Genomic DNA, 56,745 nt, shown 5'->3' with positions numbered 1-56,745 from the left:
CCCGTGGAACCTGTTCAACAACCCCGAAGTGATCCACTACACCCTCGACGTGCTAGCGACCTTCATCGGCCCGCTGTTCGGAATCCTGTTGGTGGACTATTACTGCATCAAGCAACAGCGGATCGACGTAGCGGCGCTGTTCGACGACTCGCCCACCGGGCGCTACTGGTACAGCAACGGCTTCAACCCGGTGGCGATCAAGGCGCTGCTGGCGGCCACGCTGATTGGTATCGTCGTGACCTTCGTGCCCTGGTTCAAGCAGATCGCCAACTTCGCCTGGTTCACCGGCTGCTTCCTGGGTGGCGGGTTCTACTGGCTGCTGGCACGGCGGGACGTGCGTTCGTTGAGCCTGGCAGGCGCCTGACCCAAGACAGGGTACGTCGTCTGCCGTGAATGCAGCGGCGTACCTGCACCACAGGTCGAACATTAATCAACAAACTTAAACAATACGCAGATAGCCCAGAGTCGCCAGTACAGATTACCTTCCTCGGCGTCCTGACTTCTGAGCCTGCCTGACGCCTGCTTTTGCCAACGAAACAGCAAGTTATGCCAGGGCAAATTGAGAAATCCTCCAACTCAATCAGAAATTTCTGATTCCCTTGTTGACGCTTCAGCAACCGACCCCTTGTAGTAATAACCTCTTACTTGATATGGATATCCATCATGATCATTCTGGTAGCCGGTATTCATGGGGTCGGTAAAACCTGGCATTGCGAGCACTATGCGCACCGTCGCGGGGTGCTGCACGGCAGCGCGAAAGGCTTGGTCCGGCAGGTGCTGGCGTCCGTGAAATGGAGCGATGACCGCTATGCGACCAACCGCGACCGTAATCGCCAGGCACTGGAACTGGCCGCTACCAGCATCGCCGCCAGCGGCAAATCGATGCTGCTGGAAGGCAACGTTGCCTTGATGGGCAAGCGAGCACGCACGTTGGGCATTGACGTGACGGCATTCGAGCGGCTTTCCCTGGGAGCGATCCTGCTGCTGGAAAGCGAGCCGGGGACCGTGCTCCAGTGGTTACCGGCCTGCCACGCCTCCGCCACCGAAGTCGAGCTGTTCCAACAGCAGGAACGTGAGAGCGCACGAGCCGTGGCGCGGCATCTGCACATTCCGTTGATGTTGCTGCGCGACTGCAGCGATCACACTTTCGGCCAGACCGTGGACGCCTGGCTCAAGCGGGGCCAGCCCATTTCCATCGATACCGCCAGAAGCCATCCACCGGGGTTTCATCGTCTGTATCGCTGAGCGGAAGCACTGTGGCGTACCTGCCGCTCGTCGCCTCGAGGGCACGTTGGGATCCATGCGATGGCCCAATGCTTGTACCCCCCTCTCACTGCGGAGATGCACCATGTTGATTAGCAAAAAGCTCGCCTCGCTGGCTCTGGCCGGTCTTCTATCGGCTTCGTCGTTCGCGGCGATTGCGGCGTCGAACGACACCAACTCTACCGCCACACCTGAAGCCCCGTCGGGTCGTCAGGTTATCCCTGGCACCGACAAATCGCCCGACAGCGGCAACGCCACCGGCATCGATGGCAAATCCGGATCGATGAGCCAAGGCGCAGATGCCGGGACCACGGACGGCGGCCCTACTCCAATGGGCGCCAGCAAGGGTGATGGCAGCTCAGGCAACAGTGGCGGCAACGGCGCCGGCGCCGGTAAATAACCGCCCGCACCAGCCCACCCGGCGGCGCGAATCCCGCTCATGCTCCTGTAACGCACAGGGGCTGAGCAACGGGATTTGCGCCGTTTTCATGTGAGGCCCTCAATAATCGTGTCGTTTGAGAATCTGATCGACGGATTCCGGGGCAGGACGTTTGTAGAACTTGAGCAACTCGCTGGCACGGTTAGTGAAGATACCGTCCACTCCCGCCTCGCTGACCTTCTTGAAATCAACCGCCTCGTCGACCGTGTAGACATGCACCAGCAAGCCCTTGTCGTGGGTCAACTGGTTCATCCAGGGCTGGACCAGGTCCATGTAGCTCTGGTCTCCCCCCTCGCTCAATGCAGCCGAAGGGCCTGTGCCCACTGCACCGTTGGCCTTGGCGATGTCGAGCCAGCGCTCGAACTCGGCGCGATCACGGGGCTGTTGCTGGGCATAGTACGCCGCCTTGTCGGTCATGCCGGACGCCGCGAATGACACCTTGGATGTGGGCTCGATGCTGCCCTCGCCGACCCACAGCAACAATACCTTGGGCACCTGCGGCATTTCCTTGGCCAGCAATTCCAGACTGTTTTTCTCGAACGTCTGCAGCACCACCCGATGCTGGCCATCCAGCCAGCCCCGTTGGGCAAGCTTGGCCTTGAGATCGCGTTCGATACCGGGAAACTGCTGCGGTACCTTGGTTTCGATGTACACCCCAGGTTTGTGGGTACCGCCCTGGGCGACGTCGAGCACTTCGTCCAGCGTGAGAATCTTCAGCCCCTTGTAGCTGTCACGGGCACGCTGCGGGTACGCGGCATTGAACCAGCTGCCAGCGTCGAGGGTTTTCAGCTCCGCCAGGGTGAAGTCGCTGACCGGCTTGTCCTTGCGCTCGGGGAATTTGCTGGCGATGTCGGTGGTGCGCAGCAGGGTGTCGTCGTGCAGCGCAATCAACTGCCCATCGCGGGTGCGTTGCACGTCGAGCTCGAGGTAGTCGGCGCCCAGATCACGCGCCAGCAGGTAGGCCGGCAGGGTGGATTCCGGGGCATCGTACGAGGCACCGCGATGGGCGATGACGGCGGGATAGGGAATGTTGGCGGCATGGGCCAACTGTTCGGGCGTTTGCCCGTGGGCCGAGGCAGCGGCGCCGAGGGCGACGGTCAGGCACAGCGTCTTGCACAGGGATGTCAACATGCGTAGTCCTTTCAGAGGTGATCGAAAACGGCACCGCAAGATACCGATGAACCGACCTAGCATAGACGGCGTCGGATGACAGGAGATGGCGTGCTAGAGTCGCGCCCTTGTCCAAGACACGAGCAGAACGAATCATCACCATGGCACATGACACCTTCGACGCCCACCTCGACGACTGGCAAACCCTGCACACCCGCCAGCCTGCGAAAAGTCTGCTGCTGGGCAACGGCGCCAGCCGTGCGGTCTGGCGCAGCTTCGCCTACGACGCGTTGTTCGAGCGCGCGCAAAAGGTGCGCAACAAACCGTTGAGCCTGACCGACCTGGCCTTGTTCAAGTCGCTGCAGACCCAGAGTTTCGAACAGGTGCTGACCGTGCTCAACAGCACCGTGCGGGTCAACGCGGCCTTGGCGATCAGTTCGACCGCCCCGCTCAACCGCTACTACGCGATCAAGGAAGCGCTGATCCACGCGGTGCGCAGCGTGCACATCCCCTATCGCTTGCTCGATGAGCCACGCCTGGCGCTCCTGAACCGCGAGCTGCGCTCGTTCGAGACCGTGTACAGCAGCAATTACGACCTGCTCTGCCCCTGGGCCGTGCAGCATGACCCGCAGGGTTTCGCCGAGCTGATGGACGTGGACGCCGGTTTCGATATCCGCCGCACGGCCTCCCAGGGATCGCGCGTGCTGTACCTGCACGGCGGTCTGCACCTGATCAAGAACAGCGACGGCACGACCCGGCAGCGGACCGCCGAGGGCGAAGCCCTGCTCGACGGCTTTGCCATCAACACCCCAGGTGATGTACCACTGCTGGTCAACGAGGGCCCCAGCGCACAGAAGCTGTGCAGCATCCGCGATTCCGATTACCTGAGCTGGTGCCATGGCGAATTGAGCCTACAGGACGGTACGCTGTGCATTTTCGGCCACAACCTGGACAGCGACGACGCGCACATTCTCCAGGCCCTGCGCCAGGCGCCAGCGCAGACGTTCCACGTTTCGATCTTTCCGCTCAGCGATGCCTGGATCATCAGCCAGAAGCAGCGTTTCACGGCACTGTTCGCCGACTGCGGCAAAACCCTGCATTTCTTCGACGCAACCAGCCATGGCTTGGGGAGTGCGCAACTGAACGTACCGGTGCCCGCCGTTGTGAAGAAGCGTCGCTGAAGGCAAACGCCTTCAGCACAGCGATATCAACCCTTTTTCCAGCGCCAGCAGCACGGCCACGCTGCGCGAGCCCACGGCGAACTTGCGGCGGATGTTGGCGAAGTGAAAGTTAACCGTAGCCTCGGAGCAGGCCAATATGCGCGAGATTTCCCACGAGGACTTGCCTCTGCCGCTCCAGACGAGCACTTCCTGCTCGCGCGGCGTCAGCTTGATGTCGAGCGTCACTGCAAACTCCAACCCTTGACTTGAGCGCTCATGGTGGCGCTCGCCAAGGGTGGGTCACAACGCCGTCGACTTGTAGTGCCGACGCCTCACAGCAAGCTAGCCCAGCAGGCCGTCTTCCTGCAGCAAGGTCTGCAGGCGCTGCTCGCGAATGCCGTAGAACGCCTTCAACTCTTCGATCCTGGCCAGCGCTTCGGCGCTCGGGCTGGACGTGTCACGTTTGACCGCCAGAATCATCTTGTTCTTGTTGGTGTGTTCCAGAGAAATGAACTCGAACACCTTGGTTTCATAGCCGCAGGCGTCCAGCAGCAAGGCACGCAGGCTGTCGGTGACCATCTCGGCCTGCTGGCCCAGGTGCAGGCCGTATTGCAGCATGGGCTTGAGCAGGCCCGGGCTCTGGATCTGCAGGCGGATTTCCTTGTGGCAGCACGGCGAGCACATGATGATCGCCGCGCCGCAGCGGATACCGGTGTGAATGGCGTAGTCGGTGGCGATGTCGCAGGCATGCAGGGCGATCATCACATCGATTTCGCTGGGCACCACCGAGCGTACGTCACCGCATTCGAAAACCAGCCCTGGGTGGTCCAGCCCAGCGGCTGCGGCGTTGCACAGCTCGACCATGTCAGGGCGCAGTTCCACGCCCGTGACCTGTGCCTGACGCTGCAGAGAGTTGGCCAGGTAGTCGTGGATGGCGAAGGTCAGGTAGCCCTTGCCCGAGCCGAAGTCGGCGACCCGCACCGGCGCGTCGGCCCTGGCCAGCCGGGACGTGGCGAACGCGTGGGAAAACACTTCGATGAACTTGTTGATCTGTTTCCACTTGCGCGACATCGACGGGATCAACTGCCCCTGCTGGTCGGTCACGCCCAGGTCCTGCAGGAACGGCCGGTTCAATTCGAGGAACCGCTTCTTTTCCCGATCGTGGCCCAACTCCGGCGCAGCCCGTTCCTGTTGTTGCTTGTTGCGGTGCAGGCTGGCCTTGTTCTTCTTGCTGAATTCAAGCTGCAACTCATCGGTCAAGGTCAGCAGATGCGCGTTCTTGAAGGTGTCGGGCAAGGCCTCGGCAATGAACTGCTGACCATCGCTCAGACTGAAGTTCTTGGTGATGTCGCGGGTCTTGTAGCGGTACACGAACGACAGGCACGCCTCGCCCTTGATGGTCGCCAACTTGACGATCAGCCGCTGCAGCTCCGGCTCCTGGCCGACGTGGCGGGCCAGCACCAGCTTGATGAAAGCGTTCTGCGCCAGGCTGGTGTCGAGCAGGGCAAGGAATTCGGCGCGGGGGTCGGTGACGGGCATGGCGAAACGGATCTCGGGTGTGTTCAGGCGGGCATTTTAGTGGGTGTGCATGGACTTGGGGAAAATGGATTTGCCCTCACTGTCATGGAGGCATTTGTATCAATCCTGGCACCTGACTGGATTGACCGGCGCCGATACGTTAAAACACCTCCCACGAACTACAAAAACACTGCCACCTGTCACCGGCTGCAGCACCCTGTGCGGTACGCCAAAGAGAAGAACTCCATGAACAAGCTGTGTCTGCTGGGCGTCGTCGTCGGCCTGGCCTTGCAATCCGCGCATGCCGAAAGCCCCTCCCAAGGTCTGCAGAACAAGGAGGCATTCGTTGCCGACCTGCTCGCACGCATGACCGTAGACGAGAAGATCGGCCAGTTGCGGCTGATTGCCATCGGTGGGGAAATGACCCATCAGCGCATCGAAGCGGAGATTGCCGCTGGGCGTATCGGTGGCACGTTCAATTCGGTCACCCGAGCGGAAAACCGCCCCATGCAGGACGCTGCCCAGCGCAGCCGGCTGAAGATTCCGATGTTCTTCGCGTATGACGTCATTCATGGCCACCGTACCCAGTTTCCAATCAGCCTGGGCCTGGCCGCGAGCTGGGACATGGACGCCATTGCCCTGAGCGCCAGGACCTCGACCGCCGAAGCGGCCGCCGACGGGATCGACATGACCTTCGGGCCGATGGTCGACATTTCCCGCGATCCGCGCTGGGGCCGCATCAGCGAAGGGTTCGGCGAAGATACTCATCTGGTGTCGAAGATCGCCCGGGTGATGGTGGAGAACATCCAGGGCTCCAGCCCGGCCAATCCAGACCGGATGATGGCCAGCGCCAAGCATTTCGCCATGTACGGCGCAATCGAAGGCGGGCGTGACTACAACACCGTGGACATGAGCCCGCAGCGCATGTTCCAGGACTACCTGCCGCCCTACCGCGCCACTGTCGATGCCGGCACGGGCGGCATGATGGTCGCCTTGAACTCGATCAACGGCGTGCCGGCGACGTCCAACACCTGGCTGATGCAGGATGTACTGCGCAAACAATGGGGGTTCAAGGGCGTCACCATCAGCGACCACGGTGCCATCCATGAGCTGATCAAGCACGGTGTGGCCGCCGATGACCGCGAGGCGGCGAAACTGGCAATCAAGGCCGGCATCGACATGAGCATGAACGATCAGGCCTACGGCGAGCACCTCCCAGAGCTGCTCAAGAGTGGTCAGATCAGCGAGGCCGATCTCGACAACGCCGTGCGCGAAGTGCTCGGGGCCAAGTACGACATGGGTTTGTTCGCCAATCCGTACCTGCGCATCGGCAAGGCCCAGGACGATCCAGCCGACGTTAATGCGGAAAGCCGTCTGCATCGCGCCGAAGCCCGCGACGTGGCCCGCAAGACCCTGGTCCTGCTGAAAAACCAGAAGCAGACGCTGCCGCTGAAAAAGGATGCACACATCGCGCTGATCGGGCCACTGGCCGATGCGCCGGATGACATGCTCGGCAGTTGGTCTGCCGCAGGCGTGGCCGGGCAGTCGGTAACGCTGCTCAAGGGCCTGCGCAATGCCGTGAGCGACCCGGCCCATATCAAATATGCGTTGGGCGCCAACCTCAGCGACGACCGCGCCACCGTGGAGTTCATCACCCGGTTCCTGCCTGAAAACATGAAACTGCCCCACGATCCGCGCTCCAGCCAGGCCCTGATCGACGAGGCGTTGGCGGCGGCACGTGATGCTGACGTGATCGTCGCGGCGGTTGGCGAATGGCGTGGCATGAGCCATGAATCGGCCAGTCGCGTCGCGCTCGATCTGCCTCGCACCCAGCAGGCCTTGATCACCGCCCTGCGCGCCACCGGCAAACCGCTGGTGCTGGTACTGATGAACGGCCGTCCACTGACCATTGGCGAACAGCAGCGCCAGGCCGACGCGGTTCTGGAAACCTGGTACGCCGGCACCGAGGGTGGCAATGCCATCGCCGATGTGCTGTTCGGCGACTACAACCCGTCCGGCAAGCTGCCGGTCACCTTCCCGCGCTCGGTGGGCCAGGTGCCGCTGTACTACAGCCACTTGAGCATTGGCCGGCCGTTCACGCCAGGGCATCCAGGCAACTACAGTTCCCAATATTTCGATAGCGAGCAAGGTCCGCTGTACCCCTTCGGCTACGGCTTGAGCTACACCGATTTCAGCCTGTCGGACGTCAAGCTGTCGAGCAAGCGTATGAGCCGCGATGGCAAGGTCACAGCCAGCATCAACGTACGCAACATCGGCAAGGTCGCGGGCGAAACCGTGGTGCAGTTGTATGTGCGCGACGTGGCCGCTTCCATGGCCCGACCGGTCAAGGAGCTCAAGCATTTCCGCAAGCTGATGCTCAAGCCGGGCGAAAGCCAGACCCTGACCTTCGACATCGTCGAGGACGATCTGAAGTTCTATAACCAGCAACTGGTTCGTGCAGCGGAAGCGGGTCAATTCACTGTCATGATCGGGCTGGATTCCGACGACGTGAAAGAGGCGAACTTCGAGTTGTTGTAGCCGGCAATGGTCGAGTAGCGCCCGTGATCGACTCCCGAGCCCTGCGCCTGAGCGCTATTGTGCTGGCCATCGTGGCCGGCGCGGTGCTGTCCGCCGTCTGGGCCAGCGGCCATGCCCAGCGACTGGCCCAGAACGAAGAGGCGTCGCGCAGCGATGGCCAGCTGGCACTGTACGCCAACAGCCTGCACACGCTGATCGAGCGCTACCGCACCCTGCCTGCCGTACTGGCGCTGGATCCGCAACTGCGGCAGGCGTTGCAGGGGCCGATCGACGCGGCCACCCAGGATGTGCTGAACCGCAAGCTGGAGCGCATCAACGCGGCCGCTCGCTCCTCGACTCTGGAACTGCTCGACCGCGCCGGTCTGGCGGTGGCCGCCAGCAACTGGCGCCTGCCCACCAGCTATGTGGGTCACAACTACGCGTTCCGGCCTTATTTCAGCCAGTCGGTCAGCCAGGGCAGCGGGCGTTTCTATGCCGTGGGCGTGACCAGCGGTATCCCCGGCTATTTCCTGTCCAGCGCCATCAAGGACAGCCGGGACGGTTTTCTCGGCGCCATGGTGGTCAAGCTGGAACTGCCCGAGCTGGAACAGGAATGGGCGCAGGGGCCTGACACGCTGCTGGTCAGCGATGCGCGGGGCGTGGTGTTCATCGCCAATCGGCCGGGCTGGCGCTATCGCACGCTGCACGCCTTGAGCGATGCCGACCGCACTGAGTTGCAGCGCACTCGCCAGTATCACGACCAAGCCGTGCAGCCGCTGGATCACCAAGTGCTGGACACGCTCGACGCCGCGGCCAGGCGAGTACGGGTCAACGGCCCACAGGGCACGGCCGACTATCTCTGGGCATCGTTGCCGATGGCCAGTGAAGGCTGGACCTTGCACCTGCTCAAACCACCCGTCGCGGGCAACGAGGACAGCCGCAATGCCGCGCTGGCGGCGGTGGGCGTGTGGCTGAGCCTGGTCTTCGGTGGCTTGTGGCTGAACCAGCGCCGTCGTCTGGCCGCCCTGCGCCAGCGCAGCCGCGAGCAGCTGGAGTCGCTGGTACGGGCACGTACCCGCGAATTGCGCGACGCCCAGGAAGGTCTGGTTCAGGCGGCGAAGCTGGCCGCCCTTGGCCAGATGTCGGCAGCGCTGGCCCACGAGATCAGCCAACCGCTGACGGCGCAGCGCATGCAACTGGCGAGCCTGCGGCTGTTGCTCGATCAGGATCGCATCGATGCGGCGCGCCAGGCCCTGGCGCCGCTGGAGCAGATGCTGACACGCATGGCGGCGCTAACGACTCACTTGAAAACCTTCGCCCGCAAGAGCCCGGCAGGCGTACGCGAACGACTCGACCTGGCGCGGGTGCTCGATCAGGCCTTGCAGTTGCTGGAAACGCCTCTGCAGGCAGCCGGGGTCCGCCTGCATCTGCAGGTCAGCCGGCCTGCCTGGGTGCGCGGCGACGCCATCCGCCTGGAACAGGTGATGATCAACCTGTTGCGCAATGCGCTGGACGCCATGAGCAGCGAGCCGGCCAAGGACCTGCACATCACCCTGCAGATTCACGGCGAACACTGGCATCTGGGCATCGCCGACAGTGGCAGCGGCATTGCCAGTGAACACATCGAGCATTTGTTCGATCCGTTTTTCACCACCAAGCCGATCGGCGAAGGGCTTGGCCTGGGGCTGGCGGTCTCGCTGGCGATCGCCCATGAACACGGTGGTCAGCTGAGCGCGGAAAACCTGGAGCGTGGCGCTCGCTTCACCCTCGCCCTGCCCCTCGACAAGGAGCCTGCATGAGCAATCAAGTGATGGTCATCGACGACGAAGCGAGCATTCGTGACGCCGTCGAACAATGGTTGGGCCTCAGTGGCTTTTCGGTGCAGCGTTTCAGCCAGGCCGAGGAGTGCCTGGCACAACTGCCAGAGGATTTCCCCGGCGTGATCCTCAGCGATGTGCGCATGCCGGGCATGGGCGGGCTTGGTCTGCTGGCGCAACTCCAGGCACGCGATCCCGAATTGCCGGTGATTCTCTTGACCGGCCACGGTGACGTACCGATGGCGGTGCAGGCCATGCGCGATGGTGCCTACGACTTTCTCGAAAAACCATTCAGCCCGGAAAGCCTGCTGAGCAGCTTGCGGCGGGCTCAGGACAAGCGTCGGCTGGTCCTGGAAAACCGCCGTCTGCACAACCGCGCCGACTTCAGCGAGCAATTGCAGGCGACCCTGCTCGGCGCGGCGCCCGCCATCGCCCAACTGCGCCGCCAGGTGCTGGACCTGGCCTCACTGCCGGTCAACGTAGTGATTCGCGGCGAGACCGGCAGTGGCAAGGAGCTGGTCGCACGCTGCCTGCACGATTTCGGCCCGCGCGCCGGCAAGCCGTTCGTGGCGCTCAATTGCGCTGCCATTCCCGAGGCGTTGTTCGAGGCCGAACTGTTTGGCCATGAAAGCGGCGCCTTCACCGGTGCGCAAGGCAAGCGCATCGGCAAGCTGGAATACGCTCACGGCGGAACGTTGTTTCTCGACGAGATCGAAAGCCTGCCCATGGCCCAGCAAGCCAAGCTGCTGCGCGTGCTGCAGGAGCAGAAGCTCGAACGTCTGGGCTCCAACCAGAGCATCACGGTGGACCTGCGCCTGGTCGCGGCCAGCAAGCCCGATCTGCTGGAGCAGGCCAGGGCCGGGCTGTTTCGCGAAGACCTGGCTTATCGGCTGAATGTCGCCGAACTGCGCCTGCCACCGCTGCGCGAGCGGCGTGAAGACATCGTGTGCCTGTTCGATCATTTCACGGCGGCCACCGCAAAGCGCCTGGGACGCCCGGTACCGGTGGTGAACACGACGCAACTGAGTCAGTTGCTCAGCCACGATTGGCCCGGCAATGTCCGCGAGCTGGCCAACGCCGCCGAACGCCACGTGCTGGGGCTGGCCGCGCCTGCCCTGGAAACACCCGGCGGCGGGCTGTCGTTGGCGGCGCAGCAGGAAGCGTTCGAAGCGCAATGCCTGCGTGCGGCACTGGCCCGACATCGGGGTGACATCAAAGCGGTGATGCACGCCCTGCAAGTGCCCCGGCGGACCTTGAACGAAAAGATGCAGCGTCACGGACTGGCGCGCGAAGACTTTCGCGAATAGGCAAAAATCCGCTTATCACCCTTCTCGTGTCAGCAAGAATCCGCCTACTTAATGCATAAGCCCCTGCAAAACCTGGGCTTCGCAGGCTGGCACGGCTTCTGCTATTGCCTTGGCAAGCGCGACTCAACGTGCTGCCAACAATAACGAGAAGGTTCCATCATGGATAACTCAAACACCCTGCCCGCCGGGGCAAGTGCTGCATCCGCCCCGCCTCGCACCACCGCAAGCCGGGTCAAATCGATCTTCAGCGGTTCGGTCGGCAACATGGTCGAATGGTATGACTGGTACGTCTACGCCGCATTCTCCCTGTACTTCGCCCAAGTGTTCTTCCCCAAGGACAGTCTTAACGCCCAACTGCTCAACACTGCCGCGATCTTCGCCGTCGGGTTTCTGATGCGCCCCATCGGCGGCTGGCTGATGGGCCTGTATGCCGACCGCAAAGGCCGCAAGGCGGCGCTGATGGCCTCGGTCCTGCTGATGTGCTTCGGCTCGCTGGTGATCGCCCTGACACCGGGCTACGAAACCATTGGCATCTGGGCACCGGTGCTGCTGGTCTTGGCGCGGCTGATGCAGGGCCTCTCGGTGGGCGGTGAATACGGCACCTCCGCCACCTACCTGAGCGAGATGGCCACCCGCGAGCGACGTGGTTTTTTCTCTAGCTTCCAGTACGTCACCCTGATCTCCGGTCAGTTGATCGCCCTGGCGGTGCTGATCGTGCTGCAACAGACGCTCACCGAAGAACAATTGCTGAGCTGGGGCTGGCGCGTACCCTTCGTGATCGGTGCGCTGTGCGCCGTGGTTGCTTTGTGGCTGCGTCGCGGTATGGAAGAGACCGAATCCTTCACCCAGAAAAAGGTCTCCAAGGAAAGCACGATGCGCACCCTGTTGCGCCACCCCAAGGAACTGCTGACCGTGGTCGGCCTGACCATGGGCGGCACCCTGGCCTTCTACACCTACACCACCTACATGCAGAAGTACCTGGTCAACACGGTAGGCTTCAGCAAGGCCGACTCGACGGCCATCTCGGCCGCCACGTTGTTCCTGTTCATGTGCCTGCAACCGGTCATCGGCGCCCTTTCCGACAAGGTCGGACGCCGCCCGATCCTGATCGCCTTCGGCGTACTGGGCACCCTGTGCACCGTCCCCATCCTGACCACCCTGCACACCATTGAAACCTGGTGGGGCGCGTTCTTCCTGATCATGGCGGCGCTGATCATCGTCAGTGGATACACCTCCATCAACGCGGTGGTTAAAGCTGAGCTGTTCCCCACCGAAATCCGCGCCCTGGGCGTCGGCCTGCCCTACGCACTGACCGTATCGGTCTTCGGCGGCACCGCCGAACTGATCGCGCTGTGGTTCAAGCAGATCGGCATGGAAACCGGCTACTACTGGTATGTGACCGCCTGCATCGCCTGCTCACTGCTGGTGTACGTGTTCATGAAGGACACCCAGAAGCACTCGCGGATCGAAACGGACTGAAGCCAGGCATGCCCCCGCCGCGACGGCGGGGGCAGTTGCACTGGAAACCGCTGACAACGCACACTGGGGGCACTTGAACGCTGAGGACTGCCCCCGATGTCGGATGACACCTACTACTACGAACCCGCCAAGGGCCATGGTTTGCCCCACGACCCGTTCAACGCCATCGTCGGCCCGCGGCCGATCGGCTGGATCTCTTCCCAAGACCGCGAAGGTCGTCTGAACCTGGCGCCCTACAGCTTCTTCAATGCCTTCAACTACACGCCGCCGATCATTGGCTTCGCCAGCGTGGGACGCAAGGACAGCCTGAACAACATCGAGCAGACCGGCGAGTTCGTCTGGAATCTGTCGACTCGCGCCCTGGCCGAGCAGATGAACCAGAGCTGCGCGGCAGTGGGACCCGAAGTAGACGAGTTCGAACTCAGCGGTTTGCAGCACGCGCCTTCGAAGATCGTCAGCGTGCCGCGGGTGCTCGAAGCGCCGGTGTCATTCGAATGCAAGGTGACCCAGATCATTCAACTCAAGGGCGCCGATCAGCAAGAGGTGCCCACCTGGTTGATTCTGGGGGAGGTGGTGGCGGTGCACATCGCCAAGTCACTGCTCAAGGACGGCATCTACGACACAGCCGCGGCCGGCCCGATCCTGCGTGGCGGCGGCCCGGCCGATTACTTCGAGATCGGTCCGCAGGCGCTGTTCCAGATGCACCGGCCACAAGTCAAGTAGGCGCAAACACCGGTTCGCCGTCTTCGTCGACACGGGCCAGTGTCGACAAGACCTCGGCAGCAGCGCCATCGGCCTCGTGGGCAGTGGCGAACGACTGGCCATCGAGCACCTTGTGGAAACGAGGGGCGCCACCGCCCTGCAGCGCCTTGATGGCAATGGCGGCGCGGTAAGTGCCCGCCTCCGGCACTACTGCCGAAACCGCTTCGTGATGTTCGAATACCTTGCGTGCCATGACGTACCTCGGGCCGATGGAAAAGCCGCGATTGTACGCGGCTCAGGCCGCACTGGCATGTTCGAGCGCCGCGTCACCGAAGGTGTGCAGGTCGAGGCTGGTCACCAGCAGGCCGTGGACCAGATCGGAGAACACCTGCATGCCCGGCGAGTTGAGCCAGGCGGTCATCGCGGCCTGATCGCGCCAAACGCCAGCCACCTGCCACAGTCGCTCGTCGCCGTGACTGCGCTGGACCGCAAAGTGCAGACAGCCAGGCATGGCCAGCGCGGGCCGTACCAGCGCCGACAAACCCAGCCCGACCCGCTCCGAATCACCTGGCCGGGCGGTGACCAGGGCACAATGACTGACGGTAGAAAATGAGTTCATGCTCGACTCTCCCTGATTGAACGTTCTGCGGTGAACACAGTTGCAGCGACAACGTTACGCAACCCCGGAGCGCAGGGGTTAGCCGTTTCCTGTCAAGGTCTTGCCCGATCCTGCCGGGTTGCAGCTTCGTTCAACCGGTATAGCTTATTTTGGGCACTTTCAGGCTTGCCCGCTAACACTGCCCGCCTCGGTGTGTACAAGGCCCTGACGCAAGTTGGCAGGATTGGGCAAACATCCAGCAGCTATCGTCTACCTCTGGCATTAAGCGCGGATTATCCTCGTGTCATGTGATGTACAGATCCTGGAGCCCGCATGACCCTCTCCGCCCCTGCTTTGTTACCGCTGGACCCCGCTCTGGAACACAGCCGTCGCGAACTGGCCGAGCGCATCGCGCGCGGCGCCCAGACGCCAGGCGACCATGGCACCGCGATCAGCGGCCTGCGCCTGGTGCGTTATGAGGAATGCGTGCAGTCATTCCCGGCCCTGGTCCAACCGGCGCTGTGCATTCTTGCCAATGGCAGCAAGGAAGTGCGCCTGGGCGATGAGCGCTATGTCTACGATCCGTTGAATTTTCTGGTGGTGTCGGTGGCCATGCCGGTCTCGGGACGGATCCTCGATGCCACCCCGCACGATCCCAGCCTGTCGCTGCGGCTGGACATCGACCCCGAGGAAATCAACGCAGTGATCGCCGACGCCGGACCGTTGGGTGTGCCCACGCGCTCGACCCAGCGCGGCCTGTACGTGGAGCGAATGGACACGGCCTTTCTGGATGCCGTGCTGCGCCTGGTCCGGCTGCTGGAGACTCCACGGGACATTGCCGTGCTGGCACCCCTGGTGAGGCGGGAAATCCTCTACCGTCTGTTAGGCGGGCAACAAGGTCATCGACTCTACGAAATCGCGGTGGCGCACAGTCAGACCCATCGCGTGAGCCAAGCCATCGCCTGGATCAACCGGCATTTCCATCGCAGCCTGCGCATCGAAGACCTGGCCCGGGAAGTCAACTTGAGCGTGTCCACCCTGCACCACCGCTTCAAGGCGGTAACCTCCATGAGCCCGCTGCAATATCAGAAACAGCTTCGCTTGCAGGAGGCGCGCCGGCTCATGCTCAGCGAAGACCTCGACGCTTCGGCGGCCGGGTACCGAGTGGGTTACGAAAGCCCTTCCCAGTTCAGCCGCGAATACAGCCGCCATTTCGGCGCGCCGCCGGTGCGAGATCTGGCACGGCTGCGGATCAGTCTGTAGGTCTCGCAGGCAGACCTGGAAAAAACACCGGGTCACCGATAGAACCGATAGCTAGCTATCCAGTACACTCAAGGCCACGGCCCGCGGCCATCTGGCCTCGGCGTTTCCCTACAGGCCCACCTGTGACCGATCTCAGCCATTCCCCGCCGGCCATCAAGAGCATTCTGGTGGCCTTGATGCTGGCCATTTTTCTCGGCGCCCTGGATCAGACCATCGTTGCGGTCTCGATGCCGGCCATCTCCGCGCAGTTCAACGACGTCGACCGGCTAGCCTGGGTGATTTCCGGGTACATGGTGGCCATGACCGTGGCTACGCCGATCTACGGCAAGCTGGGCGACCTGTATGGCCGTCGGCGGATGATCCTCATCGGCACCGGACTGTTCACCGTCGCGTCGCTGTTCTGCGGCATGGCGCAGAGCATGGAGCAGCTGGTGCTGGCGCGCCTGCTGCAAGGGGTCGGCGCTGGCGGCATGGTGTCGGTCAGCCAGGCAATCATCGGTGACGTGGTGCCCCCTCGCGAGCGCGGTCGCTACCAGGGGTATTTCAGCAGCATGTACGCCGCAGCCAGTGTGTTGGGGCCGGTGCTGGGCGGCTACATGACCCAGTACCTGTCGTGGCGCTGGGTGTTTTTGATCAACCTGCCGCTGGGCGCATTCGCCTGTTGGTACGCCAACCGCAAGCTGGCCGGGCTGCCAATTCCGCAGCGCACGCCGGTCATCGACTACCTGGGCACGGTGCTGATGATCATCGGTTTGAGCACCTTGCTGATGAGCATCACCCGCATCGGCCAGGGTCATGGGCTGGGCGACACGCAGGTGTGGGGCCTGCTGGTGGTGGCCGTGGTGGCACTGCTGGGTTTCGTCTGGCATGAGCGACGCTTTCGCGAGCCTCTGCTGCCGCTGCACCTGTTCGCCATTCCAGCGGCGGTGCTGTGCTGGTGCTCGGTGTTTTTCACCAGCTTCCAGGCCATTGGCCTGAGCGTGATGATGCCCCTGCGTTTCCAGACCGTCACCGGGGCCGGGGCCGATGCAGCGGCGCTGTACCTGCTGCCGCTGGCGCTGGGCCTGCCGATTGGCGCGTTCCTGGGCGGGCGTCGGACTTCACAGACCGGGCGTTACAAACCGATCATCCTGACCGGGGCGCTGCTTGCCCCGTTGGGCATTGTGGGCATGTCGTTCAGCCCGCCGGATAACCTGCTGCTCAGCGTGGGCTTCATGTTGTTGACCGGCTTCGCCTGCGGCCTGCAGTTTCCCACCTCGCTGGTGGGCGCGCAGAACTCGGTGCAGGCCAGGGACATTGGTGTGGCGACCAGCACCCTGGCATTGTTTCGCTCGCTGGGGGGCGCGGTTGGGGTAGCTTGCCTGTCGGCACTGCTCCTGGCCATGTTGCACGGCGTGCAGTTGGCGGACGGTGCCTTGGGCGGTCACGGCCTTGAGGCGATGGGCGGCAATGTGCTGCTGACCGGGCTCAATGCGGCGGCAGGCCCGGCACGGGACGCCTTGCGCCTGGAACTGGGGCAGACCTTTCAACACCTGCTGTGGGCCAGTGCCGGTATTTCGCTGCTGGGACTGGCCGTGGCATTGGCGCTGCCCAATCTGGAACTGCGGGGCCGTGGGCATGGGGAGAAGTAGCTTGTATGGAGGGCAGGTCTGGCTTCTTCGCGGGTAGAACCCGCTCTCACAAGGGGTGGAGCGAAGCTGCTTGACCTGTGGGAGCGGGTTCTACCCGCGAAGGGGCCCGCTCAGACAGCCGGTCGCTTCTTGCGTTGGGCCCAGGCCACGGCCAGGCCGCTGAGGCAGATGACGCTGATGCCCACCACCCCGAAGATATCCGGGGTATGGTCGAAGATCAGGTAACCGTACATCCCGGCAAACAGGATCTGTCCGTAGCTGAACGGCGCCAGCAGCGCCGGCGCCGCATGGCGAAAGGCTTGGGTCAGCAGGAGATGCCCTAACATGCCGCAGGTGCCCAGCCCCACCATGAACAAGGCATCGATCCAGCCCGGTGCCTGCCAGAAGAACGGCAGCACCGCGCTCATGATCAGAGTGTTGAAGATACCGGCAAGAAAGTTGCTGGTGGTCGGGCTGTCGATGCCGCTGAGCTTGCGCGTGAGCAACTGGTACAGACCGAAGAAGAACGCGGAAATCAGCGGCAGGATGATGGCCGGGGTGAACAAGGCACCGCCGGGCCGGATGACGATGAGTACACCGATGAAGCCCGTGATCACCGCCGCCCACTGAGCGCGCGTGACGACTTCCTTGAGCAGCGGCACCGACAGCGCCGTCACCAGCAAGGGCGCCAGGAAGTTCACCGCGGTGGCCTCGGCCAACGGTATGTAACGCAGGCTGGTGGTGAAGAACAGGCTGGTGGCGATCAGGCACAGCGCGCGCAGCAGCTGCAATCCGGGTCGCTTGGTGCGGATGACCGTGGACAAACCGGTCTGCGGCACGAAGATGGCCAGCATCAACAGGGTGTGCACCACATAGCGCGCCCACACCACCACGACGATGGGAAAAAACCCGGAGAGGTACTTGGACAAGGCGTCGTGACTGGCGAAGAGCAACGTCGCCAGACAGATCAGCGCGATACCGCGCAGCGGCTGGCTGGCCCCAGTAAGCAACGGGTTTTGCACGCTCATTCACACGCTCGCAACAGGATGATGAAAGGGTACCGACCGGGCGGGTAAGGTCGATGATGGCGCGAGCGGGGGCAGTGTTACAACTTGATTCACAACTTTATTTGCGCAACGCCGGCGTCAGGCTCAGCGTTTGCAGGCTCAGGTCCACCCAACGCTCGGCTTCCTGGAAAAGGTCGAAACTGCCAGGAACCAGCAACCATTGACCGATCATGCCATCTATATAGGCGTGCAAGGCGATGGCGGCCCTGACGGTATCCAGGTCACTCGGCAGCTGTTCACGGTTCACCGCATTTCTCAGCGAGCGTTCGATGCGCACATTGCAGTCGATGCTGACCGTCTGACGTTGGCGACGCATGTCACACATTTCATCGGTGAACTCGCACTTATGATGCAGAATTTCGTTGAGACGGCGGGTCTTGGGGTCCACGGCGATCTGCTGGAACAGGCGGATCAGCAGCTTGCGCATGCAACCCAGTGGATCGGGCTCATCCTCGCTTTCGCTGGCCTGGGCCAATTCTTCGAGCGGTTCCTGCAGGCTGTCGAGCATGGCCTGGACCAGATCGGCCTTGTTGCTGAAGTGCCAATAGATGGCGCCGCGCGTCACCCCGGCCAGGGTTGCGATGTCGGCCAAGGTCGTGCGAGCCACACCGCGCTCGTAGAAAGCCTGTTCGGCGGCCTCGAGAATCTGGCTTCGGGTTTCCTGGGCTTCCTCTTTGGTACGGCGAACCATGGCAGTAGAACCTCAATCTTCAATGCACGGGCCATGCGGTACGCGGCGCGTGCTCAGGCCGGGAATCCCTTTTGTGCGGGGCTTGTCCCGAATGTCGATGGTGCGCCGCCTCGTCGCGGGCATCAGGCCATCAAGTTGTTTACAAACAACCACGAATGTAAGTATATTCGTTAGTAAGCTATTAATCCAGTCGTAACATTTTTTCAACCTTCCACTATTCTTGAGCCCTCCCACGCGCTCACGACCCGAGGATCTTCATGCAATTCAAGCCAGTTGTTACCGCTCTGGTATCCGCCGTCGCCCTGGCAACCCTGCTCAGCGGCTGTGACAAAAAGGAAGAAGCAGCCCCGCAGCAGGCTCAGCAGGCTCCTCAGGTCGGCGTGGTTACCTTGAAAGCCCAACCCTACACCCTGACCAGCGAACTGCCGGGCCGGACCACCGCGTACCGCGTGGCCGAAGTGCGGCCGCAGGTCAACGGGATCATCCTCAAGCGTCTGTTCAAGGAAGGTACCGAGGTCAAGGCCGGGCAGCAGCTCTATCAGATCGACCCGTCGGTGTACGAGGCCACGCTGGGCAGCTCCCAGGCGACCCTGGAATCGGCCAAGTCGCTGGCCGGACGCTACAAGCAGTTGATCGACGAGCAAGCCGTCAGCCGCCAGGAATACGACAACGCCCGCTCGCAGCAGCTGCAAGCTGAAGCCTCGGTCAAGAGCGCGCAGATCGACTTGCGCTACACCAAGGTGCTGGCGCCGATCTCGGGCCGCATCGGTCGTTCCGACGTGACCGAAGGCGCGCTGGTGACCAATGGCCAGACCAACGCCATGGCCACCATTCAGCAGCTGGACCCGATCTACGTCGACGTGACCCAGTCGTCCGCCGAAATGCTCCGGTTGCGTCGCGACCTGGACAGCGGCAAGTTGCAGAAGGCCGGCGACAACGCCGCCTCGGTGAAACTGACCCTGGAAGACGGCAGCGAATACAGCCAGACCGGCAAGCTGGAGTTCTCCGAGGTGTCAGTCGACCAGGCCACCGGATCGGTGACCCTGCGCGCCGTGTTCCCCAACCCCGAGCACGTGCTGCTGCCGGGCATGTTCGTTCACGCCAAGCTGCAGGCCGGTGTGCGCAGCGAGGCCATCCTGGCACCGCAGCAAGGCGTGACCCGTGACCTCAAGGGCACCCCGACCGCCTTGATCGTGAACAAGGACAACAAGGTCGAGCAGCGCGAGCTGGTGGCCAACCGCACCGACGGCGCGTTCTGGGTGATCGAGAAAGGCCTGAACGCCGGCGATCGCGTCATCACCGAGGGCCTGCAGTACGTCAAGCCAGGCGCCGACGTGACCGTGAAGGAAGCGGGCAACCTGACGCCCGGCCAGTCCGATTCCACCGCCACAGGCGAAGGTAAGTAATCGATGTCCAGATTCTTTATTGACCGCCCCATTTTCGCCTGGGTACTCGCCCTGGTGATCATGCTCGTGGGCGGGCTGGCAATTCTCAAGTTGCCCATCAATCAATACCCGGCCATCGCGCCGACCGCCATCGATATCCAGGTCACCTACCCTGGTGCTTCCGCACAGACCGTGCAGGACACCGTGGTCCAGATCATCGAGCAGCAGCTCAACGGTATCGACAACCTGCGTTACGTTTCCTCGGACAGTAACTCCGATGGCAGCATGACCATCACCGTGACCTTCAACCAGGGCACCAATCCCGACATCGCTCAGGTACAGGTGCAGAACAAGCTGAACCTGGCCACGCCGCTGTTGCCGCAGGAAGTGCAGCAACAAGGTCTGCGTGTGACCAAGTCGGTGAAGAACTTCCTGCTGGTGATCGGTCTGGTGTCCGAAGATGGCAGCATGACCAAGGACGACCTGTCCAACTACATCGTTTCCAACATCCAGGACCCGATCTCGCGGACTTCCGGTGTGGGTGACTTCCAGGTGTTCGGTTCGCAGTACGCCATGCGTATCTGGCTGGATCCGGCCAAGCTCAACAAATTCCAGCTCACACCGGTGGAAGTGAGCGCTGCGATCACTGCGCAGAACGTGCAGATCGCGACCGGTCAGCTGGGCGGCCTGCCAGCCTTGCCCGGCACCCAGCTCAACGCCACCATCATCGGCAAGACTCGCCTGCAGACTGCCGAGCAGTTCGGCAATATCTTCCTGAAAGTCGACAACGACGGCGCGCAGGTCCGCCTCAAGGACGTCGCGCGCATTGGCCTGGGCGGTCAGAACTACAGCATCGACGCGCAGTTCAACGGCAGCCCGGCTTCGGGTATGGCGATCAAGCTGGCCACGGGCGCCAACGCTCTGGACACGGCCAAGGCCATTCGCGCCACGGTGTCCAACCTGGAGCCGTTTTTCCCGCCTGGGATGAAGGTGGTCTACCCGTATGACACCACACCGACCGTGACCGAATCGATCACAGGCGTGGTCCACACCCTGATCGAAGCGATCGTGCTGGTGTTCCTGGTGATGTACCTGTTCCTGCAGAACCTGCGCGCGACCATCATCACTACGATGACGGTCCCGGTGGTACTGCTCGGCACTTTCGGCATCCTCGCCGCCTTCGGTTTCACCATCAACACCTTGACCATGTTCGGCATGATCCTGGCGATCGGGCTATTGGTGGACGATGCGATCGTGGTGGTGGAGAACGTCGAACGGGTGATGGAAGAGGAGCATCTGTCGCCCAAGGAGGCGACCAAGAAATCCATGGACCAGATTCAGGGTGCTTTGGTCGGTATCGCCATGGTGCTGTCGGCGGTACTGCTGCCGATGGCCTTCTTCGGCGGCTCCACGGGTGTGATCTACAAGCAGTTCTCCATCACCATCGTTTCGGCCATGGCCCTGTCGGTCCTGGTCGCATTGATCTTCACCCCGGCGCTGTGCGCCACCATGCTCAAGCCCATCGATCCGGAAAAGCACGGCCAACCCAAGCGCGGCTTCTTCGGCTGGTTCAACCGGACCTTCGACCGCAGCGTGGTCAAGTACGAGAACGGCGTCAAACGCATGGTGACCCACAAGTTGCCGGCGTTCTTGGTATACCTGCTGATCTTCGCTGGCATGGTCTTCCTGTTCATGCGCATTCCGGCAGCGTTCCTGCCGGATGAAGACCAGGGCGTAATCTTTGCCCAGGTGCAGACCCCGGCTGGCTCGTCCGCCGAGCGGACGCAGAAAGTCATCGACGACATGCGCACCTACCTGCTCGATGGCGAAAACGGCGAAGGCGCGGGCGTCAAATCCGTGTTCAGCGTCAACGGCTTCAACTTCGCTGGCCGTGGCCAGAGTTCGGGCCTGGCGTTCGTCATGCTCAAGCCCTGGGATGAGCGCGACGCCGAAACGACCGTGTTCAAGATCGCCGAGCGTGCGCAGAAACACTTCGCCAGCTTCCGCGATGCCATGGTGTTCGCCGTGGTGCCTCCTTCGGTACTCGAACTGGGTAACGCGTCGGGCTTCGACGTCTACCTGCAGGACCAGGGCGGTGTCGGCCACGAAAAACTGCTGGAGGCGCGCAACCAGTTCCTCGGGATGGCGGCACAGAGCAAGATTCTGGCAGGCGTACGTCCCAACGGCCTGAACGATGAGCCGCAATACCAGCTCACCGTGGATGACGAGAAGGCCAGTGCACTGGGCATTACCTTGTCGAACATCAACCAGACCCTATCGATCGCTCTGGGTGGTAGCTACGTCAACGACTTCATCGACCGCGGTCGGGTGAAGAAGGTGTACGTGCAGGGCGAAGCCTTCGGTCGCATGACACCTGAAGACCTGAACAAGTGGTACGTGCGCAACGACGCCGGGACCATGGTGCCGCTGTCTGCGATTGCCACCGGTGAATGGATCTACGGTTCGCCCAAGCTGTCGCGCTACAACGGTGTCGCGGCCATGGAAATCCTCGGTACTCCGGCACCGGGCTACAGCTCGGGTCAGGCGATGGCCGAGGTCGAGGCGCTGGCCAAGAAGCTGCCTGCCGGCGTGGGCTATTCGTTCACCGGTCTGTCATACGAAGAGCGTCTGTCCGGCTCGCAGGCTCCAGCGCTGTACGCCATCTCGCTGCTGTTCGTGTTCCTGTGTCTGGCGGCCTTGTATGAAAGCTGGTCGATCCCGATCGCGGTGCTTCTGGTTGTGCCGCTGGGTGTGATCGGTGCGCTGATCGCGACCAGCATGCGCGGGTTGTCCAACGACGTGTTCTTCCAGGTAGGCTTGCTGGTCACGGTGGGCCTGGCAGCCAAGAACGCCATTCTGATCGTCGAGTTCGCCAAAGAACTCCACGAACAGGGCAAGAGCCTGGTGGAAGCGGCCGCCGAAGCATGCCGGATGCGTCTGCGACCGATCATCATGACGTCCCTGGCGTTCATCCTCGGCGTAGTACCGCTGGCGATTTCCAGCGGCGCAGGCTCAGGTAGCCAACATGCGATCGGTACCGGTGTGATCGGCGGTATGATCACCGCCACCATCCTGGCAATTTTCTGGGTGCCGATGTTCTACGTGGCCGTGTCGTCGCTGTTCAAGAGCAAGTACGACAAGGAACACGAGAAGGACAACGACAAAGCCATTACACACGATGAGGCTGGCCAATGAGCAAGTCACTGATATCCATCGCTGTCGCCGCCTTCGTGCTCGGCGGCTGCTCGATGATCCCCGAGTACAAGCAGCCTGCCCTGCCGGTGGCCGAGCAGTTCCCGCAGGGCGAGGCCTACGCGCCCGCCGATGCGGCCGAAGTGGCGGCGGCGGAACAAGGCTGGCGGCAGTTCTTCACCGACCCGGCGCTCGAGCGCCTGGTGCAGGTAGCGCTTGAGAACAACCGCGACCTGCGTGTCGCGGCGCTGAACATCGAAGCCTATCGGGCGCAGTACCGCATCCAGCGTGCCGATCTGTTCCCGGCCATCAATGCCGACGGCACCGGTACGCGTCAGCGCACACCGGCTGACCTGTCACAGCTTGGCGAGTCGGGCATCTCCAGCCAGTACGCCGTCACGCTGGGCGTGAGTGCCTATGAGCTGGACCTGTGGGGGCGCATCCGCAGCCTCAGCGAACAGGCCTTGCAAACCTATCTGTCCACCGAGGAGGCTCGTCGCTCCACACAGATCAGCCTGGTGGCCAACGTGGCCAACGCCTACCTGACCTGGCAGGCCGACCAGGCGCTGCTGAAGTTGACCCAGGAGACCCTGGGCGCCTTCGAGCAGAGCCTCAAGCTGACCAGCCGCAGCACCGAAGTAGGCGTGTCCTCGGCCCTGGACCTGAGCCAGGCACGCACGGCGGTGGAAACTGCCCGTGTCAGCCTGGCGCGCTACAAGCGCCAGGTGGCTCAGGATCGCAACAACCTGACCCTGTTGCTGGGCACGGCCATTCCGACTGACCTGCCCGAAGCCCGCGGGCTGGATGCCGACCTGCTCAGCGAAGTGCCGGCCGGCATGCCGTCGCAGTTGCTGACCCGACGCCCGGACATTCTCGAAGCCGAGCACGCCCTGCTGGCCGCAAACGCCAACATCGGCGCGGCCCGCGCGGCGTTCTTCCCCAGCATCAGCCTGACTGCCAATGCCGGTACGTCGAGCCGACAGCTGTCCGGCCTGTTCGACGCCGGTTCCGGCAGCTGGCTGTTCTCGCCGAGCATCAGCCTGCCGATCTTCAATGCCGGTGCGCTGCGTGCCAGCCTGGACTACTCGAAGATCCAGAAAGACATCAACGTGGCCAACTACGAGAAGGCCATTCAGACGGCGTTCCAGGAAGTGTCCGACGGCTTGGCCGCACGCAAGACCTACAACGAGCAGTTGCAGGCCCAGCGTGATTCGGTGCAGGCCAATCAGGATTACTACCGCCTGGCCGAGCGTCGCTACCGTATCGGTATCGACAGCAACCTGACCTTCCTCGATGCCCAGCGCTCGCTGTTCAGTGCCCAGCAATCGCTGATCACCGACCGGCTGTCGCAGCTGACCAGCGAGGTCAATCTGTACAAGGCACTGGGAGGCGGCTGGTACGAGCGCACTGGCCAGGCCCAGTTGGCCCAGCCAACGCAGGCGCCCAAGAGCTGACCCTTGATGGCATGAAAAAACCACCGCTCGCGGTGGTTTTTTTACGCCTGTGACCCGCTGCGAGGAGTGAGTCAGCACTAAAGGGCTGAAGAAAATGTCACGCGGGACTGGCCGAAAGTTCAATCATGAGCAATAGTGGTCCGATGACCAGATAACTGACTTGTTATTAACTAGTTAGTTAGTGTTCGGTTATCGCACGCATTCCTGTGCGGTCGGTTGAATCGTGCTTCACCCCGAAGCACCATCCGCGCAACACGTAACAAAATGTCAGAAAAGCCCGTTCCAGCGTGCGTCAATCATAAAATCAATAACAATAGGTTTACCCCATGCGCCAGCACTTCCATCGTTCACCCCGTCTGTTGCCCAACCTGATCGCGTTGACCGTTGCCACGGCCGGCCTGCCTTCCTTCGCAGCCGAGTCCGGCTTTCTGGAAGACGCCAAGGTCGGTCTGAACCTGCGCAACTTCTATTTCAATCGCAATCACGTAAACCCAGCCTTCCCGCAAAGCAAGTCCGAGGAGTGGACCCAGAGCTTCATACTCGATGCCAAATCCGGCTACACCCAGGGCCTGGTCGGCTTCGGTGTGGACGTGCTGGGCATGTACTCGGTCAAGCTCGATGGTGGCCGCGGTACCTATGGCACGCAGTTGCTGCCTGTGCATGACGGCAATGATCCGGCCGATGATTTCGGCCGTCTGGGTGTGGCCGCCAAGGCCAAGATATCCAAGACCGTGCTCAAGGTCGGCGAGTGGATGCCGGTACTGCCCATCCTGCGTTCGGACGACGGCCGCTCGCTGCCGCAGACCTTCCAGGGCGGACAGATCACCTCTCAGGAAATCGATGGCCTGACCCTGTACGGTGGCCAGTTCCGCAAGAACAGCCCGCGTAACGATGCCAGCATGGAGGACATGTTCCTGCAGGGTCGCGCCGGCATCACCTCCGACCGTTTCAACTTCGTCGGTGGCGAGTACACCTTCAACAACAAGAACACCCTGGTCGGCCTGTGGAACGCCGAGCTCAAGGACATCTACCAGCAGCAATACCTGCAGATCCTGCACAGCCAGCCGATTGGCGACTGGACCTTGGGCGCCAACCTGGGCTTCTTCCACGGCAAGGAAGACGGCAGCGCACGGGCCGGCGATCTGGACAACAAGACCTGGTCGGCGCTGCTGTCCGCCAAGTACGGCAGCAACACCTTCTATGTCGGCCTGCAGAAAGTCACCGGCGACAATGGCTGGATGCGCGTCAACGGCACCAGTGGCGGTACCTTGGCTAACGACAGCTATAACTCCAGCTACGAGAATGCCAAGGAAAAATCCTGGCAGTTGCGCCACGACTTCAACTTTGCCGGCGTGGGCGTTCCAGGCCTGACCCTGATGAACCGCTACATCAGCGGCGACAACGTGCACACCGCCACCGTCACCGACGGCAAGGAATGGGGGCGCGAAACCGAGCTGGCCTACACCGTGCAGTCGGGCACCTTCAAGAGCCTGAACATGCGCTGGCGCAACTCGACCATGCGCCGCGACTACAGCACCAGCGAGTTCGACGAAAACCGCGTGATCGTCAGCTACCCGTTGAGCATTCTGTAATCGCCGGGGCGGTGGCGCGCGTTCAGCGCGCTACCGCCCTCCTTCCCCTATCACTGGCGTGATTCGACGCCCAGCTCATCCCAGACTGATTCGGCCAGGTGAAACGTTGCATTGGCCGCTGGAATGCCGCAGTAGATCGCACTCTGCATCAGGACTTCCTTGATCTCTTCGCGGGTGACGCCGTTGCTGGCGGCCGCGCGCAGGTGCAGCTTGAGTTCTTCACTGCGGTTCATGCCGATCAGCATGGCGATGGTGATCAGGCTGCGCGTGTGCCGCGGCAGGCCCGGGCGGGTCCAGATATCGCCCCACGCGTGGCGGGTGATCATCTCCTGGAACTCGCTGTTGAACTCGGTCAGGTTGTTCAGGCTGCGCTCCACATGGGCCTCGCCCAACACGGCACGCCGGACTTTCATTCCTTCGTTATAGCGTTCTTTCTCGTCCACGAACGGGCTCCTTCAGCGCAATAGAAATTCGACGACCCGGTCGCTGAACGGCGCACCGATTTCGACGTTGGAGAGATGCGCGGCGGCAAATTCGGCGTACTGCGCACCGGTCACCCGCTCGACGATGAACTGCGCATCTGCCGGCGTGGTGACAGCGTCCTCGGTGCCTGCGATCACCAGTAGTGGCACCTGGATGGCAACCAGCTGTTCGCGAAAATCGGCGTCGCGCACCGCAGCGCAGTTGGCGGCGTAGCCCTGCGGGGAGGTGGCGGCGAGCATGTCGGTGATGCGTGTGGCCTCCAGCGGATGGGCCTCGGCGAACGCCGGGGTGAACCAGCGTGCGATGGAAGCGTCACGCAACGCCTGCATGGCAGCCTCGCCTTGGCCGAGGACCATTTCGATGCGTGGATTCCAGACGTCCTGGGTGCCGATCTTCGCCGCCGTGTTGCAGATCACCAGCTTGTGCAGGCGCTCGCCGGCATTGATGCCCAGCCATTGGCCGATCAGACCGCCCATGGACAGGCCACAGAAATGCACCTTGTCCAGGTTCAGGGCATCGAGCAACGCCAAGACGTCGCCGCCCAACTGCTCGATGGTGTACGTCCCAGGGGTGACCAGGGACTGGCCATGACCACGGGTGTCGTAGCGCAGCACCTGGAAATGTTCGGTGAAGGCGGCCATCTGGCCGTCCCACATGTGTCGGTCGGTGCCCAGCGAGTTGGACAGCACCAGGACGGGCTTGTCCTTGGGGCCTTCCAGGCTGTAATCGAGTTCGCCGTCGGCGAGTTGTACCTGTGCCACGCTCATCTCCTCACGCATTCAAAAGATCGTGTTCGGCTACGGCCCGTTCAACCCAGACCTGGGCCTGGCCCAGGTAGTGCGAAGGGTCCAGCAGACGGTCCAGTTCATCGGCACTCAATTGCTCGGTGACCTGCGGCTCGTCGCCGAGCACCGCACGTAGATGTCGGCCTTGAGCGACGGCCTGCTTGCAGCACTGTTCCAGCACATGGTGCGCGCGGTCGCGACCGATCCGCTGCGCCAACACGATGCTGACGGCTTCGGCCAGCACCAGGCCCTGGGTCAGGTCCAGGTTCGCCCGCATACGCTCAGCGTCGACCTGCATGCCATCGGCAATGGCCAGGGCCTGCTGCAACGCGCCGGAGACCAGGCAGCAGATCTCCGGCAGGGTTTCCCATTCGGCGTGCCATAGGCCCAGACTGCGTTCATGTTCCTGGGGCATGGCGCTGAACAGCGTCGCCACAAGCCCCGGCACTCGGGTGGCAGCGCCGATGAGCACTGCCGCACCGACCGGATTGCGCTTGTGCGGCATGGTCGACGAACCGCCCTTGCCCGGCGCGGACGGCTCGAACACTTCCGCCGCTTCGGTCTGCATCAACAGGCTGATGTCCCGGCCCAGCTTGCCCAGGCTGCCGGCCACCAGGCCAAGTACCGAGGCCAGTTCCACCAGCCGGTCGCGCTGGGTATGCCAGGGCTGGTCGGGCAGGTTCAGGTGCAGTTCCTCGGCCAGCGCCCGGGCCACCGGCATTGCCTGTTCGCCGAGCGCGGCCAGGGTGCCCGAGGCGCCGCCGAACTGCAGGCAGGCCAGCCGCGGCCTGAGCTCGCGCAGGCGTTGCCGGCTGCGGGTCAGGGCACCGAGCCAGCCGGCGATCTTCATGCCCAGGGTGACGGGCGTGGCGTGTTGCAGCCAGGTGCGTCCGGGCATGACCGTGGCGGCATGGCGACGGGCCTGCTGGCTCAGCGCCTCGCTCAGACGTTGCAGGTCGGCTTCGATCAGGTCGACCGCCGCCAGCAGTTGCAGGACCAGTCCGGTGTCCATGACGTCCTGACTGGTCGCGCCCAGGTGCACATAGCGCTCGGCATCCGGGTCGGAAGCGGCGATGACCTTGCCGAGCATCTTGACCAGCGGAATGGCCGAATTGCCGGCGCTGGCGATGGCCTGCGCCAAGGCCTGAAAGTCGTACTGCTCGGCCTTGCAGGCCGCCTCGATGGGGGCGACGGCCGAGCCGGGTATCACGCCGACGCGGGCCTGTGCCCGAGCCAGCGCGGCTTCGAAATCGAGCATGCCCTGCACCCGGCCATGGTCGCAGAAGATCTGGCGCATGGCGGGCGCAGTGAAATAGACATCGAACAACTGATTGTTCGGCGGTTGGCTCATGGAACTCCCCTGTAACGGCGCGCCACACAAGGCGCGCCTGTGGGCTTAATGGTCGGTATGCAGGTACTTGGGTTGCTTGGGCAAGCGCAGGCTGAACAGGAACGCGATCGCCATCATCACCGTCACGTACCAGTAAAACGCGTTTTCGTTGCCCATGTTCTTCAGGTTCAGCGCGACGAACTCCGCCGACCCGCCGAACACGGCGTTGGCCACGGCGTAGGCCAAACCAACGCCCAGCGCGCGCACTTGCGGCGGGGACATCTCGGCCTTGACCCGACCGCTGATCGAGGGATAGAAGCTGACGAGGGCCAAGGCCAGGGTGATCAGCACAAAGGCCAGGAACGGGCTGGTGACGGTCTTCAATACCATGAGGATCGGCAAGGTGCACAAGGTGCCGAGGCCGGCGAACCAGAGCATGGAGTTACGGCGGCCGATCCGGTCGGCGAGCATGCCGAACAGCGGCTGCATGCACATGTACAGGAACAGCGCGCCAGTCATGATCAGGCTGGCGGTCTTGGCGTGCAGGCCGGCGGTATTGACCAGGTATTTCTGCATGTACGTGGTGAAGGTGTAGAAAATCAGCGAGCCACCTGCGGTGTAGCCCAACACGGTGATGAACGCCGCGCTGTGGTTCTTGAACAGCCCGGCTATGCTGCCAGCGTCCTTGTCGTTGCGGGTCTCGGCGGTACTGGTTTCCTCAAGGGTACGGCGCAGCAACAGCGAAATGATCGCGGCCACCGCACCGACGAAGAACGGAATACGCCAGCCCCACGCGCGCAATTCCTGCTCATCGAGAAACTGCTGAAGGATGACCACGGTCAACACCGCCAGCAGTTGCCCACCGATCAGGGTGACGTACTGGAACGATGCAAAGAAGCCACGCTGCCCCCGCAAGGCCACTTCCGACATGTAGGTGGCCGTGGTGCCGTATTCACCGCCCACCGAAAGGCCCTGGAACAGACGGGCCAGCAGCAGGATGATCGGCGCCCAGACGCCGATGGTGGCGTAGGTGGGCAGGCAGGCGATCACCAGCGAGCCGGCGCACATCATCAGCACCGAGATCATCATCGAATTCTTGCGGCCATGCTTGTCGGCCACCCGCCCGAACAGCCAGCCACCAATGGGCCGCATCAGGAAGCCCGCCGCGAAGACCCCGGCGGTGTTGACCAATTGCACGGTGGGGTCGTCGGAGGGAAAGAACGCGGGGGCGAAGGAGATGGCGCAGAAGGCGTAGACATAGAAGTCGAACCACTCCACCAGATTGCCCGATGACGCGCCGACGATTGCGAAAATGCGCTTCTTGCGCTCCTCACCGGTGTAATGAACTGTTGTCATGTTTTAGTTCTCATTGAGGTCGGTAAAGGCTAGACATAACCTGTTACAACCCCAGGCACAAGGTGATTGGCTGTCTGGGAGGTTGAGGGTTGGCTTTAGGGCCTCTTCGCGGGCAGAGCCCGCTCCCACAGGAGCCTGCTCCCACAAGAACATTTGATCTATGTGGGAGCGGGCTTTCTGTGGGAGCGGGGCGGGCGGCGAGCCCTCTGCCCGCGAAGAGGCCGGTGAAGCCTCTCAAACCCGCTCGATCGCCAACGCCAACCCTTGCCCTACCCCCACGCACATCGTCGCCAGCCCGCGCTTGCCGCCGCTTTTTTCCAACTGATGCAGCGCCGTCAACACCAGCCGCGCACCGCTCATGCCCAGCGGATGACCCAAGGCAATCGCACCGCCGTTCGGATTGACCTGCGCGGCATCGTCCGCCAGCCCGAGGTCGCGCAGCACCGCCAGGCCCTGGCTGGCGAACGCCTCGTTGAGCTCGATCACGTCGAAGTCCTCGACCGCCAGGTTCAGGCGTTCGAGCAGTTTGCGCACGGCCGGCACCGGACCGACCCCCATGACCCGCGGTGCTACCCCGGCACTGGCCATGCCCAGCACGCGGCCACGGGCAGTCAGGCCGTGCTTTTGCACCGCCTCGGCGCTGGCGAGGATCATCGCGGCGGCGCCGTCGTTGACACCCGACGCGTTGCCCGCCGTCACGGTCTTGTCGGCGCCGTTGACCGGCTTGAGCCTGGCCAGGGTTTCCAGGGTGGTGTCGGCGCGCGGATGCTCGTCCTGCTCGACCACGGTTTCGCCCTTCTTACCCGGAATCCGTACCGGCACGATCTCTTCGGCGAAGAAGCCCGCCGCCTGTGCGGCAGCGGTGCGCTGCTGGCTGCGCACGGCGAAGGCGTCCTGGTCTTCACGGGAGACCTGGCAATCGTCGGCCACGTTATCCGCCGTCTGCGGCATCGCATCGACGCCGTACTGGGCCTTCATCAGGGGGTTGATGAAACGCCAACCGATGGTGGTGTCTTCCAGTTTCATGTTGCGGGAAAAACCGGCATCGGCCTTGCCCATGACGAAAGGCGCGCGCGACATCGATTCGACGCCGCCGGCAATCGCCAGCTCCATTTCGCCACTGGCGATGGCGCGAAACGCCGTGCCCACCGCATCCATGCCCGAAGCGCACAGGCGGTTGAGGGTCACGCCGGGCACGCCCTCGGGCAGACCGGCCAACAGCAGCGCCATGCGTGCGACGTTGCGGTTGTCTTCGCCCGCCTGGTTGGCACAGCCCATGAACACTTCGTCCAGCTGCGCCCAGTCCACGCCGGGGTTGCGTTCGACCAACGCCTTGATCGGCACGGCGGCCAGATCGTCAGCGCGAACGTGGGCCAGGCTGCCGCCGAAGCGACCGATGGGCGTACGCACCGCATCGCAAATGAATACGTCGCGCATCATGCTTCTCCCGGTGCCTGGCCGTGGGCGGCCGCCGTGCGTGCTTCCAGGGCGCGCAACGCTTCAAGTTCCGTGGCGTCAGGCTCGGCCGTGGTCTGCACATCGTCGGCGAAGCGGATCGGCCAGCCGGTCGCTGCGCTGATTTGTTCACGCGTCACGCCCGGGTGAATGGACGTCACCACGAATTCGTTGGAACCGGCTTCAGGTTCCATGATGCACAGGTCGGTGATGATCCCTACCGGCCCCTGTCCTGGAAGGCCCAGGCGTTTGCGCGAATCGCCGCCTTCGCCATGGCCGACCGAGGTGACGAAGTCGAGCTTCTCGACGAAGCTGCGGTGCGACTGTTTGAGAATGATCAACACGCTCTTGGCCGAACCTGCAATCTCCGGTGCACCACCGGCGCCCGGCAGACGGACCTTGGGCTGATGGTAGTCGCCCACCACCGTGGTATTGATGTTGCCGAAACGGTCAACCTGAGCGGCGCCGAGAAAGCCCACATCGATGCGTCCGCCTTGCAGCCAGTAGCGGAAGATCTCACCGGTAGGCACCACGGTGTCGGCGGTTTCCGCCAGTTCGCCATCGCCGATGGACAGGGGCAGTACAGTGGGTTTCGCGCCGATCGGGCCGGACTCGTAGATCAGTACCACGTCCGGCGAGGAGGTCAGACGGGCCAGGTTGGCGGCCTTGGACGGCAGGCCGATGCCGACGAAGCACACCGCGCCGTTTTGCAGACGCCGCGCGGCTGCGACGGTCATCATCTCGTTGGTGGAGTAAGTCATGGGGTCACCTGCGCTGCGCTGGCCAGTTTCGCCTGGTATTCGCTGAAGTCCTGGGTACCGCGGATGTACGTGTCGATCCAGGCGGTGAAGGTCGCCCGGTCGCGGGCGATCGGGTCCCAGGCCTGGTAGAACACGTTGTCGCGTTCGGTGTAGCCATGGGCGTAGGACGGATGCGCACCACCGGGCACATGGCACACGGCGGCCAACGCCCAGGTCGGCAACACGCAGCTGTTCATCGGCGCGTCAAGGTCATCGACGATTTCCTCGACGGTGACGATGCAGCGCTTGGCGGCCAGCGCCGCTTCCTTCTGCACCCCCAGAATGCCCCATAGCAGCACGTTGCCCTTGCGGTCGGCTTTCTGCGCGTGGATCACGGTGACGTCAGGGCGTACCGAAGGCACGGCCGCGAGCACTTCGCCGGTGAACGGGCAAGTGACTGTCTTGATCAGCGGATTGACCTTGGGCAGGTCGGAACCGGCGTAGGCCCGCAGGACTGCGAACGGCAGGCCGGAGGCACCGGCGACGTAGGCATTGGCCAGGTCGGCATGGCTGTGTTCTTCGATCTCCAGCGGCTGGGGCCACTGCTTCTCGACCGCGTCGCGCAGTCTATGCAGCGAGCCGACACCGGGGTTGCCACCCCACGAGAAGATCAACTTGCGAGCGCAACCGGCGCCGATCAACTGATCGTAGATCAGGTCAGGGGTCATGCGGACCAGCGTCAGGTCTTTCTTGCCTTGACGAATGATCTCGTGACCTGCGGCGGTTGGAATCAGGTGGGTGAAGCCTTCGAGCGCGACGGTGTCACCATCGTTGACGAATTGCTTCACCGCGTCGGTAAGCGACAGGATTGCAGCCATGTGGGCAGGACTCCTCGATACTGTGAGCCATCTTGTTTGAATGAAGCTGGCGTACAGGTTAGGGCGCCAGCCTCTCACGAACAATCCGATTATCGACTATCCGTTCGATAATCGAACGATACAGCGGCGTGTTTCAGGTCGCGTCGGCGTGGCTGACCCGACTCTTGATCAACAAGGCCACGGTGGCCAGCACGGCAGGAACGACCAGCGCGGTCAGGACCTGTTCGAAATTCCAGCCGAGGCCCAGCAAGGTCGCGCCCATCCAGGCCCCCAGGATCGCGCCGAAACGGCCGATCCCCAGCATCCAGGACACCCCGGTGGCACGCCCTTGCGTGGGGTAGAAGCGCGCGGCCAGCGACGGCATGGCCGACTGCGCGCCGTTGACGCACATGCCGGCAATCAGTACCAGCGTCGCCAGCAGCGTGATGTTGCCCAGGCTTTGCCCGACCGCGTAGGCGAACACCCCAGCGAGCAGGTAGAACGTGGCAATGACCTTGTGCGGGTTGAACCGGTCCATGGCCCAGCCCACGCCCACGGCACTCAGCACACCGCCGAACTGGAACAGCGCGCCGATGAACGCGGCCTGCTCCAGGCTCGCGCCGCTCTCGCGCATCAGCGTCGGCAGCCAGCTGGTCAAGAGGTAGACGATCACCAGACCCATGAAGTAGGTCAACCACAGCAGCAAGGTGCCGGCGCGGTAGGTGCCGGAAAAGATCACCGCCAGCACGTTGCTCGCCTTGACGGTTTTCTGTTCGGGCACGCTGAAGCGCTCGGCCCGCGCCACTTGCTCCGGGTCGATCGGCGCCAGAGTGCGACGTATCTTTTCCACACCCTTGTTGCGCACCACCAGATACCGCGCCGACTCGGGCAGCCAGATCATCAACACCACCGCCAGCACCAGCGGCAGCACACCGCCGAGCAGCAGCAGGCTGTGCCAGCCGAAGGCGGGAATCAGCTTGGCGGACATGAACCCGCCCCCGGCCATGCCGAGGTTGAACCCACAAAACATGCTGGTCACCAGCAGCGAACGAAAACGCTCCGGGGTGTACTCGGACAACAGCGTAGTGGCGTTGGGCATGCCGGCCCCTAACCCCAACCCGGTAAGAAAGCGCAGGATCAACAGCTGATCGACGTTGCTGCTGTAGGCCGAAGCCAGGCTGAACCCGCCGAACACCAGCACGGCGCCGACCAGCACCAGCTTGCGCCCGAAACGGTCGGCCAATGGCCCGGAGCCCAGGGCGCCGAACACCATGCCGATCAATGCGGCGCTCATCACCGGTCCGAGGCTGGCGCGGTCGATGCCCCACTCCTGCGACAGCGCAGGTGCGATGAAGCCCATGGCGGCGGTGTCCAGCCCGTCGAGGAAGACGATCAGGAAACACAGGATGACCACGCGCCATTGATAGCGCGACAGCGGTCGGTCGTTGATCAGGGTCTGCACATCCAGGCACAGCCCCGCAGCGTTGGCAGGTTTGTTCATTGTTGTTCTTGTCATTGTGATTGTCCGGGAAAGACGGGCACGTCGATGCGGGCCATGCGGCCGCATGCCTGGGCAGTCGAAGGTCTAGGGGTGTCGCGTGGCGAGCGTCGGAACGGAAAGGGAGCAAAAGCTGAAGGCGTTGCGCATGAGGTGATCCTCGCTATTTTTATTGGCGACCGCTTGAGCGGTCGATGCGATGGACATTAGTCAGCGCGCCCCGGCCGGGTCAATCGGGCACTGGCGGATGTGTGCGGTCACCGCACACTGCCATGCAGAGCGCCCGCCAAGCGTTCAAGCGAACAGTTGCGCGCTCAGATCGCGACTGGCCGACAGCATGATCGGCAGAAAACGTTGCTCAAGTTCCGCCCGGGTGACGCGACCGGCGTGGGTGCTGACATTGAGCGCGGCCAATACCTGCCCCGACGCGTCGTATACCGGCACGGCAATCGAGCGCAGCCCTTGCTCCAGCTCCTGATCGACGATGCACCAGCCCTGCTGACGAACCCGTTCCAGGCACTCCAGCAACGCGGTTTTGTTGGTCAGGGTGCGACTGGTCTTGGGCGCAAGATCGGTGTGCTGCAGGTATTCGTGCAGCGACGCGTCGTCGAGTGCCGCGAGCAGGATGCGACCCATGGAAGTGCAATACGCCGGCAGTCGACCGCCCACCGACAGGTCCACCGAAATCAGCCGCTGAGTCGTGGCCGAACGGGCGATGTAGAGGATGTCATCGCCTTCGAGGGTGGCCATGTTGCAGGCTTCGTGCAACTGCTCACTCATGCGGTCCAGGTAGGGTTGCGCCGAGACGGCCAAGGGTGTCGAGGACAGGTAGGCATGGCCCAGGGTCAGCACTTTGGGCAGCAGCGAGTAAGTGCGCCCATCGGTGGTGGCATAACCTAGCTTGATCAGGGTATGAAGACAGCGCCGCACGGCAGCGCGGGGAATTTCCGTCCGGTGGCTGATCTGCGCAATGGTCAGGTGTCGCTTGCGCTCCTGAAACGCCTGCACCACCGCCAGTCCGCGGGCCAGCGAGGTCATGAAGTCCGGGTCGCCAGTGAAGGCTTGGATGCGCTTGGCGGGCGATGCGACGATCGGCGGGGCCAGTGAGCTGAACGCAGGGCGCTGTGGCACTTTCGAACCGGTCGCTGACGGGCCTGCCGGTGGTGTGTGTTCGCTCATGGTACTGCCCTCTGGAATGTTCGAAACCGACCGAGGGCGATTATCGGACCGGTGGGCGATAATCGCAAATCCATTGCGTTGATGCGATTTCCGGCAAGATGGCATTGCCAGGTGGTCCTGAAACTTATTCCTGTCTGTGCTTTCTCAGATTGTGTTGTGCACATTGATACACACTGAATGAACGGCCTTCCTGCACCGTCGCGGTTGCAACCGGCTACAATGCGGGCTCCAACTGCCAGGCGGCTTTCGACGCCTCATCGGTGGGTTTCAACTTTCCAAATAACAGAGTAATAAAAGTGACGAAAGACGAACTGCGCGCGCAACTGGAGCGCCAGGAACAACGTTACAAGGAAGTCTACGGCGGTGAGATCACCACCTATGCCGCTCAGCCAGATCCAGAACGCAAACCGTGGCGCAAACGTGCCAGCATTCTCGATCAGGCCTTTCAGGAAGAGATCCAGAAGATCGAAAAGGATCTCGAGCAACAGAACGCATGACACAGGCGTGGCAGGCGGCCATTGGCCGCTTGTGCCACGTCAATTGCCTTCAGAATTGCGTCATCCGCTGACAAATTTCATACGACCGTTTGAATATTTCGTCTGGCTTACGGCTTTATGGCGACCTATCGATAGCCCGAATTTTCGGGGCTCAAGCCAGGCTCGTCTGCAGGCCATGCGCTGCGACCCTTGCCCAATCGCTCGAAAAGCGGACCCACCGGTCAGCGCCTGGGGGGTCATACCGCGTCGATTTCTGGCATAATCGCGCCCCCTCAATGGCCCGGTCACAAAACCTTCATGATCGAATTATTCAGCGCACTGGATGCGTGGGTGCTGATCAGCCTGTTCTTAGCGCTGGCGTTCGTACTCACCTTCGAATTCATCAACGGCTTTCATGACACCGCCAACGCGGTCGCCACAGTCATCTATACCAAGGCCATGCCGCCGCACCTGGCGGTGTTCCTGTCCGGTATTTTCAACTTCCTCGGTGTACTGCTGGGCGGCGTCGGCGTGGCCTACGCAATCGTTCACCTGCTGCCGGTCGAGTTGCTGATCAACGTCAACACCGGACACGGCCTGGCCATGGTGTTCTCGCTGTTGGCCGCGGCCATTACCTGGAACCTGGGCACCTGGTATTTCGGCATTCCGGCGTCGAGCTCGCACACCCTCATCGGCTCGATTCTGGGCGTGGGCCTGGCTAACGCGCTGATCAACGACATCCCACTGGGCGATGGCGTCAACTGGCAGAAGGCGATCGATATCGGTGCCTCGCTGGTGTTCTCGCCGCTGGCCGGCTTCGTGGCGGCGGCCCTGGTGTTGATCGGTCTGAAGTGGTGGCGTCCGACCTCCAAGATGCACAAGACGCCTGAGCAGCGCCGCAAGCTGGACGACAAGAAACACCCGCCGTTCTGGAATCGCCTGGTGCTGGTCCTGTCGGCCATGGCCGTGAGCTTCGTGCACGGTTCCAACGATGGCCAGAAGGGCATCGGCCTGATCATGCTGGTGTTGATCGGTATCGTTCCGCAGCAGTTCGTGCTGGACCTGAACGCGACCACCTACCAGATCGAGCGGACCCGCGACGCGACCCAGCACCTGAGCCAGTTCTACCAGCGCAACCAGGCCACCCTGGGTGAATTCCTGGCGCTGGGCAAAGCTCAGCAGGGCGATCTGCCGGAGAAATTCAGCTGCAATCCACAGCAGACAGAACCGACCATCGCGGCGCTGCTGAGCACCCTCGATGGCGTCTCCGACTACCACTCGCTGGCTGCCGAACACCGTATCGAAGTGCGTCGCTACCTGCTCTGCCTGGATGACACGGCGAAGAAGGTCGGCAAGCTGCCGGCACTGGAGCCGCGCGAGAAATCCGACCTGGAGAAATTGCGCAAGGACCTCACTGCCACCACCGAGTATTCGCCGTTCTGGGTGATTCTGGCCGTGGCCCTGGCGCTGGGTATCGGTACCATGGTCGGCTGGAAGCGTGTGGTTCTGACCATCGGCGAGAAGATCGGCAAGCAGGGCATGACCTATGCCCAGGGCATGTCGGCTCAGATCGTCACCGCCTGTGCGATCGGCGCGGCCAACGTGTTCAGCCTGCCGGTCTCGACCACCCACATCTTGTCCTCGGGCGTGGCCGGGACCATGGTGGCCAACAAGAGCGGCCTGCAAGGTGGCACGGTTCGTACCATCATGTTGGCCTGGGTGCTGACCCTCCCGGCCTCCATGGGCCTGGCGGCCGGTCTGTTCTGGTTGGCCAGCCAACTGGTGGGATGACCACCGCGTGACACTCTGCAAAAAGGCGCCCGCGGGCGCCTTTTTGCATGGCTGAAGAAACCTCCTGCGCTACTTGCGCTTGCTCCCTCCCAACAGGGAGCCCATCAAGCCACGCACCAACTGGCGGCCGAACTGGTTGGCAGCCTGGCGCATCGCCGACTTCAACGCCTGCCCCGCTGCCCCACTGAGAAACTCGCCGGCCTTGTCGGCCAGGCTCGGCTCCGACGGCTGTACCGGATCTGCCGTCGGCGACAGTTTGCGCGCGGTCAGCATTTCATAGGCGGATTCGCGGTCGATCGGTTTATCGTAGCGACCGGCGAGCGGCGAGTTGCGCACCGTGGCCGCGCGCTCGGCGTCTGTCAGTGGGCCGATGCGCGACTGCGGTGGCGCGATCGCGACCCGCCGGACCATCGCCGGGGTGCCCTTTTCCTGCAGCGTCCCGACCAAGGCTTCACCCGTGCCCAATTCGGTCAGCACGGCCAGAGTGTCGAACTCGGGGTTGGGCCGGAAGCCCTCGGCGACGGCCTTCAAGGCCTTCTGCTCGCGGGCGGTGAATGCACGCAGGCCGTGCTGGATGCGCAGGCCCAGCTGAGCCAGCACTGCATCGGGCAGGTCGCTGGGCGACTGAGTGACGAAGTACACGCCAACGCCCTTGGAACGGATCAACCGCACCACCTGTTCCAGACGATCCTGCAAGGCCTTGGGCGTGCCGTTGAACAGCAGGTGGGCTTCGTCGAAGAACAATGCCAGCAGCGGCTTGTCGGCATCACCGCGCTCGGGCAATTGCTCGAACAGTTCGGCCAGCAGCCACAGCAGGAACGTGGCATAGACCTTGGGGGCTTCGTGGACCAGGCGGCTGGCGTCGAGCAAATGGATGCGGCCACGACCCTCGGCGTCGGGGTGCAGAATGTCTTCCAAGCGCAAGGCCGGCTCGCCGAACAGCGCTTCGGCGCCCTGTTGTTCGAGGCTGGCCAGACGGCGCAACAGGGCTTGGCTCGACCCCGTGGTCATCAAGGCGCTGTCGTCGCCCAGCAGCTCAGGATTGTCCCGGAGGTGATTGAGCAAGGCCTTGAGGTCCTTGAGGTCGAGCAGGAGCAGGCCTTCGCGATCGGCCACCTTGAAGGCGGCGTACAGCGCCGACTGCTGGCTGTCGGTGAGCTCCAGCAGGCTGCCCAGTAGCAGCGGCCCCATTTCGCTGAGCGTGGTTCGCAGCGGATGGCCGGATTGGCCGTGAATGTCCCACAGCGTGATCGGGCAGGCCTGCGGGCGATAATTGAGCCAGGGCATCTGGGCGATGCGTTCGGCGATCTTGCCCTGAGGGTTGCCGCTGGCACCCAGGCCACACAGGTCGCCCTTGATATCGGCGGCGAACACCGCCACCCCGGCCTCGCTGAACGCCTCGGCCAGGCGCTGCAGGGTTACCGTCTTGCCGGTCCCAGTGGCCCCGGCGATCAAACCATGGCGGTTGGCCAAGCGCAGGTCCAGGCCTACGGGTTCACCGCTGGATTCGGCACCGAACAGTACGTGTCTGGCATCCGTCATCTTGCACCTCTGCTGTTATTCAATGAAGCATGGGGCAGCGTAATGCCAAACAGACCGGTGTGCAGGAAAAACGTGCGCTGGAACCATTTCTGTGGGAGTCGGTGAGGGCCTCTTCGCGGGCAGAGACCCGCTCCCACATGCACACATAAGCCTGTGGGAGCGGGGCGGGCGGCGAGCCCTCTGCCCGCGAAGAGGCCAGCACAATCAACCCAAGATCAACTGCCCCACAACGCCAAGCCGCTGACGAATCCCCCCGACGCAGCTATCATCTCGGCCACGACGGCCTGGCGCCGGCCCACACGGACTTTCCCATGCAGCGCACTCCCCTTTCGCTTCCCTGCAACCTCGCGACGAACCTCCAGCCATGAACCGAATGCTGTGGCTGGTCCTGATCATAGTCGTCGCCGTACTGATTCCAGTGATCATGGGCGGCACCGAAATGCTTCAGCGCCTGCGCGGATTCTCGTTGCTTCTGCTGCTGGGCATGTTCGGCATGATCTGCGTCGGTTGGGTGGTGAACGCCATGCGCCTGCGCCTGCTGCTGGCCGAGCAGGCGACGCGCATCGGTCGGCTGAAGACCGTGGCCGTGGTGATGGCCGCAGAGTTCGCCTATTGCGCCACCCCTGGCGGCAGCGGGGCACCGCTGACACTGCTGGCGCTGCTCGGCCGGCACGGCATCGGCGCGGCCAAGACCAGCGCGGTGTTCGCCATGGACCAACTCAACGACCTGATGTTCTTCTTTTTCGCCCTGCTGTGCATTCTGGTCTATGCGCTGTTTCACAACCTCAGCCAGGCCCTGGAAAGCATGCTGCTGGCCAGCGGCATCCTGATGGCCGGGGCCTTGGTCGCCTGCGCAGTACTGGCGCGCTATCACCGCCCGGCGATCAGGCTCAACGGTCGATTCCTGCGACTGCTGCGGATCAAGCCGGCAACACGCCGGCGCTGGGCACGCAAGCTGCTGCACTTTCTGGACGCCTTCGCCGACAATTTCCGCCTGCCCCGCCGCGTGCTCGCCCAGGTGTTCGCCTTGACCTGCGTGCATTGGACGTTGCGCTATAGCGTGCTGTATTTCACCTTGCAGGGATTAGGTAGCGAAGTGGACTGGGCGTGGAGTTTCCTGATCCAGATGCTGGCCCTGAGTGCCGGCCAGTTCAGCCTGTTGCCCGGTGGCGCGGGCGCGGCCGAGCTGGCCTCGGCCGCGTTGCTGGCACCCATGGTGGGCAAGTCGACCGCCGCCGCCGCCATCCTGATCTGGCGACTGGTGACCTACTATTTCTACCTGATCGCCGGCGGCCCGGTGTTCGTCGCCCTGCTGGGCAAGCCCCTGCTCAACAAGTTGCTGCGGGCTCGTCAGGCTTGAGCTCGGCAGGCGTGTCGGCGTCGCGGGCAGGCGCACCCTGCTGCCGTTTCGATACCTGTTGCGCCCACAACGCCTCGGCACCGGGAAACTCGGTGCCGTGCTCTTCGCTCAGCGCTTCGGGATCATAACGGCTCGCGCAACCGGCGCCGAGCACCGGTAACGGCTTTGCACTGGCCTTGTCGCCGGGGTCTTTCATGCTCAGCTGAACACGACGGTCTTGTTGCCGTGCACCATCACCCGATCTTCCAGGTGATAGCGCAGGCCACGGGCCAGGACCATCTTCTCCACGTCGCGGCCGAAACGCACCATGTCGTCGATGCTGTCGCTGTGGCTGACCCGGACCACGTCCTGCTCGATGATCGGACCGGCGTCCAGCTCTTCGGTCACGTAGTGGCAGGTAGCACCGATCAGTTTCACGCCGCGCAGCGAGGCCTGATGGGACGGCTTGGCACCGACAAAGGACGGCAGGAAGCTGTGATGGATGTTGATGATCTTGCCGGCATAGGCCTGGCATAGCTGCGGCGGCAGGATCTGCATGTAGCGCGCCAGCACCACGACGTCGGCCTGGTGCTGATCGACCAGGCGCGAGACCTCGGCAAACGCCGGCAGCTTGTCCGCAGGGTCGACCGGCACGTGATAGTAGGGAATGCCATGCCATTCGACCATGCTGCGCAGGTCATCGTGGTTGGACACCACACAGGCGATGTCGCAGTCCAGCTCGTTGCTGTGCCAGCGGTGCAGCAGGTCGGCCAGGCAGTGGGATTCGCGGCTGGCCATGAGCACCACGCGCTTCTTCTGCGCGGTGTCGGTGACCCGCCATTCCATGGCGAATTCTTCGGCGATGGGCGCGAAAGCGGCGCGGAACGCCTCGATGTCGAACGGCAGGGTGTCGGCACGAATTTCGTGGCGCATGAAAAACCAACCGTTCTGGTCATCGGAGTGGTGGTTCGATTCGGTGATCCAGCCATTGTGGGACGCCAGGAAATGGCTGACTTTGGCAACGATGCCAACGCGGTCCGGGCAAGCGGTCACCAGCCGAAAAGTGCGCATGTATTCAAACTCCAGAAACTTCGCAAAGGGCGCCATTCTAGCGGTTGACGGGCAAGTCTGCAGTATTGATTGCAGCCTTGGCTGTCAGGTGCAGAGCCGCCCTGCTGCGCCGATCGGCGCCGACGACCACAGTGTCGATACAGAGGCAGGTATTATATAGATGTGCGGATGTAAACATGAAAAACCCTTCACCTGAATCGTGGATAACCGGCCCGGCGCAAAACGCTGTTCACGTTAATTGTTTACTTGGTTCGGAAGGATGCTTATTATCACCCCACTGTTTTCACTGACACTTGCATTCCCGAGGTATCACCATGTCCCTGATCAACGAATATCGCGCTACAGAAGAAGCCATCAAAGAGCTTCAAGCCCGCTTGAAAAACCTGTCGCAAGACGACAAATTGCAAACCGAACTGGAATTCGAAGGCAAATTGCGCACCCTGATGGGCGAATACCAGAAATCGCTGCGCGACATCATCGCCCTGCTGGATCCGGAAGCCAAGTTGAACAAGGCACCGCGTCCTGCCACCGGCAAAGTTACCGGCACCAAGCGTGCACGCAAGGTCAAGCAATACAAGAACCCGCACAACGGTGAAGTCATCGAAACCAAAGGTGGCAACCACAAGACCCTGAAAGAATGGAAAGCCAAATGGGGTGGCGATGTGGTCGAGACCTGGGCCACTTTCCTGGGCTAATCGTTACATCTTGTTAAGTCGTATCGTGCCAATCAAAGAACGCCAGTCCCAGGACTGGCGTTTTTTTATGGGGTCTCTTCAGCTCAATGAGACATCATGCCCACGCGTGCCGCCAGTGCCTGAGCGTAGGCCTGCCAATGCCGCAGAACCTGCGTCTGCGTCGGATCGGCCTTGGCCATGCACTCGCCCAGCGCGGCATTGAAACCTTGCAGCGTGTTGGGTGCGCCAAACACAGGATCACTCAAGCGCTGTTGGCAGAATTGCAACCAGCGCTGTGTTTCAAGAGGATTCAGAGTGTCCGGAAAGTTGCGCGCTCTATAGCGAAACAATAATTCGGGCAGTCGCGGGTCATCGAACACCCAGTCAGCGCTCGCCAACTGTTGTGGATCCAATGTACGAATGCGTTCACACAATAATCGGTCGCGGTCGCCAATGAAGCTATCGTACAACTGCTGCTCTGGATCGGCACTCTCGGGAAACGTCGTCGTTTGATAGAGCGGTGACAATTTGTAATGCCATTGCGGCTGGTCATTGCATAAGCGCATCGCTCGAGCCTGATAGAGCGGTTTATCCAGATTGAGGCGCTGCCAATCTTCATCGCGCAATACGTTGAGGGGCGCGATGACCGGGCAACGATTGATGTGCAGAAGTTTCAAAGGCACGGGCGCTTCGCCCTCGGCCAGATCCTGACGCCGCTTATACAATCGCTCTTGCAATACTTCGATACTTTGTTCGATCAAGGGTTGGGGATCGTGAGCCAGATCATAGACGATCAACGCATTGCGATTGGTCGGATGCCACGCCAGTGGCAGAACCACTGCGGCATAGCGTCGCGCAGCGCCGAATTGACCGGAAACATGTACCAGCGGCTGCAACAGCTGAATGCTTTGCTGCACCCGTTGTTTGCTGCGCATTTGAAACAGCCAGTCGTACAGTTTGGGTTGGCGTTGGCGGATCAAACGTGCAAGGGCGATGGTGGCGCGGACGTCGGACAGCGCGTCATGGGCCTGCCCATGGTCGATGCCGTTGGCCGCCGCGAGCAGCTCCAGGCGCATGCTGGCGCGCCCGTCCACCTCTGGCCATTCGATGCCGTCCGGACGCAGGGCATAGGCCGCCCGCACCACGTCGATCAGGTCCCACCGGCTGTTGCCACCCTGCCATTCCCGCCCATAGGGGTCGAAGAAATTGCGGTACAGGCTGTAACGGGTCATCTCGTCATCGAAGCGCAGGGTGTTGTAGCCGGCTCCGCAGGTACCGGGCATGGCCAGTTGTGCGTGGACCCGGGTCATGAAATCGGCCTCGCTCAGGCCACGGTCGGCCAGGCGTTCGGGGGTGATGCCGGTGATCATGCAGGCCGCAGGGTGCGGAAGAATGTCGTCGCTGGGCTGGCAGTACAGATTGACTGGCGCGGCGATCTCGTTGAGATCGGCATCGGTGCGGATTCCGGCGACCTGCAAGGGCCGGTCGCAGCGCGGATTGATGCCGGTGGTTTCGTAGTCGTACCAGAAGATGCTGGAAGTCACTGAGGTATCCTGTGCGCAGTAGCGCGACAGTGTAGAGCCCTGCCCGGCATCCGGCCACGCCTGCCGAGCAGCTTCAGCCGCGGCGGCGGAACACGGCCACGCTCAGGCGATCCATCCAGCCGAAGATGCGCTGCTGGACGCGCCCCCAGAACGGCCGACGGCGCCAATCGCTCAGACTGACTTCGTGGCTGGCCGCAAAGTCGGTGGTGAAGCTGCGCTCGACCGCCTCGGTCAGGGCGGGATCGAGCGCCTCGAGGTTGGCCTCCAGGTTGAAGCGCAGGTTCCAGTGGTCGAAGTTGCAGGAACCGACACTGACCCAGTCATCGATCAAGACCATTTTCAGGTGCAGGAAACAGGGTTGGTATTCGTAGATCTTGACTCCGGCCCTGAGCAGCTTGGGGTAATAGTTGTGTCCGGCGTAGCGCACCGAGGGGTGGTCGGTGCGCGGGCCGGTGAGTAACAGCCGTACATCCAGGCCGCGACTGGCCGCCCGGCGCAGCGAACGGCGCACCTTCCAGGTCGGCAGGAAATACGGCGTCGCCAGCCAGATGCGCCGCTGTCCGCTGTTGAGCGCGCGCACCAGTGATTGGAGTATGTCGCGATGTTGACGAGCGTCCGCGTAGGCTACCCGACCCAGCCCTTGGCCGCCTTCGGGCATGGGCGGCACGCGCGCGAGGCCGAAATGGGTCGGCGGGCGCCACGCGGTGCGCCTGAGGTTGGCGCGCCATTGGCGGTCGAACAGCATCTGCCAATCGGCAACCAGGGTGCCGGTGATGGCGACCATCACTTCGTGCCATTCGCTGACACTTTCATCCGGCTGCCAGAATTCATCGGTCACACCAGTGCCGCCCACCATCGCCCATTGCTGGTCCACCAGCAGCAGCTTGCGGTGGTCGCGGTACAGGTTGCGCACGCCGCGACGCCAACTGATCGGGTTGTAGAAGCGCAGTTCGACGCCGGCGTCGGTCAACTGCGCGCGCAGTTCCGCGGTGAAGGCCAGCGAGCCGTAATGGTCGAACAGGCAGCGCACATGGACACCACGCACTGCAGCCGCCTGCAGTGCCTGGACCACAGCCCCGGCGCAGGCACCGGCTTCCACCAGGTAGAGTTCGAGATCGATCGTGTGCTCGGCCTGGCCGATGCGTTCGAGCATGCGCGGAAAGAACTGCGGCCCATCGATGAGCAGTTCGAACTCGCTGGAATTGCGCCATGGAAACACCGGCCCGCCCATATCAGCGCCCCTTCATGACAGGTGGGGTCGCTTGCAAGCCGTTCGAATCATGCATGGGCAGTCCTGTAACCAAGTGAAAGAAGAGGCCAGTGATCGGCGCGGGCATCGTGGCTCGGGTAGTTTCATCCATCACTCCCCGGAATCAACCGGCAGCCTTGCCGCGGACCGACCCAGGCTGCCGTGTTGCTGCGTCCCAGGCCACTGGCCAGGACCCGTCGCTGGCCCGAGTCTTCGCTCAGGCTGCTCAGCGGCAGATACTGTCTGATGTAGCTCTGACAGTACTCGACGCTGTTTTGCATGACGTAGCGGCATGAACAGTACTCTTTTGCCGAATAGGCACTGAGGATGTCCGGAAATGCCAGCAGCTGGGTGCGCTCGTGCCACAGCCAGGTGGCCGCCGTCAGCGATAGCAGCAGGCTAAGGGCCACCCAGGCGCGCTTGCCGGTGCTCATTGGCCACCCTCGGGGGCAAAGGCGGCCAGCAGCCGTTGCAGCAGTGCATCATGGCTGAAGCTGGCATCGCGATCGTCGGCATAGCGCACGATCACCAGGCGTTGCTCGGGCAACACGTAAAGGGCCTGCCCCCAGTGCCCCAGCGCCGCCATGGTGCTGCGGGGGGCATGGGGCCAGGCGGCGTTGCTGTTGAGCCACCAATGCGCACCTGCGGCCGGCTCGCCCGGCACGTCCTGGCTCGGGGCGAATGGGGTGCGATTGAAGGCCACCCAGGCCTGAGGCAGCAACTGCCGGCCCTGCCATTCACCATCGCGCTGCATGAGCAGGCCCACGCGTGCCAGATCCCGCGCGGTCAGGTAGGCATATGAAGAGGCGACGAAGGTGCCGCTGGCATCGGTCTCCCACACCGCCCGGTCGATGCCCAGCGGGGTGAACAACGCCTGCCAGGGATAGTCCGGGTATTCATGCAGCCCAACCATGTTGCGTAGCGCGGCGGCGAGCAGATTACTGTCGCCGCTGGAGTAACGAAACCGTTCGCCGGGGGCATGGGCACGTCGGTGGCTGGCAGCGTAGCTGGCCATGTCCTGATGGCCGCGGGTGTAGAGCATCGCCACCACCGATGAATTGAGCGGCGCGTATTCGTAGTCTTCCTCCCAGTCCAGCCCCGAGGCCCAGTGCAACAGGTCCTCGACCCGGATGTCACGATGGGAGTCGAGCGGCTGGAAATAGTCGGCGGCGGCATCCTCAAGGGCAAAGCGCCCTTCGCCGTAGGCCACGCCCATGACCGTGGCCAGCAGGCTTTTGCTGATCGACCAGGTGGCATGCACCCGATCGGCGGCGCCGGGCCCGGCATAGCGCTCGTAGACGATCTCGCCGTCGCGGATGACCAGCAAGGCGTCGGTGCGCACGCCTTCGCGCGTGACGTCATCGCGCGGCACGAACGCATAGCGCTCCAGCTCGGCAATGGCCGGCGACGCCGGTGCCAATGCCTGGCTCCACTGCGCGGACGGCCAGCTTTGCGCACCCACCGATACCGAGCACAGCAGAAAGATCGACAGGATAAACAGACGCGACATGCGAGAAAGGCTCGTGAGCGGGGTTGGCGCGAGTGTGCAGTGCGGGTATGACAGCCGTTCGCTGCAAGAGTTGTGTGGCATGCGGCCGCCGGGTCTGTCACGCAAGCATCACCAAAGCTTCACCGGGGTGACACCGCGTCTTCCTAGGCTGGCCATGCCTAGCAAAATCGACCTGCCGCACTCACCGGCCGGCTTTTGGAGACTTGCAATGACTCAGATCGCACGCTCTGGCGACACCCGTACCGAACGCCGTCTGCAGGCCGAACGCCTCACCGGTCCGCAAGCTCTGCACGAGGCCCAGGCCCTGCGCTTCGCCGTGTTCAGCACCGAACTCAACGCCACGCTCAAGAGCGCCGAGCTGGGTCTGGACGTCGACGACTACGATGCCCACTGTCAGCACATCGGAGTGCGCGACCTGGCCACCGGGCGGCTGGTGGCCACCACCCGCCTGCTCGATCATCAAGCGGCCAATCGCCTGGGCCGCTTCTACAGCGAAGAGGAATTCAGCCTGCACGGTCTGCGGCATCTGCAGGGCTCGATCCTGGAAATCGGCCGGACCTGCGTTGCGCCCGCCTATCGCAACGGCGGCACCATCGCGGTGCTCTGGGGCGAGTTGGCCGAGGTGCTCAACGAAGGCGGCTACGATTACCTGATGGGTTGCGCCAGCATTCCGATGCAGGACGGCGGCATCCAGGCCCAGGCGATCATGCAACGGCTGCGCGAGCGCTACCTGTGCACCGAGCACTTGCGTGCCGAGCCGAAGATGCCATTGCCGAGCCTGGACATTCCCGGCAACGTCATCGCTGAATTGCCGCCGCTGCTCAAGGCCTACATGCGCCTGGGCGCGAAGATCTGCGGCGAGCCGTGCTGGGACCCGGATTTCCAGGTGGCCGACGTGTTCATCCTGCTCAAGCGCGACGACCTCTGCCCGCGCTATGCCCGCCACTTCAAGGCGGCCGTGTGATGCCGCGCTGGCGCGTCTACGCGCGCATCCTGCGGCTGCTCTGGGTGATCGGCCTGGGCCTGGCGCTGGCCGGGACGTTCAGCCTGCTGGAGCGGCTGCGCGTACCGAACTGCATGGAGCGGCGCCAGCGTTGGTCGCGCTGGTTCATGGAACGGCTGAGCAACGCCCTGCCTTTCGAAGTCACCGTGCAGGGCGAGTTGCCACGCACGCCCATGCTATGGGTCGGCAATCATGTGTCCTGGACCGACATCCCGCTGCTCGGCATGCTGGCGCCGCTTTCGTTCCTGTCCAAGGCCGAAGTCCGCACCTGGCCGGTGGCCGGCTGGCTGGCGCTCAAGGCGGGGACGCTGTTCATCCGCCGCGGGGCGGGCGACAGCCAGCTGGTCCGCCGGCCGATGACCCAGCACCTGCGCAACGATCTGGACCTGATGATCTTCCCCGAAGGCACGACCACCGATGGACACAGCCTGCGGACGTTCCATGGGCGGCTGATGTCCAGCGCCATCGATGCCGGCGTGGCGGTGCAGCCGATCGCAATCCGCTATGAACGGGACGGCGATCTGGATCCGATCGCGCCCTTCGTGGGCGATGACGATCTGTTGTCGCACCTGTTGCGTCTGTTTGCCCAGCCGCGCGGGCAGGTGTTGATTCAGGTGCTGACGCCGATTGCCAGCACCGGCAAAGAACGGGCGGCGCTGGCCTTTGAAGCGCAGGAGGCGGTGCGGGTGGCGTTGTTCGGTGAGGTCGAGGAGATGCGGCGGGCGGCGTGAGTCAGGTGTTCCGAGTTGCCTCATTCGCGGGCAGAGCCCGCTCCCACATAATAGGGGATAGGGGATGGACTTTGTGGGAGCGGGGCGGGCGGCGAGCCCTCTGCCCGCGAAAGCGTCGGCACAATCACCGCATCTCCCGAGCGAACCCCTGCACCACCGGATAGAACGCCCGAAAATCCTCGCTCAGCGGCTCATACAGCGCCTGTACTTCCTCGAACGCCCCGGCCAGCCCCTCGGGCTTTGACAGGCGCCGTGAAATCCCCTGCAGCACCCGCTCGATAATCTGAAAATCACGGTACGACCCCAGCCAATCCTCGGCGATCATGTGTGGCGCCATGGCCGCCAGCCGTCCGGGCAGGTCGGCTTCGGCGGCCAGCACGCGATAGACGTGGCGTGAGAAGTCCGCCAACGGCTGCTGTGAATAATCCGCCCAGTGCCGCGCCAGGCAGTGATCGAAGAACACGTCGACGATGATCCCGGCATAACGTCGCCGCTCTACCGGAAAACGGCCAATGGCACCCAGCACCAGCGGATGGCTGTCGGTGAACGCGTCGATCTGCCGATGCAGCCGAATGCCGGCTTCCAGGGGCGCGCTGAAGCGCCCCTCCAGGCGACCCTTGACGAAATCGCCATAGAGGCTGCCGAGCAGCTGCTCAGGTAAAGGACCGCCGAGGTGAAGGTGCGCGAGGTAGTTCATGCCGGCAGCTTAGCACCATTGCGCTTGTATCGTTATAACCCGATATAGCCGAACGGCGCTTCGTTAGCACGCAATCATATTTGTATATCGCGAAATACAGATATATATTTCGTCCCGTCCCGATATAAGCCGAGTCCGTCATGCCCCTTGATCTCGACGAAATAATAAAAGCCCTCTCCCACCCCGTGCGCAGGGAAATCCTGGCGTGGCTCAAGGATCCCCAGGGGCAGTTTCCCGATCAGCACCACAGCACCGAAAACGGTGTGTGTGCCGGGCAGATCGACCAACGCTGCGGCCTCTCGCAGTCAACCGTTTCCGCCCATCTGGCAACCCTGCAACGGGCCGGCCTGATCAGCAGCAAGAAGGTTGGCCAGTGGCACTTTTTCAAACGCAACGAGGACGTCATCCAGGCGTTTCTCGCGCAAATGAGCGAACAGCTCTGACAAGGATTTTCCCATGCCCTTACCCCTGCTGATCCTGGCGCTGAGCTCTTTCGCCATCGGCACCACCGAGTTCGTCATCATGGGCCTGCTGCCCGATGTGGCGGGCGATCTCGGCGTGAGCATCCCCAGCGCCGGCTGGCTGGTCACCGGCTACGCCCTGGGCGTGGCCATCGGCGCCCCATTCATGGCCCTGGCCACCGCGCGCCTGCCACGCAAGGCGGCGCTGGTGGTGCTGATGGGCATCTTCATCATCGGCAACCTGCTGTGCGCGATCGCCAGCGACTACAACGTGCTGATGTTCGCCCGGGTGGTCACCGCGTTGTCCCACGGCGCCTTCTTCGGCATCGGTTCGGTGGTGGCTGCGGGGCTGGTCGCGCCCAACAAGCGCGCTTCGGCCGTGGCCCTGATGTTCACCGGCCTGACCCTGGCCAACGTGCTGGGTGTGCCGCTGGGCACCGCATTGGGCCAAGCCGCAGGCTGGCGTTCGACCTTCTGGGTGGTGACGCTGATCGGCGTCGTCGCCCTGATCGGTCTGCTGCGTTTTCTGCCCAGCAATCGCGAAGAAGCCAAGCTGGACATGGTCGCCGAACTGTCGGCGCTCAAGGGCGCCGGGATCTGGCTGTCGCTGAGCATGACGGCCTTGTTCGCCGCGTCGATGTTCACCCTGTTCACCTACATCGCGCCGCTGCTGGGCGATGTCACCGGCATCTCGCCGCGCGGCGTCACCTACACCCTGCTGCTGATCGGCCTGGGCCTGACCGTGGGCAACATCATCGGCGGCAAGCTGGCGGATCGACGCCTGGGCGCGACCCTGGTCGGCGTGTTCGCGGCCATGGCGGTGGTGTCCACCGCGCTGAGCTGGACCGCAGTCGCCGTCATTCCCACCGAAATCACCCTGTTCCTGTGGGCCGCTGCAGCCTTCGCCGCCGTGCCTGCGCTGCAGATCAACGTGGTGACCTTCGGCAAGTCGGCACCCAACCTGGTGTCGACCCTGAACATCAGCGCCTTCAACGTCGGCAACGCCCTGGGCGCCTGGATCGGCGGCGCCGTCATCGCCGGCGGCCTCGGCCTGACCAGCGTGCCACTGGCCGCGGCGGTTCTGGCCGTGCTCGCCCTGATCGTCACCCTGATCACCTTTCGCCAGACCCGGACTCCGGACCTGGCACCTGCCACTCACTGATAGAGGCTGTTTTCCATGACTACACTTTTCGACCCGATCAAGCTCGGCGCGCTGGAACTGCCGAACCGTATCATCATGGCCCCACTGACCCGCTGCCGCGCCGACGAGGGCCGCGTGCCGAACCAGATGATGGCCGACTACTACGTGCAACGCGCCAGCGCCGGTCTGATCCTCAGCGAAGCGACCTCGGTCACGCCCATGGGCGTCGGTTACCCTGACACCCCCGGCATCTGGTCCAACGACCAGGTGCGTGGCTGGGCCAACGTCACCCAGGCCGTACACGCCGCCGGCGGGCGGATCATGCTGCAGCTGTGGCACGTGGGCCGCATCTCCCACTCGCTGTACCTGAACGGCGAACTGCCGGTGGCCCCCAGCGCCATCGCCGCTGACGGCCACGTCAGCCTGGTGCGTCCGATCACCGGTTTCGAAACGCCACGGGCGCTGGAAACCGCTGAAATCGCCGACATCGTCGAGGCCTACCGTGTGGGCGCGGAAAACGCCAAGGCCGCCGGCTTCGACGGCGTGGAAATCCACGGCGCCAACGGCTACCTGCTCGACCAGTTCCTGCAGAGCAGCACCAACCAGCGCACCGACGCCTACGGCGGCTCGCTGGAAAATCGCGCGCGCCTGCTGCTGGAAGTGACCGATGCGGCCATCGACGTCTGGGGCGCCGACCGTGTCGGCGTGCACCTCTCGCCACGCGCCGACCTGCATGACATGGGCGACGCCAACCGCGCCGAAACCTTCACCTATGTGGCCCGCGAGCTGGGCAAGCGTGGCATCGCGTTCATCTGTGCCCGCGAGAAGGAAGGGGAAGACAGCCTGGCCGCGCAACTGCGTGATGCATTCGGCGGTCCGTACATCGTCAACGAGCGTTTCGACAAGGCTTCGGCCAACGCTGCCCTGGCCAACGGCATCGCCGATGCCGTGGCCTTCGGCGTGCCGTACATCGCCAACCCCGACCTGCCCGAGCGCCTGCAGGCCGATGCACCGCTGAACGAGCCACACCCTGAAACGTTCTACGCCAAGGGCGCTGCTGGCTATCTGGACTACCCGCGCATGTAAGCGGCAGGCCGGGCCGCTACCAGGCGCGCCCGGCCGTTCAGCGCCGCAGCTGACTGATCTGCTGTTGCAGGTTCTGCACCTGACTCTGCAAGGTGGTCAAGCTGCGCGTCGCCTGCCCGCGAAACGCATCGAATTCATTGACGCTCGGCCCACTGCTGGCCGCCGGGCGATTCTCCTGCTCGCTCTTGAGCACGATCAGGTCCTGCTCCAGACGCTCCAATTGCGCGCTGGGGTTGCTCTTTTTCAATGCGGCCAGCTCGCCGTCCAGGCCATCCAGGCGTGCCTGCAACTTGCCGGTATCCGGCTGGGCCTGCTTGAGTGCGGCCAGGTCGCTGCCCAGGCTCTTCAACTGCGCCTGCAACTGCTCGTTGAGCGCCTGCTGCGCGGCCACTTGCGACGCCGCCTGCTCCAGACGTGTCTGCAAGGTGCTCTGCTGACCGGCCACACCACTCTGCTGCTGGGTCTGCTGTGCCAACTGGTCCTGCAACTCCTTGATCTCGGCCCGCATCGCTTCGCTGCCCGACACGGCAGTGGATTGGGTGTTGGCAACCTTGCCACTGATGTCCTGCAGGCGCCCCGCCGCTTCTTCGCTGATGCGCGCGAAGCTTTCCTGGGTCGCCACCAACTGCTGCTCCATCAGGTTGATCTGCTGGAAGCTCCACCACCCCAGCCCGCCCAAGGCGATGAACAAGGCCCCGATCAGTGCCCACAGCGCGCCGGTGCTGGGCGCCTTGACGCGCACCACCGGGGTGTTGCGCGAATACAACGCATCGCGCTCGCGCCCGCCGCCCACCGGGGCGAAGTCGTCATCGTCGCGGGTATCGCCGCGCAGGCTGGGCAGGTTGTCGTCGAAGTCGTCGCGGGCATCTTTGCGCATGTGAGAAACCTTTGTGTCACGGGGTAATGGCCGGGACCGCGAGTATAACCTCGCAACGGTGGTCATCGACCGACCACCGAGGCAATTGGCTCAAGCGCCGGCCGCGCCCTGGGCACGCCACCAGCCACAGAACTCATCCAGCGATGCCCACAGCGAGGTCCGCGGGTCGTAACCCAGGTAGTGTCGGGCGCGGTTGATATCCAGCGTGAAATGCTCGTGCAGCGCCTGCACCTCGTAGCGCGACAGTCGCGGCCGAGGCTGGCCGGGCCAGAGCAGGCAGGCCGCCTCGCCGAGCGCAGCGCTGCCGTGGGCCAGGCCGAAATCGCGATAGCGCTGCACCTGGGGCAATTCGAGCTGGCGCATCACGTAGTTGATCACGTCCCACAACGGTATCGGCGCGCCATTGCTGATGTTGTAGACCTGATTGAGCGCGGTATCGCCCGCCGACAATGCGCCCAGCAGTGCTTGATTGAGGTTCTGCACACTGGTGAAATCGACCTTGTTCAAGCCGTCACCGATGATCCGCAGGCGATTCTTGCGCTGCCGCTCGATCAGCCGTGCGAACTGCTGCCCGTCGCCAGCGCCGGTCACCCGATGCGGGCGCAGCACGACGGTTTCCAGGCCGAACTCGGCGGCGCCCAGGACCTTCTGCTCGGCCAGCCACTTGGTGCGCGCCTCATGGCCACGCAGGCGCTTCGGCACCCGCTCTTCCTTGAGTCCGAGGTGGCTGCGGCCGTCGACATACACCGCCGCCGACGACAGATACACCAGCCGTTGCACATGCTCCTTGAGACAGGCCTCGACGACGTTCTCGGTGACTTCGACGTTGGCCTGATGAAACGTCTGGTAGCGGCCCCAGGTACCCACGGCCCCGGCGCAATGCACCACCGCATCGATGCCTATGCACAGGCGCTTGGCCAGATCGGGGTCGAGCAAGTCACCCTGGGTGAACTGCGCACCGCGTCGAACCAGATGCTCCACCCCTTCGGCCCGGCGACCATTGATGCGCACCTCAAGCCCCTGCTCCAGCGCCAGGCGCGTGAAGCGTCCGCCGATGAAGCCGCTTGCGCCGGTGACCAGAATCTTCATGAATTGCTCCGCTGTACATCGATCAATGTGTAACCGCAGCTCGCCCGGAAAAAGGGCTTTGCCGCGTGCTTCGAGGTGATTTACGGGTGTGCACTGCACGCCTTGACGACGCCTGCTACCGATAGACGCGCGCAGGGCTCACAGCGGCACCAACCAGCTCCCGGCACCGTCGCGCAGATGTTGCGTGAGCCGTTCGAGCAGCTGTCCGCCGTTGCGCCAGTGATGCCAGTACAGCGGCACATCCACCGGATGTCCGACGCAGATCTCGATCAGACTGCCCTCGGCCAGCGCGTCCTCGACCTGCAGCTCGGGCACCATGCCCCAGCCCATGCCGGCCTTGGCCAAACGGTTGAAGCCCTCGGACGAGGGGCACAGGTGATGGAGAAAGCCCTCGGCCAGACCCAGCGATGCCAGAAAGCGGTGTTGCAGATAGTCGTCGGGGCCGAACACCAGTGCGGGCGTGCGCGGCAGATGGGCCGGGTCGAACCCGTCGGGAAAATGCCGGGCCATGAAACCGGGGCTGGCCAGCGCCCGGTAGCGCATGGCCCCCAGCAAGAGACTGCGCGCGCCGGCCAGAGGCCGCTCGCTGGCACACAGGCAGGCCGCCACTTCACCGGCACGCATGCGCTTGAGGCCGACGTCCTGATCCTCCACCACATGGTCCAGAAGCAACTGCTCGCGAATGCAGAACTCACCTACCGCCCCCGCCCACCAGGTGCCCAGGCTGTCGGCATTCAAGGCGATGCGCAGGCGCTCGGGCATGCCCTGCTCATCCAGCGTCGGCACCTGCCCCTGCAGATCACGCTCGAGCAAGCGCACCTGCTGCACATGGTTGAGCAGGCGCCGGCCGATATCGGTGGGCGCCGGTGGCGTGGCGCGGATCAGCACCGGCTGACCCACCCGCGCTTCGAGCAGCTTTATCCGCTGCGACACCGCCGATTGCGACAAGCCCAGCACCTGGGCAGCACGCTCGAACCCGGTCTGTTCCACCACGGCAGCCAGTGCGGCGAGCAGCTTGTAATCGAACATCAGTTTCCCTAATGAATGATCAGCACTATTGGTTTTTCTTATACCGCGCCAGTCCTCACAATGGCCAGCTTCTAAAGGGAGAAACACCGATGTGGCAGAGTTACCTGAATGGTTTGCTGGTTTCGTTCGGCCTGATCATGGCGATCGGCACGCAGAACGCGTTCGTTCTGGCGCAGAGCTTGCGCCGCGAGCATCACCTGCCCGTAGCCCTGCTGTGTGTGACCTGTGACGCGCTGCTGGTGGCCGCCGGTGTGTTCGGCCTGGCCACGCTATTGGCGCACAATCCGACGTTGCTGGCAGTGGCGCGCTGGGGCGGCGCCCTGTTCTTGCTGTGGTACGGCGCCCAGGCGTTGCGCCGTGCCTGCTCGCGGCAGAGCCTGGAACGGGCCGACAATACCGGGCTGCGCTCGCGCAAGGCGGTGCTGCTGAGTGCCTTGGCGGTGACCCTGCTCAATCCCCATGTGTACCTCGATACGGTGCTGTTGATCGGCTCACTGGGCGCCCAGCAAAGCGTACCGGCTGCCTACGTTGCCGGCGCCACCAGTGCGTCGCTGATGTGGTTCTTCGGCCTGGCCCTGGCTGCGGCCTGGCTGGCCCCCTGGTTGGCACGTCCCACCACCTGGCGCCTGCTCGACCTGATGGTAGCGGTGATGATGTTCGCGGTCGCGGCGCAACTGGTGTTCACCTGAAACCGTCAGTCTGGCCAGGCAAAGGCTCTGGAACCTCTATCCCACACAGTTGTTGCGTGGTTAAGGCCCCATGCCGATGCTATGATCCGGCACTGCGTCGCAAAGAGTAAAAACTCGCCGACGTTTCTCAGGCCGCCCGTGATCGGCCGTGCGCAAACCGCAACAGACCTGATTAGGAGAATCACCATGGCTTTCGAATTGCCGCCGCTGCCCTACGCCCACGATGCCCTGCAGCCGCACATCTCCAAGGAAACCCTGGAGTATCACCACGACAAGCACCACAACACCTATGTCGTGAACCTGAACAACCTGGTGCCTGGCACCGAGTTCGAAGGCAAGACCCTCGAAGAAATCGTCAAGTCGTCGTCCGGTGGCATCTTCAACAACGCCGCCCAGGTCTGGAACCACACTTTCTACTGGAACTGCCTGGCGCCCAACGCCGGTGGCCAGCCTACCGGTGCATTGGCCGAAGCCATCAACACCGCGTTCGGTTCGTTCGACACGTTCAAGGAAGAATTCACCAAGACGTCGGTCGGCACCTTCGGTTCCGGCTGGGGCTGGCTGGTGAAGAAAGCTGACGGCTCCCTGGCCCTGGCCAGCACCATCGGTGCCGGCAACCCGCTGACCAACGGCGACACCCCGCTGCTGACCTGCGACGTCTGGGAACACGCCTACTACATCGACTACCGCAACGTGCGTCCAAAGTATGTCGAGGCGTTCTGGAACCTGGTGAACTGGGACTTCGTGGCCCAGCAGTACGAAGGCCGCGCCTTCACTGCATAAGCCACATCGTTTCTGAAAAGCCCGGCCTTCGTGCCGGGCTTTTTTGTGCCCGCCTGCATTCGCCGATGGCACTTCCCGTCCAGCTTGTTGCCAGATTGTCGCTCAAGAATGCATCC

At 63.2% G+C, this 56,745-nt stretch carries 53 protein-coding genes (1 of these 53 cut by a window edge); 26 read left to right on the top strand and 27 right to left on the bottom strand.

Annotated features, from left to right (window positions below):
* From AC788_RS11095 to AC788_RS11085, 3 genes are all read left to right on the top strand, one after another.
* On the top strand, positions 1-364 hold the 3' end of the coding sequence (locus AC788_RS11095) for an NCS1 family nucleobase:cation symporter-1 (RefSeq protein WP_236690504.1). It extends 1,076 nt beyond the left edge of the window; only the last 364 of its 1,440 coding nucleotides appear in the window; its start codon lies beyond the left edge, outside the window; its stop codon occupies positions 362-364.
* A gap of 299 nt (positions 365-663) precedes the next feature.
* Complete coding sequence (locus tag AC788_RS11090) at positions 664-1,245, top strand: hypothetical protein (RefSeq protein ID WP_049860699.1); 582 nt, start codon at positions 664-666, stop codon at positions 1,243-1,245.
* Between the two features lie 103 nt (positions 1,246-1,348).
* The gene (locus AC788_RS11085) at positions 1,349-1,663 is read left to right on the top strand and encodes a hypothetical protein (RefSeq protein ID WP_049860698.1); all 315 of its coding nucleotides are present in this window, start codon (positions 1,349-1,351) and stop codon (positions 1,661-1,663) included.
* Between the two features lie 99 nt (positions 1,664-1,762).
* Here AC788_RS11085 and AC788_RS11080 read toward each other — a convergent pair whose 3' ends face one another.
* On the bottom strand, positions 1,763-2,833 hold the full coding sequence (locus AC788_RS11080; RefSeq protein WP_049860697.1) for a glycerophosphodiester phosphodiesterase: 1,071 nt from the start codon (positions 2,831-2,833) through the stop codon (positions 1,763-1,765).
* 140 nt (positions 2,834-2,973) lie between these two features.
* On the opposite strand from AC788_RS11080, the gene AC788_RS11075 reads away from it, so the two are divergent.
* A complete protein-coding gene (locus tag AC788_RS11075) occupies positions 2,974-3,993 on the top strand; it encodes a DUF4917 family protein (RefSeq protein WP_049860696.1) in 1,020 nt (339 codons plus the stop codon).
* Positions 3,994-4,005: 12 nt separating this feature from the next.
* Here the strand turns inward: AC788_RS11075 and AC788_RS22045 are convergent, their stop codons facing one another.
* Together AC788_RS22045 and AC788_RS11065 are read right to left on the bottom strand one after the other, a co-directional pair.
* A complete protein-coding gene (locus AC788_RS22045; RefSeq protein ID WP_275669801.1) occupies positions 4,006-4,218 on the bottom strand; it encodes a response regulator transcription factor in 213 nt (70 codons plus the stop codon).
* 96 nt (positions 4,219-4,314) lie between these two features.
* A complete protein-coding gene (locus tag AC788_RS11065; RefSeq protein WP_049860694.1) occupies positions 4,315-5,511 on the bottom strand; it encodes a class I SAM-dependent methyltransferase in 1,197 nt (398 codons plus the stop codon).
* Positions 5,512-5,736: 225 nt separating this feature from the next.
* Here AC788_RS11065 and bglX point away from each other — a divergent pair, with 225 nt between their 5' ends.
* From bglX to AC788_RS11040, 5 genes are all read left to right on the top strand, one after another.
* Entirely contained in the window at positions 5,737-8,028 is a 2,292-nt protein-coding gene (bglX, locus tag AC788_RS11060; protein ID WP_049860693.1) for a beta-glucosidase BglX, read from the top strand.
* 23 nt (positions 8,029-8,051) lie between these two features.
* On the top strand, positions 8,052-9,806 hold the full coding sequence (locus tag AC788_RS11055) for an ATP-binding protein (protein ID WP_049860692.1): 1,755 nt from the start codon (positions 8,052-8,054) through the stop codon (positions 9,804-9,806).
* On the top strand, positions 9,803-11,131 hold the full coding sequence (locus AC788_RS11050) for a sigma-54-dependent transcriptional regulator (RefSeq protein ID WP_049860691.1): 1,329 nt from the start codon (positions 9,803-9,805) through the stop codon (positions 11,129-11,131). The genes AC788_RS11055 and AC788_RS11050 overlap by 4 nt, the downstream gene beginning before the upstream one ends.
* Before the next feature lie 159 nt (positions 11,132-11,290).
* Complete coding sequence (locus tag AC788_RS11045; RefSeq protein WP_049860690.1) at positions 11,291-12,610, top strand: MFS transporter; 1,320 nt, start codon at positions 11,291-11,293, stop codon at positions 12,608-12,610.
* Positions 12,611-12,706: 96 nt separating this feature from the next.
* Positions 12,707-13,333: a flavin reductase family protein gene (locus AC788_RS11040; RefSeq protein ID WP_049860689.1), complete on the top strand. Its 627-nt coding sequence runs from the start codon at positions 12,707-12,709 to the stop codon at positions 13,331-13,333.
* Here the strand turns inward: AC788_RS11040 and AC788_RS11035 are convergent.
* On the bottom strand, positions 13,326-13,565 hold the full coding sequence (locus tag AC788_RS11035) for a hypothetical protein (protein WP_049860688.1): 240 nt from the start codon (positions 13,563-13,565) through the stop codon (positions 13,326-13,328). The genes AC788_RS11040 and AC788_RS11035 overlap by 8 nt on opposite strands.
* A gap of 42 nt (positions 13,566-13,607) precedes the next feature.
* Positions 13,608-13,931: an antibiotic biosynthesis monooxygenase family protein gene (locus AC788_RS11030; protein WP_049860687.1), complete on the bottom strand. Its 324-nt coding sequence runs from the start codon at positions 13,929-13,931 to the stop codon at positions 13,608-13,610.
* Positions 13,932-14,243: 312 nt separating this feature from the next.
* Between AC788_RS11030 and AC788_RS11025 the strand changes: the two genes are divergently transcribed.
* On the top strand, positions 14,244-15,173 hold the full coding sequence (locus AC788_RS11025; RefSeq protein WP_049860686.1) for an AraC family transcriptional regulator: 930 nt from the start codon (positions 14,244-14,246) through the stop codon (positions 15,171-15,173).
* 176 nt (positions 15,174-15,349) lie between these two features.
* On the top strand, positions 15,350-16,804 hold the full coding sequence (locus AC788_RS11020) for an MDR family MFS transporter (RefSeq protein ID WP_442965541.1): 1,455 nt from the start codon (positions 15,350-15,352) through the stop codon (positions 16,802-16,804).
* Positions 16,805-16,914: 110 nt separating this feature from the next.
* Here the strand turns inward: AC788_RS11020 and AC788_RS11015 are convergent, their stop codons facing one another.
* On the bottom strand, positions 16,915-17,811 hold the full coding sequence (locus tag AC788_RS11015; protein ID WP_049860684.1) for a DMT family transporter: 897 nt from the start codon (positions 17,809-17,811) through the stop codon (positions 16,915-16,917).
* 97 nt (positions 17,812-17,908) lie between these two features.
* Positions 17,909-18,541 carry a TetR family transcriptional regulator gene (locus AC788_RS11010; protein ID WP_049860683.1) on the bottom strand — a complete coding sequence of 211 codons (633 nt, stop codon included), beginning with the start codon at positions 18,539-18,541 and terminating at the stop codon, positions 17,909-17,911.
* Between the two features lie 257 nt (positions 18,542-18,798).
* Here AC788_RS11010 and AC788_RS11005 point away from each other — a divergent pair, with 257 nt between their 5' ends.
* The 4 genes from AC788_RS11005 (at position 18,799) to AC788_RS10990 (ending at position 26,164) form a co-directional block, all read left to right on the top strand.
* Positions 18,799-19,947, top strand: coding sequence for an efflux RND transporter periplasmic adaptor subunit (locus tag AC788_RS11005; RefSeq protein WP_049860682.1), 1,149 nt, complete (start codon positions 18,799-18,801; stop codon positions 19,945-19,947).
* A 3-nt stretch (positions 19,948-19,950) separates the two neighbouring features.
* Complete coding sequence (locus AC788_RS11000) at positions 19,951-23,121, top strand: efflux RND transporter permease subunit (protein WP_049860681.1); 3,171 nt, start codon at positions 19,951-19,953, stop codon at positions 23,119-23,121.
* Positions 23,118-24,572 carry an AdeC/AdeK/OprM family multidrug efflux complex outer membrane factor gene (adeC, locus tag AC788_RS10995; RefSeq protein ID WP_049860680.1) on the top strand — a complete coding sequence of 485 codons (1,455 nt, stop codon included), beginning with the start codon at positions 23,118-23,120 and terminating at the stop codon, positions 24,570-24,572. The genes AC788_RS11000 and adeC overlap by 4 nt, the downstream gene beginning before the upstream one ends.
* 326 nt (positions 24,573-24,898) lie before the next feature.
* Positions 24,899-26,164, top strand: a complete 1,266-nt coding sequence (locus AC788_RS10990; RefSeq protein ID WP_049860679.1) for an OprD family porin — start codon at positions 24,899-24,901, stop codon at positions 26,162-26,164.
* A gap of 50 nt (positions 26,165-26,214) precedes the next feature.
* Here the strand turns inward: AC788_RS10990 and pcaC are convergent, their stop codons facing one another.
* The 9 genes from pcaC to pcaR all read right to left on the bottom strand — a co-directional run bounded on the left by pcaC (position 26,215) and on the right by pcaR (position 35,847).
* The gene (pcaC, locus tag AC788_RS10985) at positions 26,215-26,607 is read right to left on the bottom strand and encodes a 4-carboxymuconolactone decarboxylase (RefSeq protein WP_049860678.1); all 393 of its coding nucleotides are present in this window, start codon (positions 26,605-26,607) and stop codon (positions 26,215-26,217) included.
* 12 nt (positions 26,608-26,619) lie between these two features.
* Positions 26,620-27,408, bottom strand: coding sequence for a 3-oxoadipate enol-lactonase (gene pcaD, locus AC788_RS10980; RefSeq protein ID WP_049860759.1), 789 nt, complete (start codon positions 27,406-27,408; stop codon positions 26,620-26,622).
* A gap of 10 nt (positions 27,409-27,418) precedes the next feature.
* Complete coding sequence (locus AC788_RS10975) at positions 27,419-28,783, bottom strand: 3-carboxy-cis,cis-muconate cycloisomerase (protein WP_049860677.1); 1,365 nt, start codon at positions 28,781-28,783, stop codon at positions 27,419-27,421.
* Between the two features lie 45 nt (positions 28,784-28,828).
* The gene (locus AC788_RS10970) at positions 28,829-30,118 is read right to left on the bottom strand and encodes an MFS family transporter (protein WP_049860676.1); all 1,290 of its coding nucleotides are present in this window, start codon (positions 30,116-30,118) and stop codon (positions 28,829-28,831) included.
* Between the two features lie 234 nt (positions 30,119-30,352).
* Positions 30,353-31,558, bottom strand: a complete 1,206-nt coding sequence (pcaF, locus tag AC788_RS10965) for a 3-oxoadipyl-CoA thiolase (protein ID WP_177327962.1) — start codon at positions 31,556-31,558, stop codon at positions 30,353-30,355.
* Positions 31,555-32,334, bottom strand: a complete 780-nt coding sequence (locus tag AC788_RS10960; RefSeq protein ID WP_049860674.1) for a CoA-transferase subunit beta — start codon at positions 32,332-32,334, stop codon at positions 31,555-31,557. The genes pcaF and AC788_RS10960 overlap by 4 nt, the downstream gene beginning before the upstream one ends.
* Positions 32,331-33,191: a CoA transferase subunit A gene (locus AC788_RS10955; protein ID WP_049860673.1), complete on the bottom strand. Its 861-nt coding sequence runs from the start codon at positions 33,189-33,191 to the stop codon at positions 32,331-32,333. The genes AC788_RS10960 and AC788_RS10955 overlap by 4 nt, the downstream gene beginning before the upstream one ends.
* 133 nt (positions 33,192-33,324) lie before the next feature.
* Entirely contained in the window at positions 33,325-34,671 is a 1,347-nt protein-coding gene (locus tag AC788_RS10950) for an MFS transporter (RefSeq protein ID WP_049860672.1), read from the bottom strand.
* Between the two features lie 291 nt (positions 34,672-34,962).
* The gene (pcaR, locus tag AC788_RS10945; RefSeq protein ID WP_049860671.1) at positions 34,963-35,847 is read right to left on the bottom strand and encodes a pca regulon transcriptional regulator PcaR; all 885 of its coding nucleotides are present in this window, start codon (positions 35,845-35,847) and stop codon (positions 34,963-34,965) included.
* Between the two features lie 296 nt (positions 35,848-36,143).
* Here pcaR and AC788_RS10940 point away from each other — a divergent pair, with 296 nt between their 5' ends.
* Complete coding sequence (locus tag AC788_RS10940; protein ID WP_049860670.1) at positions 36,144-36,344, top strand: hypothetical protein; 201 nt, start codon at positions 36,144-36,146, stop codon at positions 36,342-36,344.
* A 297-nt stretch (positions 36,345-36,641) separates the two neighbouring features.
* Positions 36,642-38,114, top strand: coding sequence for an inorganic phosphate transporter (locus AC788_RS10935; protein WP_049860669.1), 1,473 nt, complete (start codon positions 36,642-36,644; stop codon positions 38,112-38,114).
* 69 nt (positions 38,115-38,183) lie between these two features.
* Here AC788_RS10935 and AC788_RS10930 read toward each other — a convergent pair whose 3' ends face one another.
* Complete coding sequence (locus AC788_RS10930; protein WP_049860668.1) at positions 38,184-39,656, bottom strand: helicase HerA-like domain-containing protein; 1,473 nt, start codon at positions 39,654-39,656, stop codon at positions 38,184-38,186.
* 364 nt (positions 39,657-40,020) lie between these two features.
* On the opposite strand from AC788_RS10930, the gene AC788_RS10925 reads away from it, so the two are divergent.
* Positions 40,021-41,016 carry a lysylphosphatidylglycerol synthase transmembrane domain-containing protein gene (locus AC788_RS10925; RefSeq protein ID WP_049860667.1) on the top strand — a complete coding sequence of 332 codons (996 nt, stop codon included), beginning with the start codon at positions 40,021-40,023 and terminating at the stop codon, positions 41,014-41,016.
* On the opposite strand, the gene AC788_RS10920 is transcribed toward AC788_RS10925, so the two are convergent.
* Positions 40,985-41,212 carry a hypothetical protein gene (locus tag AC788_RS10920; RefSeq protein ID WP_049860666.1) on the bottom strand — a complete coding sequence of 76 codons (228 nt, stop codon included), beginning with the start codon at positions 41,210-41,212 and terminating at the stop codon, positions 40,985-40,987. The genes AC788_RS10925 and AC788_RS10920 overlap by 32 nt on opposite strands.
* A 2-nt stretch (positions 41,213-41,214) precedes the next feature.
* Positions 41,215-42,066, bottom strand: a complete 852-nt coding sequence (gene purU / locus AC788_RS10915; RefSeq protein WP_049860665.1) for a formyltetrahydrofolate deformylase — start codon at positions 42,064-42,066, stop codon at positions 41,215-41,217.
* A 314-nt stretch (positions 42,067-42,380) separates the two neighbouring features.
* Here purU and mvaT point away from each other — a divergent pair, with 314 nt between their 5' ends.
* Positions 42,381-42,761 (top strand): histone-like nucleoid-structuring protein MvaT, encoded by a 381-nt coding sequence (gene mvaT / locus AC788_RS10910; RefSeq protein WP_049860664.1) that lies wholly within the window; start codon positions 42,381-42,383, stop codon positions 42,759-42,761.
* Between the two features lie 83 nt (positions 42,762-42,844).
* On the opposite strand, the gene sbcB is transcribed toward mvaT, so the two are convergent.
* From sbcB to AC788_RS10890, 4 genes are all read right to left on the bottom strand, one after another.
* A complete protein-coding gene (gene sbcB, locus AC788_RS10905; protein ID WP_049860663.1) occupies positions 42,845-44,284 on the bottom strand; it encodes an exodeoxyribonuclease I in 1,440 nt (479 codons plus the stop codon).
* 73 nt (positions 44,285-44,357) lie between these two features.
* The gene (locus AC788_RS10900; protein ID WP_049860662.1) at positions 44,358-45,515 is read right to left on the bottom strand and encodes a phospholipase D-like domain-containing protein; all 1,158 of its coding nucleotides are present in this window, start codon (positions 45,513-45,515) and stop codon (positions 44,358-44,360) included.
* Positions 45,516-45,637: 122 nt separating this feature from the next.
* Complete coding sequence (locus AC788_RS10895) at positions 45,638-45,967, bottom strand: hypothetical protein (RefSeq protein WP_049860661.1); 330 nt, start codon at positions 45,965-45,967, stop codon at positions 45,638-45,640.
* Positions 45,964-47,043, bottom strand: coding sequence for a serine hydrolase domain-containing protein (locus AC788_RS10890; RefSeq protein ID WP_049860660.1), 1,080 nt, complete (start codon positions 47,041-47,043; stop codon positions 45,964-45,966). Before AC788_RS10890 ends, AC788_RS10895 begins: the two co-directional genes overlap by 4 nt.
* A gap of 208 nt (positions 47,044-47,251) precedes the next feature.
* Between AC788_RS10890 and olsB the strand changes: the two genes are divergently transcribed.
* Positions 47,252-48,007, top strand: coding sequence for an L-ornithine N(alpha)-acyltransferase (olsB, locus tag AC788_RS10885; RefSeq protein ID WP_049860659.1), 756 nt, complete (start codon positions 47,252-47,254; stop codon positions 48,005-48,007).
* Positions 48,007-48,777 (top strand): lysophospholipid acyltransferase family protein, encoded by a 771-nt coding sequence (locus AC788_RS10880; protein WP_049860658.1) that lies wholly within the window; start codon positions 48,007-48,009, stop codon positions 48,775-48,777. Before olsB ends, AC788_RS10880 begins: the two co-directional genes overlap by 1 nt.
* Before the next feature lie 124 nt (positions 48,778-48,901).
* Here AC788_RS10880 and AC788_RS10875 read toward each other — a convergent pair whose 3' ends face one another.
* Positions 48,902-49,474, bottom strand: a complete 573-nt coding sequence (locus tag AC788_RS10875) for an acyl carrier protein phosphodiesterase (protein ID WP_049860657.1) — start codon at positions 49,472-49,474, stop codon at positions 48,902-48,904.
* 140 nt (positions 49,475-49,614) lie between these two features.
* Between AC788_RS10875 and AC788_RS10870 the strand changes: the two genes are divergently transcribed.
* The 3 genes from AC788_RS10870 to AC788_RS10860 are packed head-to-tail and all read left to right on the top strand — an operon-like array spanning position 49,615 to position 52,162.
* On the top strand, positions 49,615-49,917 hold the full coding sequence (locus AC788_RS10870) for an ArsR/SmtB family transcription factor (RefSeq protein WP_049860656.1): 303 nt from the start codon (positions 49,615-49,617) through the stop codon (positions 49,915-49,917).
* Positions 49,918-49,930: 13 nt separating this feature from the next.
* Entirely contained in the window at positions 49,931-51,097 is a 1,167-nt protein-coding gene (locus tag AC788_RS10865) for an MFS transporter (protein ID WP_049860655.1), read from the top strand.
* A 15-nt stretch (positions 51,098-51,112) separates the two neighbouring features.
* Positions 51,113-52,162, top strand: a complete 1,050-nt coding sequence (locus tag AC788_RS10860; RefSeq protein WP_049860654.1) for an alkene reductase — start codon at positions 51,113-51,115, stop codon at positions 52,160-52,162.
* Positions 52,163-52,199: 37 nt separating this feature from the next.
* On the opposite strand, the gene AC788_RS10855 is transcribed toward AC788_RS10860, so the two are convergent.
* The 3 genes from AC788_RS10855 to AC788_RS10845 all read right to left on the bottom strand — a co-directional run bounded on the left by AC788_RS10855 (position 52,200) and on the right by AC788_RS10845 (position 55,157).
* Positions 52,200-53,039 (bottom strand): hypothetical protein, encoded by an 840-nt coding sequence (locus AC788_RS10855; RefSeq protein ID WP_049860653.1) that lies wholly within the window; start codon positions 53,037-53,039, stop codon positions 52,200-52,202.
* A 90-nt stretch (positions 53,040-53,129) separates the two neighbouring features.
* Positions 53,130-54,128, bottom strand: coding sequence for an NAD-dependent epimerase/dehydratase family protein (locus AC788_RS10850; RefSeq protein WP_049860652.1), 999 nt, complete (start codon positions 54,126-54,128; stop codon positions 53,130-53,132).
* A 138-nt stretch (positions 54,129-54,266) separates the two neighbouring features.
* Positions 54,267-55,157 carry a LysR family transcriptional regulator ArgP gene (locus tag AC788_RS10845; RefSeq protein WP_049860651.1) on the bottom strand — a complete coding sequence of 297 codons (891 nt, stop codon included), beginning with the start codon at positions 55,155-55,157 and terminating at the stop codon, positions 54,267-54,269.
* 89 nt (positions 55,158-55,246) lie between these two features.
* Here AC788_RS10845 and AC788_RS10840 point away from each other — a divergent pair, with 89 nt between their 5' ends.
* Both AC788_RS10840 and AC788_RS10835 read left to right on the top strand, forming a co-directional pair.
* The gene (locus AC788_RS10840) at positions 55,247-55,846 is read left to right on the top strand and encodes a LysE/ArgO family amino acid transporter (protein WP_049860650.1); all 600 of its coding nucleotides are present in this window, start codon (positions 55,247-55,249) and stop codon (positions 55,844-55,846) included.
* A 186-nt stretch (positions 55,847-56,032) separates the two neighbouring features.
* Positions 56,033-56,629, top strand: coding sequence for a superoxide dismutase (locus tag AC788_RS10835; RefSeq protein WP_043186911.1), 597 nt, complete (start codon positions 56,033-56,035; stop codon positions 56,627-56,629).
* Positions 56,630-56,745 lie beyond the last annotated feature (116 nt).

This window comes from Pseudomonas sp. RIT-PI-a (assembly GCF_001187875.1).
In the GTDB taxonomy this organism is placed as follows: Bacteria; Pseudomonadota; Gammaproteobacteria; order Pseudomonadales; family Pseudomonadaceae; genus Aquipseudomonas; species Aquipseudomonas coleopterorum.
This window is presented reverse-complemented; position numbering and strand designations above follow the sequence as displayed.

Coding starts and splice junctions, on each gene's coding strand:
- AC788_RS11000 (WP_049860681.1), top strand. CDS start 19,951: ATGTCCAGATTCTTTATTGACCGCCCCATTTTCGCCTGGGTACTCGCC.
- AC788_RS11040 (WP_049860689.1), top strand. CDS start 12,707: ATGTCGGATGACACCTACTACTACGAACCCGCCAAGGGCCATGGTTTG.
- AC788_RS11045 (WP_049860690.1), top strand. CDS start 11,291: ATGGATAACTCAAACACCCTGCCCGCCGGGGCAAGTGCTGCATCCGCC.
- AC788_RS10835 (WP_043186911.1), top strand. CDS start 56,033: ATGGCTTTCGAATTGCCGCCGCTGCCCTACGCCCACGATGCCCTGCAG.
- AC788_RS10895 (WP_049860661.1), bottom strand. CDS start 45,967: ATGAGCACCGGCAAGCGCGCCTGGGTGGCCCTTAGCCTGCTGCTATCG.
- AC788_RS11020 (WP_442965541.1), top strand. CDS start 15,350: ATGCTGGCCATTTTTCTCGGCGCCCTGGATCAGACCATCGTTGCGGTC.
- AC788_RS10975 (WP_049860677.1), bottom strand. CDS start 28,783: ATGAGCCAACCGCCGAACAATCAGTTGTTCGATGTCTATTTCACTGCG.
- AC788_RS11080 (WP_049860697.1), bottom strand. CDS start 2,833: ATGTTGACATCCCTGTGCAAGACGCTGTGCCTGACCGTCGCCCTCGGC.
- AC788_RS11015 (WP_049860684.1), bottom strand. CDS start 17,811: ATGAGCGTGCAAAACCCGTTGCTTACTGGGGCCAGCCAGCCGCTGCGC.
- mvaT (WP_049860664.1), top strand. CDS start 42,381: ATGTCCCTGATCAACGAATATCGCGCTACAGAAGAAGCCATCAAAGAG.
- AC788_RS10960 (WP_049860674.1), bottom strand. CDS start 32,334: ATGACTTACTCCACCAACGAGATGATGACCGTCGCAGCCGCGCGGCGT.
- AC788_RS11075 (WP_049860696.1), top strand. CDS start 2,974: ATGGCACATGACACCTTCGACGCCCACCTCGACGACTGGCAAACCCTG.
- AC788_RS10950 (WP_049860672.1), bottom strand. CDS start 34,671: ATGAACAAACCTGCCAACGCTGCGGGGCTGTGCCTGGATGTGCAGACC.
- pcaF (WP_177327962.1), bottom strand. CDS start 31,558: ATGATGCGCGACGTATTCATTTGCGATGCGGTGCGTACGCCCATCGGT.
- AC788_RS11005 (WP_049860682.1), top strand. CDS start 18,799: ATGCAATTCAAGCCAGTTGTTACCGCTCTGGTATCCGCCGTCGCCCTG.
- AC788_RS10850 (WP_049860652.1), bottom strand. CDS start 54,128: ATGAAGATTCTGGTCACCGGCGCAAGCGGCTTCATCGGCGGACGCTTC.
- AC788_RS10880 (WP_049860658.1), top strand. CDS start 48,007: ATGCCGCGCTGGCGCGTCTACGCGCGCATCCTGCGGCTGCTCTGGGTG.
- AC788_RS10890 (WP_049860660.1), bottom strand. CDS start 47,043: ATGTCGCGTCTGTTTATCCTGTCGATCTTTCTGCTGTGCTCGGTATCG.
- AC788_RS11030 (WP_049860687.1), bottom strand. CDS start 13,931: ATGAACTCATTTTCTACCGTCAGTCATTGTGCCCTGGTCACCGCCCGG.
- AC788_RS10935 (WP_049860669.1), top strand. CDS start 36,642: ATGATCGAATTATTCAGCGCACTGGATGCGTGGGTGCTGATCAGCCTG.
- purU (WP_049860665.1), bottom strand. CDS start 42,066: ATGCGCACTTTTCGGCTGGTGACCGCTTGCCCGGACCGCGTTGGCATC.
- AC788_RS10845 (WP_049860651.1), bottom strand. CDS start 55,157: ATGTTCGATTACAAGCTGCTCGCCGCACTGGCTGCCGTGGTGGAACAG.
- AC788_RS10865 (WP_049860655.1), top strand. CDS start 49,931: ATGCCCTTACCCCTGCTGATCCTGGCGCTGAGCTCTTTCGCCATCGGC.
- AC788_RS10970 (WP_049860676.1), bottom strand. CDS start 30,118: ATGACAACAGTTCATTACACCGGTGAGGAGCGCAAGAAGCGCATTTTC.
- AC788_RS11065 (WP_049860694.1), bottom strand. CDS start 5,511: ATGCCCGTCACCGACCCCCGCGCCGAATTCCTTGCCCTGCTCGACACC.
- AC788_RS11090 (WP_049860699.1), top strand. CDS start 664: ATGATCATTCTGGTAGCCGGTATTCATGGGGTCGGTAAAACCTGGCAT.
- AC788_RS11025 (WP_049860686.1), top strand. CDS start 14,244: ATGACCCTCTCCGCCCCTGCTTTGTTACCGCTGGACCCCGCTCTGGAA.
- AC788_RS11035 (WP_049860688.1), bottom strand. CDS start 13,565: ATGGCACGCAAGGTATTCGAACATCACGAAGCGGTTTCGGCAGTAGTG.
- AC788_RS10925 (WP_049860667.1), top strand. CDS start 40,021: ATGAACCGAATGCTGTGGCTGGTCCTGATCATAGTCGTCGCCGTACTG.
- AC788_RS10930 (WP_049860668.1), bottom strand. CDS start 39,656: ATGACGGATGCCAGACACGTACTGTTCGGTGCCGAATCCAGCGGTGAA.
- olsB (WP_049860659.1), top strand. CDS start 47,252: ATGACTCAGATCGCACGCTCTGGCGACACCCGTACCGAACGCCGTCTG.
- AC788_RS10900 (WP_049860662.1), bottom strand. CDS start 45,515: ATGGGCGGGCCGGTGTTTCCATGGCGCAATTCCAGCGAGTTCGAACTG.
- AC788_RS10920 (WP_049860666.1), bottom strand. CDS start 41,212: ATGAAAGACCCCGGCGACAAGGCCAGTGCAAAGCCGTTACCGGTGCTC.
- AC788_RS11085 (WP_049860698.1), top strand. CDS start 1,349: ATGTTGATTAGCAAAAAGCTCGCCTCGCTGGCTCTGGCCGGTCTTCTA.
- AC788_RS10875 (WP_049860657.1), bottom strand. CDS start 49,474: ATGAACTACCTCGCGCACCTTCACCTCGGCGGTCCTTTACCTGAGCAG.
- AC788_RS10860 (WP_049860654.1), top strand. CDS start 51,113: ATGACTACACTTTTCGACCCGATCAAGCTCGGCGCGCTGGAACTGCCG.
- AC788_RS11010 (WP_049860683.1), bottom strand. CDS start 18,541: ATGGTTCGCCGTACCAAAGAGGAAGCCCAGGAAACCCGAAGCCAGATT.
- AC788_RS10870 (WP_049860656.1), top strand. CDS start 49,615: ATGCCCCTTGATCTCGACGAAATAATAAAAGCCCTCTCCCACCCCGTG.
- AC788_RS10955 (WP_049860673.1), bottom strand. CDS start 33,191: ATGGCTGCAATCCTGTCGCTTACCGACGCGGTGAAGCAATTCGTCAAC.
- pcaR (WP_049860671.1), bottom strand. CDS start 35,847: ATGAGCGAACACACACCACCGGCAGGCCCGTCAGCGACCGGTTCGAAA.
- AC788_RS10990 (WP_049860679.1), top strand. CDS start 24,899: ATGCGCCAGCACTTCCATCGTTCACCCCGTCTGTTGCCCAACCTGATC.
- bglX (WP_049860693.1), top strand. CDS start 5,737: ATGAACAAGCTGTGTCTGCTGGGCGTCGTCGTCGGCCTGGCCTTGCAA.
- AC788_RS11050 (WP_049860691.1), top strand. CDS start 9,803: ATGAGCAATCAAGTGATGGTCATCGACGACGAAGCGAGCATTCGTGAC.
- adeC (WP_049860680.1), top strand. CDS start 23,118: ATGAGCAAGTCACTGATATCCATCGCTGTCGCCGCCTTCGTGCTCGGC.
- AC788_RS10855 (WP_049860653.1), bottom strand. CDS start 53,039: ATGCGCAAAGATGCCCGCGACGACTTCGACGACAACCTGCCCAGCCTG.
- AC788_RS10840 (WP_049860650.1), top strand. CDS start 55,247: ATGTGGCAGAGTTACCTGAATGGTTTGCTGGTTTCGTTCGGCCTGATC.